Origin of the sequence: Agromyces luteolus, from assembly GCF_009729855.1 — a bacterium.
GTDB classification, from domain to species: Bacteria; Actinomycetota; Actinomycetes; order Actinomycetales; family Microbacteriaceae; genus Agromyces; species Agromyces luteolus.
This window is the reverse complement of record NZ_WODA01000019.1, coordinates 1-44,989: the sequence shown is the minus strand read 5'-3', so window position 1 is coordinate 44,989 and position 44,989 is coordinate 1. Positions and strand designations below refer to the sequence as shown.

Here is a 44,989-nt window from a genome sequence, read left to right as displayed (position 1 = left end):
GTTCAAAAAATTGGCATTGAACATAGTGCACGCTGTTGAGTTCTCAAGGAACGGACGCACCCGGATCACGACCGCACTGCGATCGATCATCCGAAGCGATGTTCGTCATTCATCCGGAGATCCCGTGGGACCGGTGCGGATGCTTCGAACCCGGGATCCTGCGTAAGGATCGGGGGTTCGGGATCGTGCCGCTTGAGGAGGCGAAGCTTCTCGCTTCACTCGCTCCTGTGGGGCAACGAATGAATACTCTACGGAGATCGGGCAGGGGTCGCAACTCGGCATCGCATCCCGGGCGTGTCGCGCGTCAGCGCGCCCAGGACGGCTGATCCGAACCCCACCGATGCGGCGCGTCCGGCCAGTCCACCGCACCGCGGGGCGAGGCGACGGCGGGAGCGGCGATGCGCTGCTCCCCGGCTGGTCCGACGAGCGTCACCGCATGCCGTTCGCGCGTCGCATCGTCCATCCCGGATGGCCCCGCATCGGCCCGCCTCGGCAACCCGAGGAGCTCGGCGGCCGTGCGCCGGAGCGACATCCGAGCCAGCCACGAACCTCCGACGCTCGACCGACGTCCGATCAGCGAGGTCATGGCCGCGGCGAGGAGATAGCCGGTCGAATGGTCGAGCGCCTGGGCGGGCAGTGCACCGGGCGCATCAGTCGTACCCTCGACGAGCGAGATGCCGGATGCCGCCTGGACGAGGCTGTCGAACCCACCCCGCTCCCCCGCGACGCCGTCGAATCCCCAGGCGGAGAGCTGCCCGACGACGAGCCCGGGGCGGCGCACTGCGAGGTCCGCAGGCGCGAGTCCGAGCCGATCGAGGGCCGCCGGGCGGTACCCGAGCACGATCGCGTCGGCCTCGGCGAGGAGTTCGTCGAACCGACCGGCGTCCGCGTCCGAGCGCAGGTCGAGCAGTGCCGAGCGCTTGCCGGGCCCGCCTTCGAGGTGCTGCCACTCCGGTTCGGCCGGCGACGGAGGGTCGATCCGGAGCACGTCCGCGCCGAGCAACGCGAGCGTCCGCGTCGCGACCGGCCCGGCGATCACGCGGGTGAGGTCCAGGATGCGGATGCCCGCGAGCGGTCGATCGGGGTCGGTCGACCGCCTGGCCGCCGCCTCGGCGTCGCCGATCGACGACACCTCGACGAGCGGATGCCGCCTGAGCTCGTGATCCACGTCCGGATCCTCGACCTCGACGGCGACGCACATCCCGCCGGCCCGGGTCACCGCTTCGGCGAGGTCCACGGCGGACCAGCCGCCGACCGCCGCGTCGATCGCCGCGGCATCCGCACCCTCGTCGACGTCGAGCACGCCGCGGAGCGCAGCCGCATGGTGCGGGTAGTTGCCGTGCGTGCGCACCCACCCGTCCCGCGAGCGCCGGAACCCCGAGAGCGGCGACCACACGGACGGCACCTCGCCGTCGAGACGGGCGACGCGTTCGCTCTGGAACGCCGTCGCGATGCGGGCTCCGTCGAGGCTGATCGATCCGGACGCGGCATCCGTCGACCAGGCGGCGAGGCTCGCGGCGGCCACGGATGCCGCGGCGAGCGAGGAGACGTCGAGACGCGCGGGCAGCGGCACGTCGGGCAGCGGCGCGAGGGCCGCGAGCTCGGACGGATCCCGCCCGAGGTCCGCCCACGCCCGCGCGAGGAGTCGGTCCGCTGCCTCGCGCGTCATCGGGACCTACCGGACGAACACGCCCGCGAGCGTCTTCTTGCCGCGACGGAGGACGGCCATGCCCCCGGCGTCGACCCGGCCGCCGATGATCGCCGTCTCGTCCTCGATGCGGACGTTGTCGATCGACACGCCGCCCTGTGCGATCGCGCGGCGACCCTCGCTGAGGCTCGTGACGAGGCCCGTGTCGACGAGCACCTGCACGATCGTGGCATCCGCCTCGGTCTCGGTGTGGGGCAGCTCGCGGAGCGCGGCCTCGAGCGTGCCTCGGTCGAGCCCTGCGAGGTCGCCCTGCCCGAAGAGGGCCTGCGACGCCGCGACGACGGATGCCGTGGCATCCGCGCCATGCACCAGGGTCGTCACCTCGTGGGCGAGCACCCGCTGCGCCTCGCGGCGGAAGGGCTCGTTCGCGACCTTGTCGGCGAGCTCCTCGATGCGCTCGCGGCTGAGGAACGTGAACACCTTGAGCCGGTCGATGACGTCGGCGTCGTCGGCGTTCAGCCAGAACTGGTAGAAGCGGTACGGGCTGCACATGTCGGCGTCGAGCCAGATCGCGTTGCCCTCGCTCTTGCCGAACTTCGTGCCGTCGGAGTTGGTGATGAGCGGCGTGCCGATCGCGTGCACGTGCACGCCCTCGACCCGGTGGATGAGGTCCGTGCCGCTCGTGAGGTTGCCCCACTGATCGCTGCCGCCGGTCTGCAGCACGCAGTCGTACTGGCGGTAGAGCTCGAGGTAGTCGAAGCCCTGGAGGATCTGGTAGCTGAACTCGGTGTAGCTGATGCCGGCGTCGGAGTTGAGTCGCGAGGCGACGGCGTCCTTCTTCAGCATGGTGCCGACGCGGTAGTGCTTGCCGATGTCGCGGAGGAAGTCGATCGCCGAGAGGTCGGCGGTCCAGTCGAGGTTGTTCACCATCCGGACGGCGTTGTCGCCCTCCGCGGAGAGGAACCGTCGGACCTGGGCGTCGAGGCGGCCGACCCAGTCGGCGACGGTCTCCTTGGTGTTCAGCGTGCGCTCGGCGGTGGGGCGGGGGTCGCCGATGAGGCCGGTGGAACCCCCGACCAGGCCGAGGGGCTTGTGGCCCGCGAGCTGGAGCCGCCGGAGCGTGAGGATCTGCACGAGGTTGCCCAGGTGCAGGCTCGGCGCCGTCGGGTCGAACCCGCAGTAGTACGTGACCGGGTCGCCGGCGAGCAGTCGCTTCAGCGCCGCCTCGTCGGTCGAGACGTGGACGAGGCCGCGCCAGCGCAGCTCCTCCCAGACGTCGTCGAACGAGGGGTCGTTCTGCTGCGTGGCGAGGATCACGGGGTCGGACACGAGTGCAAGGGTAGCAGCGGCCGAGGCCGGGCCGGATGAAGTCGCCAGCCTTGACCACACCGATTCAAGCTTCTATACTTCATTTCAGCCAGTCAAGGTTCCACACTTGAGACGGAGGAGCGCGATGTACGTCGTCACCGCCGACCAGATCGGGAGCCGCACGGACGTCGACCGGTCCGCGGCCATGCAACGCGAGTTGCAGGGGCGCTTCGGCGAGCTCCTGCGCCTGCCCGTCGACCAGACCGCGGGCGACGAGCTGCAGGTGCTCACCGATGACGCCGCGACCGCCACCGACCTCGTCCTGCACCTCGCGCGCGACGGGCACTGGAGCATCGGGCTCGGCGTCGGCGGCGTCAGGGAACCGCTCCCGGACGCCGTCCGCAAGGCCACGGGCGGCGCGTTCTTCGCGGCACGCGAGGCCGTCGATGCGGCCAAGCGGGCGGAGGCGCGCTTCGCGCTCCGCACCGACGGCGCCGACACCGGGCTGCTCCCTGCCGGCGAGGTCGAGGCGATCGTCCGGCTGCTCCTGCTCCTCCGCGACCGGCGCACCCCGCAGGGCTGGGAGGCGGTGGACCTGGTGCGCTCGGGTCGCTCGCAGAAGCACGCGGCCGAGCTGCTCGGCATCTCGGATGCCGCGGTCAGCCAGCGACTGCGGACCGCCATGTGGTCGGCCGACGACGAGGCGCGCCCGGCCATCGTCCGACTGATCGCCTCGCTGGACGGAGACGCTCCTCGTCGGTGACCGACGCCGTCGCTATGCTCGGACCCGACCCCGGGAGCCCGAACCCCGGATCCGGACCCGGCCCGAACCCGGGAGAGCGGAGGACCCGTGAACGTCGTCGGTGCGATGTCGGCCGCCGGATGGGCGGTGATCGTCGTCGCCCTGGGCGCGTCGGCGGTGTTCTCCGTGCTGGCGTACCTGCGCCCGCGGCCGATCCACCTCTGGCCCGCGGCGGGCGCCCTCGCGATCGCGATCGTCGCCGCCGCGACCGTGCCCGACGACGTGCCGACGGTCGCAGCACCGCTCGTCGGACTCCTCGGCATGGCCGTCGCGGTCTTCGGCGGGAGCCCGGCCGCCGCGACGGCGCTCCAACTGGCGATGGGGTCGAGCACCCCGCCCGGCGCGCACGGCGGCATCCTCGTCGCGGTCCGCTCCGACGAGGCGACGCCGCCCGGAGTCGCGCCGAGGCGGCGCGAGGTCCTGCGCGGCGGCCTCACGATCGGCGTGCTCGAACGGCTCGCCGCTGCCGGGAGCATCATCGCGGGCTTCCCCGAGGGGCTCGCGATCGTCGTCGCGGTCAAGGGCGTCGGCCGCTTCACCGAGCTCGAGGCGCCCGAGGCGCGCGAGCGGTTCATCATCGGCACGTTCGCCAGCCTCATCTGGGCGTGCGCCGCGGCGCTCGCCGTCCACCTCTCGGTCCGGTGATCGCCGGCGCCGCTCCCTGCCGCGGCGCCCGACGCACGGCGCGCGCGCTCAGTGCGACTTCGGATGCCGCCGGTACACCGAGACGCCCGGATCGCCCGGCACCCAGAACCGCCACGGGTACGAGGCCGCGCCGCCGGCCCCGCTGATCCCCGTCCGCGGCCCGGTCTCGTGCGCGAGCGGCGCGGAACGCACCTCGAGCGAGAAGGGTGCTGCGAGGAGGTCCGAGCCGTTCGCGGCGAGCGGCACGCCGAGCGCCTGCGCGAGGCGTGCCGGCCCCCGTGCGAGGTCGCGATCCGTCGAGCGCGGCCGCCGCGATCGCGCCAGGTCGAGCCCGTCGACGACGGTCCCGCCGCGCAGCAGGATGCCGGCGGAGGTGCCGGCCTCGCCGGCGACCACGTTGAGGCACACGTGCATGCCGTACGTGAAGTAGGCGTAGAGATGCCCGCCCTCACCGAACATCACCGCGTTGCGGGCCGTGCGCCCGCGGAACGCGTGCGAACCCGGGTCGACGCCGACCCCGCGGTACGCCTCGACCTCGGAGAGTCGGACGGCGACCCGTCCGTCCTCGGCGTCGTAGGCGAGCACCGCACCGAGCAGCAGCGGCGCCAACGCCACGGGGTCGCGCCGGAACCAGGCTCGATCCGGTGCCACGAGCCCCGCGTGCGACGCCGGTCGCGGCATCCGCTCGCCCATGCCCATCGCCGCCATCGCCGGATCGTCGTTCAGTCGTCTCCGCCGGGCAGGACCGACACGAGGTGCCGCACGCGGTCGGCGAGCGTCGCGAACTGGGCGTCGACGCGGGACGGCGCGGTGCCGCCGATGCCGTCGCGGCTCGCGACCGATCCCTCGATCGTGAGCACCTCGCGCACCTCGGGCACGAGGTGCGCCGAGATCGACGCCAGCGCGTCGTCGTCGACCTCGTGCAGCTCGAGCCCGTTCGTCTCGGCGTACCGGACGAGCGCGCCCGTGATCTCGTGGGCGTCGCGGAACGGCACCCGGCGCTTCACGAGCCACTCCGCGACATCCGTCGCGAGCGAGTAGCCGGCCGGCGCGAGCTCCGCCATGCGCTCGGTGTGGAACGTCAGCGACGCGACCATGCCCGTGAAGGCGGGCAGGAGCACCTCGAGCGTCTCGACCGAGTCGAAGACGGGCTCCTTGTCCTCCTGCAGATCGCGGTTGTACGCCAGTGGCAGCGCCTTGAGCGTCGACAGCAGGCCCGAGAGGTTGCCGATGAGCCGCCCGGACTTGCCGCGCGCGAGCTCGGCGATGTCGGGATTCTTCTTCTGCGGCATGATCGACGACCCGGTCGAGTAGGCGTCGTCGAGCGTGACGAAGCCGAACTCCCGCGTGTTCCAGAGGATGACCTCCTCCGAGATGCGCGAGAGGTCGATGCCGATCATGGCGGCGACGAACGCGAACTCGGCGACGACGTCGCGGCTCGCGGTGCCGTCGATCGAGTTCTCGGCGGGGTGCGCGAGGCCGAGGTCTCGGGCGACCGATGCCGCGTCGAGGCCGAGCGTCGACCCGGCGAGGGCACCGCCGCCGTAGGGCGAGACGTCCGCGCGCTTCATCCAGTCGACGAGACGCTCGAGGTCGCGCGAGAGCGCCCAGCCGTGCGCGAGCAGGTGGTGCGCGAGGAGCACGGGCTGGGCGTGCTGAAGGTGGGTGCGCCCGGGCATGATCGCCGTGCGATGCGCGTCGGCCTGTGCCGAGAGCGCGTCGATGAGGTGCACGAGCATGCGGCCGATCGTGATCGCGTGGTCCTTCAGGTAGAGGCGCACGAGCGTGGCGATCTGGTCGTTGCGGCTGCGGCCGGCGCGCAGCTTGCCGCCGAGCTCGGGGCCGACCTCGGCGATGAGCGCGGCCTCGAGCGCGCCGTGCACGTCCTCGTCGGAATCGGCGGCGACGAGTTCGCCGTCGGCCACGCGCTGCTCGAGCGCGTCGAGGCCCGCGATCATGCGGTCGAGCTCGTCGGCCTCGAGGTACCCCGCAGCGGCGAGCGCGCGGGCGTGCGCGCGCGACCCGGCGAGGTCGTAGGGAGCGAGCTGCCAGTCGAAGTGGGTCGACTTCGACAGGCGCTGCAGTTCGGGCGAGGGTCCGCCGGCGAAGCGCGCGCCCCAGAGCGATCCCTCGTTCGTGCCGTGCTGATCCGACATGCTCACGCGTCCTTCCCGGCGAGGAGCCAGACGAGCAGCGCCTTCTGCGCGTGCAGCCGGTTCTCCGCCTCGTCCCAGATGATCGACTGCGGGCCGTCGATGACGTCGGCGCTCACCTCGTAGCCGCGGTCGGCGGGCAGGCAGTGCATGAAGACGGCGTCGGGCTTCGCGAGCGACATCAGGTCGGCGTCGACCGCATAGGCCCCGAACGTGGCGACGCGGTGCGCCTTCTCGTCCTCCTTGCCCATCGACACCCAGGTGTCGGTGACGATGACGTCGGCGCCGGCCGCGGCCTCGGCGGCGTCGGTGTACAGCGCGACCGAGCCTCCGGTGGCGGCGGCGATGCGGTCCGCGTCGGCGACGACGGATGACGCGGGCGCGAACTCCTCGGGCGAGGCGACCCGCACGTGCATGCCGGCCGTCGCGCCCGCGAGCACGTACGACTGGGCCATGTTGGAGGCGCCGTCGCCCAGGAAGGCGACCGTGAGCCCGGCAAGGTCGCCCTTGTGCTCGCGGATCGTGAGGAGGTCGGCGAGCAGCTGGCACGGGTGGAAGTCGTCGGAGAGCGCGTTGACGACGGGGACCGTGGTGCCTGCGGCCATCTCGTCGAGGCCGGATTGCGCGTAGGTGCGCCAGACGATGGCCGACACCATCCGCTCGAGCACGCGTGCCGTGTCGGACGGCGTCTCCTTGCCGCCGAGCTGGCTGCTCGCGGTCGAGATGATCAGCGGCGAACCGCCGAGGTCGGCGATGCCGACCGCGAAGGAGACGCGCGTGCGGGTCGAGGACTTGTCGAAGATGACGGCGACGGTCTGCGGGCCAGCCAGCGGGGTCTCGGCCCAGCGGTCGGCCTTGAGGCGGACCGCGAGGTCGAGGATCTCGGCCTGCTCGGCGGGCGTGATGTCGTCGTCGCGGAGGAAGTGGCGGGTCATGGATGCTCCGTTCTGCGCGGGGCGAGCGGGATGGTCTTCGGTCTGGTGGGCGGCCGGGTCAGCGGGCGTCGGCGACGGTCTCGAGCGCGCGGCCGAAGCGGTCGGTGAACTCGTCGAGTTCGGCATCGCCGATGATGAGCGGCGGGGCGAGGCGGATGGTCGAGTCGTTCGCCGCATTGACGATGAGGCCGGCCCGCATTGCCGCGGCGGAGAGGTCGGACGCGACCGGTTCGCTGAGCGCGACCCCGGCGAGGAGCCCTCGCCCGCGCATGCCCGCGACGAGCGGCGAGCCCAGGCCGAGCACGCGGTCGCGCAGCTCGGCGCCGCGGCGTGCGGCGTTCTCGACGAGCCCGGCGCGTTCGATCTCCGACAGGACGGCGTTCGACACGGCGGTCGAGAGCGGGTTGCCTCCGTAGGTCGAACCGTGCTGGCCCCGCGAGTAGAGGTCGGAGGCGTGACCGAACGTCACGAGCCCGCCGATCGGGATGCCCCCGCCGATGCCCTTCGCGACGGTGATCGCATCGGGCACGATGCCGGCGTGCTGGAACGCGAACCACTCGCCCGTCCGGCCCGCGCCGGTCTGCACCTCGTCGACGACGAGGAGCGCACCGTGCCGGCGCGTCAGGTCGCGCGCCGCCTTCAGGTAGCCCTCGGGCAGCTCGAGCACGCCCGCCTCGCCCTTGATCGGCTCGACGATCAGCGCCGCGACGGAGTCGTCGAGCTCGGCCTCGAGCGCATCGATCGTCGAGGGGATGTGCGTGACCCCGCCGGGGAGCGGTTCGAACGCGTCGCGCATCGCCGGCTTGCCGGTCAGGGCGAGCGAGCCCATGGTGCGGCCGTGGAACGCGTCGACCAGGGCGAGCACACGCGTCCGGGCCCCGCCGGAGTTGTTCAGGCGTGCGAGCTTGAAGGCGGCCTCGTTCGCCTCGGCGCCCGAGTTGCCGAACCACACGCGCCCGGCGTCGCCGGCGCCGGAGAGTCGCGTGAGCCGGTCGGCCAGCTCGAGCGCGGGGTCCGTCGCGAAGTAGTTCGACACGTGCGCGAGCTTCGAGGCCTGCCGCGTCACGGCCTCGACGAACACGGGGTGCGCATGCCCGAGCGAGTTCACGGCGATGCCGGCGAGGAAGTCGAGGTACCACGTGCCGGCGTCGTCCTGGACCCATGCGCCCTCGCCGCGCTCGAGCTTGGCGAGCGGCATGCCGAGCGTCTTCATCATGCGGCGGGCGTAGTGCTCGCGCCACTCGTTCGCGTCGGTCACGAGGTCACCCCCGCGGCATCCGTCATGGCACCGTTCCCGGCGCCGACGGCCGCGGGCACGACCTCGGTGCCGATCCCCTGCCTCGTGAAGATCTCGAGCAGGATCGAGTGCGGCACGCGGCCGTCGATGATCGCGGCCTTCGGCACGCCGCCCGCGACCGCTTCGAGGCACGCCGTCATCTTCGGGATCATGCCCGACTCGAGCGACGGCAGCAGCGCCTCGAGCTCGGGCACGTCGATCTCGGAGACGAGCGAGTCGCGGTTCGGCCAGTCGCGGTAGAGGCCCGCGACGTCGGTCAGGATGACGAGCTTCGCCGCGCCGAGCGCGACCGCGAGCGAGGCGGCGGCCGAATCGGCGTTGACGTTCAGCGACTGGCCGGGCTGGTCGAGGTCGGGCGCGATCGAGGACACCACGGGGATGCGGCCGGCGTCGAGCTGCGCGAGCACGGCCTCGGGGTCGACCTGCACGACATCGCCGACGAGTCCGAGGTCGACCTCGACGCCGTCGACGATCGCGCCGCGACGACGGCCGCGGAACAGTCCCGCGTCCTCACCGGAGAGCCCGGCCGCGAGCGGGCCGTGCTCGTTGATGAGGCTCACGAGCTCGCGGTTCACCTGGCCCGACAGCACCATGCGGACGACGTCCATGGTCTCGGGGGTCGTGACCCGGTAGCCGCCGCGGAACTCGCTCGCGATGCCCAGCCGGTCGAGCATCGAGGAGATCTGCGGGCCGCCGCCGTGCACGACGACCGGGCGGATGCCGGCGTAGCGGAGGTACACCATGTCCTCAGCGAACGCGCGCTGCAGTTCGGGGCTCACCATCGCGTTGCCGCCGAACTTCACGACGATCGTCTCGCCGTGGAAGCGCTTCAGCCACGGCAGCGCCTCGATCAGGGTTCCGGCCTTGCGGGCGGCGGCGGCCGCGTCGCTGCGCGCGTCGGCGTCGGCGGACGCGTCGGCGTCGGGGGTCATCTGCTCCTCGCTCATGCTCAGCTCGAGTACGCGCTGTTCTCGTGCACGTAGTCGTGCGTGAGGTCGTTCGTCCAGATCGTGGCGGATGCCTCGCCCGCGTGCAGCTCGACGATCACGCTCGTCGCGCGGGGCGTGAGGTCCACGTCCTCGCGCGGGCGATCGGGCCGCCCGGCGTGGCAGACCCGGACGCCGTTCATCGTCACGTCGACGAGGTACGGGTCGAACGGCGCGGAGGTCGTGCCGATCGCGGCGAGCACCCGGCCCCAGTTCGGGTCGTTGCCGAAGATCGCGGCCTTGAAGAGGTTGTTCCGGGCGATCGAGCGGCCCACCTCGACGGCGTCGTCCTCCGTGACGGCGCCGCGCACCTCGATCGCGATGTCGTGGCTCGCGCCCTCGGCATCGCCCTGCAGTTGCAGTGCGAGGTCGCGGCACGCGGTCGTGAGCGCCTCGACGAAGGTCTCGGGGTCGGGGGCGACGCCCGAGGCGCCGGACGCGAGCAGCGTGACCTGGTCGTTCGTCGACATGCAGCCGTCGGAGTCGAGGCGGTCGAACGTCGCCCGCGTGGCCCGGCGGAGCGCCGCGCGGAGGCCCGCCGAGTCGACGACGGCGTCGGTCGTCAGCACCACGAGCATCGTCGCGAGGCCCGGCGCGAGCATGCCCGCACCCTTCGCCATGCCGCCGATGCGCCATCCGTCGACCACGACCTCGACCGTCTTCGGCTTCGTGTCGGTCGTCATGATCGCGCGCGCCGCGTCCGCTCCGGCCGCCTCGTCGCCGGCGAGCCGGTTCGCCGCGGAGAGCACGCCCTCCTCGAGCACCTCGCCGTCGAGCTGGTCGCCGATGAGCCCGGTCGAGCAGACGAGCACGTCGCCCGCCGAGATCCCGAGGGCGGATGCCGCGGCCTCCGCCGTCCGGTGCGTGACCTGGAACCCCTCGGGCCCCGTGAAGCAGTTCGCACCGCCGGAGTTCAGCACGATCGCGGCGACCGTGCCGTCCTTGACGACCTGCTCGGACCACAGGATCGGATTCGCCTTCGCCCGGTTCGAGGTGAAGACCGCGGCGCCCGCCTGCAGCGGGCCTCGGTTCACGATGACGGCGAGGTCGAGCGCGCCGGAGCGCTTGATGCCGGCCGCGATGCCGGCGGCGTCGAATCCCTGGGGTGCGGTCACGCTCACGGTGCGACTCCGTTCACGGGGAGCCCGGTCGCCTCGGCGAGGCTGAGGGCGATGTTGGCGGACTGGATGGCGGCGCCGGCGGTGCCCTTCACGAGGTTGTCGACCGCGGTCACGACGACGACGCGCCCCGCAGCCTCGTCGACAGCGAGGCCGATGAGCGCGGTGTTGGCTCCGAGCACGTCGGCCGTGCGCGGGAACTGGCCCTCGGGCAGGACCTGCACGAAGGGCTCCCCCGCGTACGCGTCCTCCCAGGCCGCCCGCACGGTCGCCGCATCCGTCCCCGGCACGACCCGTGCGGTCGAGGTCGCGAGGATGCCGCGGGACATCGGCACGATCACGGGCGTGAACGAGATCGTCGGCGACGCCGCGCCCGCCCAGCGCAGCGCCTGCTGGATCTCGGGGATGTGGCGATGCGTGCCGCCGACGGCATACGGGTTCGCCGAGCCGAGGATCTCGGAGCCGAGGAGGTGCGCCTTGAGCGCCCGACCGGCGCCCGACGGCCCGACGGCGAGCACCGAGACGAGGTCGGCGTCCTCGATGACGCCGGCGCGGATGCCGGGCGCGAGCGAGATGGACACCGTCGAGGCGTTGCAACCCGGTGCGGCGATGCGCCGCGTGCGGGCCAGCCGCGTGCGCTGCGTGCCCGAGAGGCGCGGCAGCTCGGGCACGCCGTACTCCCACGCGCCGTGGAAGTCGCCGCCGTAGAACGCCGCCCAGTCGCCGGCGTCCTCGAGCCGGTGGTCGGCACCGCAGTCGATCACGAGCGTGTCCGCGGCGAGCTCGGCCGCGATCGCGCCCGACGCGCCGTGGGGCAGGGCGAGGAAGACCACGTCGTGCCCGGCGAGGGTCTCGGCCGAGGTCTCCTTGAGCGTGAGGTGCGTGTAGCTGCGCAGGTGCGGCTGGACGGCGGTGAGCGGCTGGCCGGCGTTCGAGTGCGCGGTCACGGTCCGCACGTCGAACTCGGGATGGTCGGCGAGGAGGCGCAGCAGCTCCCCGCCCGCATAGCCGGACGCGCCGGAGACGGCGACGGTAAACGTCATGGAATCCACCTTATTGGGCTGAACGATCGGGGTGACGGCTCCGGCGACACCCCGGGCGGCAGGCTCAGGCCGCCGCGGGAGTCGCCTGGATTCGGCGCTCGCCCCGACGTCGGCCGCGCAGCACGTCGGCACGCACGACGTGCGCGGTCTCGGCGTGCCGGGTGGTGGACATGCGGCGACCCTAGTCGCCTGCGCGGGCGCCGTGCAAATCGCGTGACGACGCGATCGAGCGGATGCCTCGTGGCGGCGTCGATCAGACGTCGTCGCCGCGCGTGCGCACCCAGGCCCGATCGACGAGCGCCTCGAGCACCCCGAGGTCGACGGTCGAGAGGCGGCCGACCCAGAGGCATCCGGCCCCGACCTTGACCTTGCCGAGCCGGTCGATGAGCTCGTCGGCGCCCGGGGTCTGCAGTCCGTACAGCGAGATCGACGCCTTCCGCGGCGAGAACCCGACGACCGGCATGTCTCCCTCGCGGCCCGAGTCGTAGCGGTAGTGGTGCAACCCGTACCCGACGATCGTCGGGCCCCACATGACCGCGTCGGTGTCGGTCACGCGATCGAAGAGTTCGCGGAGCGCCCGCCCGTCGTCGCGACGGCCGGCGGGTTCGACCGCGTCGAGGAACTCCGACACCGAGGCTCCCGTGGGAACCGTCTTCGCTTCGGCCATGCTCAACGGTACCGCCGCAGGGGCGGCACGGCGAGGATCCGATCCGCGCGTCCGGCGCGGCGCAAGGCGGCGCGGCGCGAGGCTGCGCGGCGCGAGGCGGCGGCGTCGGCGTCGGCGACCGACGCGCGAGGGCGCCCGCGCCGTGCCCGGCGGGACGCCCTCGACGTCGGGACGACGGATGCCGCTACTCGCGGATCGCCGCCCCGGTGCGCTCGGCCGCGAGCGCCGCGCCGGCCATCTTGGCATCGCTCGCCTCGGCGGCGGTGAGGGTGCGGTCGCCGGCCCGGAAGCGCAGCGCGAACGTCAGGCTCTTCGAGCCCTCCGGCAGCCCCTGCCCGCGGTAGTCGTCGACGAGCTGCAGCTGCTCGAGGAGCTCGCCCGCGCCCTCGCGGACCGCGGCCGCGACGACCGCGGCCGGGACCTCGGCGCCGACGACGAGCGAGAGGTCCTGCGTCGCCGCGGGGAGCGTGCCGATGGGGCGCGCCTCGACCGCGTCGCTCGCGAGCGCGATGATCGCGTCGAGGTCGACCTCGGCGACGGCGACCACGCGCGGGAGGTCGGCCTCGGCGGTGAGCTTCGGGTGCAGCTCGCCCGCGTAGCCGACGAACTGCCCGGCCACGCGCACCTCGGCGGTCCGGCCGGGATGCATCGCCTGGTGCGACCCCTGCGCGAACTCGACCTCGGCCCCGGCGGCGTGTGCGATGCGGCGGACCGCGTCGAGCGCGTCGGCGATGCCCGCGGGCTCCGCGGCCCGGCCGGGCTGCTTGTGCTGCAGGTCACCCGCGAGCAGCACGCCGACGTGACGGGGCTGCGCGGGGATGCCGTCGTTCAGCTCGTCGAGCACCGCCTCGGACGGGCGCTCCCAGCCGATCGGCAGTTCGGCCGTGCCGTACGCGCGACCCGCCTCGGGCAGGAAGACGAGGCCGAGCTCGTACACGTCGAGGTCGGTGAAGCCCCGCGACAGGTTGCGGCGCGCCACCCCGATGAGGCCGGGGATCAACGAGCGGCGCAGGAACGGCACGGTCGCGTCGAGCGCGTTCGCGAGCCTCACGCCCGCGACCGGCGAGCCGTCGGGCGAGCCGTAGACGGCGTTCTCGGCCTCGGACACGAACGGGAACGCGAGCACCTCGGTCGCGCCCGCGGCCGCGAGCGCGTCGGCGACGCCGCGGCGCACGCGCTGCGATCGCGTGAGGCCGCGCCCGGGCGGGGCGACGGGCAGGACCGACGGGATGCGGTCGTAGCCCAGCAGGCGCGCGACCTCCTCCGCGAGATCGACGTTCGCGGTGAGGTCGGGCCGCCACGACGGCGGGACGACATCGAAGCCGCCGTCGACGCGGGTCACTGCGCCGCCGATCTCGGCGAGCGCGTCGTGCACCTCGTCGGCGGTGTACTCGACCCCGATGAGCCCGGTCACGAACCCGTCGGGGAGGCGGATCGCCTCGCGCGCCGGCGCCTCGTGGAGGAGCGAGCCGGTCTCGTCGGCGGTTCCGCCGGCGAGGTCCACGAGCAGCTGCGCGACGCGCGCGGCTGCCGCACCCGCGACCGCGGGGTCGACGCCGCGCTCGAATCGCTTGGACGCCTCGCTCGGCAGCTTGTGCCGCCGCGCGGTGCGCGCGATCGACACGGGGTCGAAGTTCGCGGCCTCGATGAGCACGTTGGTCGTCGCCTCGCCGATCTCGGTCGTGGCGCCGCCCATGACCCCAGCGAGGCCGATCGGCCCGCGGTCGTCGGTGATCAGGAGGTCCTCCGCGTGGAGCGTGCGCACCTTGCCGTCGAGCGTCTCGAGGGTCTCCCCCGCCGTCGCGCGGCGGACGACGATGCCGCCCCGCAGCGCATCGAGGTCGTAGCCGTGGATCGGCTGGCCGAGCTCGAGCATCACGTAGTTCGTGATGTCGACGGGCAGCGAGAGCGAGCGGATGCCGGCGAGCTTCAGCCGCGCGACCATCCATGCCGGCGTGGGCCGGGTCGGGTCGATGCCGCGCACGATGCGCGTCGCGAACACGCTCGCGCCGACGCGGCCCCGGATCGGCGCCTCGTCGCGGACCGCGACGGGGAAGGCGTCCGCCGAGCCTGGATCCATGGGCACCGTCGCCGCCGCGACCTGCGCGGCCGGGTCGCGGTAGACCGCGCCCGTCGCGTGGGCGTACTCGCGGGCGACGCCGCGGATCGAGAACGCGTACCCGCGGTCGGGCGTGACGTTGATCTCGACCGCCGCGTCGTCGAGGCCGAGCAGCGCGATCGCGTCGGTGCCGACGGGCGCGTCGATGCCGAGCGTCGAGAGACGCAGGATGCCGTCGTGGTCCTCGCCGAGCCCGAGCTCCTTGGCCGACGCGATCATGCCGTCCGACACGTGGCCGTAGGTCTTGCGCGCCGCGATCGGGAACGGACCGGGCAGCACGGAGCCGGGCAGGGTCACCACGACCTTGTCTCCGACGAGGAAGTTGCGCGCTCCGCAGACGATGCCGTGCACGGCGTCGCCGCCGTCGGCGGCCGGCTCGCCCTCGGGCGCGACGCGCACCTGGCACCAGCGGATGGTCTTGCCGTTGGACTGCGGCTCCTCGACGAACTCGAGGACCTCGCCGACGACGATCGGACCCTGGAGGTCGAACGTGTGCACGTCCTCCTCCTCGAGCCCCACGCGCACGAGCGCGGCGTGCACGTCGTCGAGTGACGTGCCCGGCGGGAGATCGACGTACTCGGCGAGCCAGCTGAGGGGAACTCGCATGTCTCTAGACCACCATTCCGAACTGCTGGGAGAAGCGGATGTCGCCCTCGGCCATGTCGCGCATGTCCTGGACGTCGTTGCGGAGCATGAGCCCGCGCTCGATGCCCATGCCGAAGGCGAACCCGGTGTGGACCTCCGGGTCGATGCCGGCCGCACGGAGCACGTTCGGGTGCACCATGCCGCAGCCGCCCCACTCGATCCAGCGCGGGCCGTCCTTGAAGGTCGGGTGCCAGAAGTCGAGCTCGGCCGACGGCTCGGTGAACGGGAAGAAGCTCGGGCGCAGGCGAACCTTGGCCTCATCGCCGAAGATCGACTTCACGAAGTGGTCGAGCGTGCCGCGCAGGTGGGCCATCGTGAGACCCTTGTCGACCGCGAGGCCCTCGAACTGCATGAACACGGGCAGGTGCGTTGCATCGAACTCGTCGGTGCGGTACACGCGACCGGGCGCGAGCACGTAGATCGGCACCTCGCGCTCGAGCATCGAGCGCACCTGGACGGGGCTCGTGTGCGTGCGCATGACGAGGTGCGCCTCGGGCGGGTCGACGAAGAACGTGTCCTGCATGGCCCGCGCCGGGTGGTCGGCGTCGAAGTTCAGCGCGTCGAAGTTGAACCACTCGCTCTCGACCTCGGGCCCCTCGGCGATCTCCCAGCCCATGCCGGTGAAGACGTCGCACACCCGGTCCTGCAGCAGCGCGAGCGGATGCCGCGCCCCCGCCGTGAAGCGCGACGGCAGCGCCGTGACGTCGACCGCCTCGGCGGCCAGCTGCGCCTCGGCCTCGGCCTCGAGGATCTCGGCCTCGCGGGCCGCGAACGCCTGGTTCACGCGGCCGCGGGCGCCGCCCACGAGCTTGCCGAGGGCGGCCTTCTGGTCGTTGGGGACGTCGCGGAGCGACGCGTTCAGTCGCGCGAGGGTCGACTTCTCGCCGGTGTGCTCGGCGCGGACGGCCTTGAGCGCGGCGGAGTCGCCCGCGGCGGCGATCGCGGCGAGGGCCGCGTCGACCGCGGCCGCGACGGCCGGTTCGGTGATCTGGAGGGGCTCGGACACGAACAACGAGTCTAGTCGTGGCGCGAGCGCACCCGCGCGCGGCTAGACCGAGCCCTGGCCCATCTGCCGTGCCTCGGCGTTCGCCTTCGCCACGCCCTTCAGCAGCTCCTCGTCCTCCTCGTCGGGGTTCGGCGGCTTCTGCCCGGTCCGGCGGGCCGTGCGCTTCGCGACCCACCGCGCGAACCACGACAGCGCCAGGTTCATCGCGAGGTAGAGCACGAGCGTGACGATGAAGAACGAGAACAGGTAGTAGTTGCCGTAGAAGCTCGCGAGCTGGTTCATGTTGACTCGGAGCAGCTCGACGTAGCCGACGATGTAGCCGAGCGAGGTGTCCTTCAGGAGCACCACCAGCTGGGCGATGATGATCGGCAGCATCTGGCGGAACGCCTGCGGGAACTCGATGAGCATCTTCGACTGCATGGGCCGCATGCCGAGGCTGAGCCCCGCCTCGCGCTGGCCGCGGGGCAGCGACGCGAGGCCGGCGCGCAGGGCCTCGCCGATGAGCGCGCCGTTGTAGAGCGTGAGCGCGGCGACGACCGCCCAGAACGAGCCCGTGTTCAGCACGAGCAGGATGAAGAGCATCATGAGCAGCACGGGCATGCCGCGCACGAACTCGAGCACGATCGCCGTCGGGATGCGGATCCACGCCGTCTGCGCGCTGCGCAGCAGCGAGAAGACGATGCCGAGCGCGACGGCGAACACCGCCGCGGTGAGCGCGGCGCGGAGCGTGCCCCAGACACCCGCCACGAAGATGTAGCGCCAGACCGTCGGGTCGGCGAAGATGTCCCACCGCGACGGGTCGAAGTAGCCGGGCAGCTCGCCGCGTGGGGCGTTCAGGGTGAAGAAGATCCAGGCGAGGCCGCCGAGGATGGCGATCCCGCCCGCGATCGAGGCGATCAGGGAGTTGCGACGGGCCACCGGGCCCGGGGCGTCGAAGAGGACGTTCGTCATCGCTGCACCACCCAACGTCGTTCGAGTCTGGCCGCGAGCAAGCCGAGCGGCACCGTGATGAGCAGGTAGAAGGCGGCGACGCCGAGGAGCACCGGGATCACCTGGTCGCCGCGGGCGTTCGCGACGGTGCGGCCCACGGCGAAGAGCTCGACCACGAAGAAGCCGCCCGCGACGGAGGTGTTCTTCGTGAGCGCGATGAACACGTTGATGAGCGGCGGGATCGTCATCCGGAAGGCCTGCGGGAGCACGATGAGGCCGACGGTCTGGCGGAAGCCGAATCCGACGCTCCGGGCGGCCTCCGCCTGGCCCACCGGGACGCCGTTCACGCCCGAGCGCAGCGCCTCGGCGACGAACGGCGACGTGTACACCGACAGCCCGATGATCGCGCGGGTGACGAAGTCGAGTCGCACGTCGAGCAGGGGCAGGACGAAGATGCAGAAGAACAGGACGAGGGTCAGCGGGGTGTTGCGGACGAATTCCGTGTACACGGTCGCGAACCACCGGAGCGACGGCACCGGCGAGATGCGCATCGCCGCGACCAGGGTGCCGATGACGAGCGCCGCGAGCCCCGAGACCACCAGGAGCAGCAGCGTCGTTCCGAACCCCTGGAGGTAGAGGTCGAGGTTGTCGATGATCGCGTCCACGCGCGTCCTTTCCGTGCGGTCGGGCCTGCGGACCCGGGAGGTCCGGGCGTCGCTCGGACGCCCGGACCTCCGTGGGGATCAGTACCGGTCGACGGCCGGCGGCTCGCGGAACTCGAGCACGGTGCCCGCCGTGGCATCCCACGCCGCCTCGTACGAGCCGTCCTCGTAGGACTGCTCGAGGACGTCGTTGATCCACGAACGGAAGTCGTCGTCGCCGAGCATGACGCCGATGCCGTAGGGCTCCTCGGTGAACGGCTCGCCGACGACCTTGAACTCGCCCGGGTTCTGGTCGACCAGGCCGGCCAGGATCACGTTGTCGGTCGAGACGGCCACGGCCTCGCCCTCGCGGAGGGGCTGGAGGCAGTTGCTGTAGGTATCGGTCTCGATGACGTTCGCGCCGAGGTCCCGGAGGTTCTGCGCGGGAGTCGATCCGGTGACCGAGCAGACGGGCTGCCCGACGAGGTCGTCCTCGCTCGTGATGTCCTCGTTGTCGGCGAGCACGAGGATCGACTGGCCCGCCTCGAAGTACGGCCCGGCGAAGTCGACGACCTCCTTGCGCTCGTCGTTGATCGTGTACGTCGCGACGACGAAGTCGACCTGGCCGTTCTCGATGAACGGCTCCCGGTTCGCCGACACGGTCTCGACCCACTCGATGTCCTCCGGCGCGATGCCGAGCTCGCCGGCGATGATCTTGGCGATCTCGACGTCGAACCCGACGGGCACGCCGTCGGGGCCGACCAGGCCGAAGAGCGGCTGGTCGAACTTGGTGCCGACGGTGACCGTGCCCGCCTCGGCGAGCGCCGCCATCGTCGTGCCCTCCTCGAACTCGGGCGCCTCCTCGACGCTCGGCTCCGCGCCGTCGTCGCCGGGGGTGCCGGCGTCGCCGGCGCAGCCGGCGAACAGGAGCGCGGTCGCGGCCGCTGCGGCGACCAGGGCGATTCTGCTGCGTCTCATGTCGTGCCTCATCTCTCGTGTCGTTCGGGTCCCCGCCGCTCGTGGCAGCGGAGGTCTAGTGCGCGAGGATCTTCGACAGGAAGTCCTTCGCGCGATCGGTCGTGGGGTGGTCGAAGAACTGGGCCGGGACGGCCTCCTCGACGATGGCGCCGTCCGACATGAACAGCACGCGGTCGGCCGCCTTGCGGGCGAAGCCCATCTCGTGGGTGACGACGATCATCGTCATGCCCTCCTCCGCGAGCTCGACCATCACGTCGAGGACCTCGTTGATCATCTCGGGATCGAGGGCGCTCGTCGGCTCGTCCATGAGGATGAGCTTCGGGTTCATCGCGAGCGACCTGGCGATCGCGACGCGCTGCTGCTGGCCGCCGGAGAGCTGCGCCGGCATCTTCTTCGCCTGGTCGGCGACGCCGACGCGCTCGAGGAGCTCCATGGCCTTGGCCTCGGCGTCCTTGCGGGACATCCGCTTGACCCGGATCGGCGCGAGCGTGATGTTCTCGAGGACGGTCTTGTGGGCGAACAGGTTGAACGACTGGAAGACCATGCCGACGTCGGCGCGGAGCTTCGCGAGCGCCGCGCCCTCCTCCGGGAGGACGTCGCCGTCGATCGTGATGGTGCCCGAGTCGATGGTCTCGAGCCGGTTGATCGCGCGGCACAGCGTGGACTTGCCCGAGCCCGAGGGCCCGATGACGACGACGACCTCGCCGCGGTTGACCACCGTGTTGATGTCGTTCAGGACGTGCAGGTCGCCGAAGTACTTGTCGACGTGGTCGATCACGACGAGGGGCTCGCCCCGTCGGACCGAGATGTTCGACGTGCGAGGAGCGGTGTCGGCCGGCATACCCCCCAAACTAGGGCTCGGGGAGGGTCCGCGGCCACCGCCCGGACTGGGGGTTTACCGTTCCGTTACCTCAACTGCGCTGCGCGAATGCGCTCTCGTACAGGCACACGGATGCCGCGGTCGCGAGGTTCATCGACTCGGCGTGCCCGTAGATGGGCACCGTGACGACCCGGTCCGCCAGGGCGAGCTTCTCCTCGGGCAGTCCGCGGGCCTCGTTTCCGAACAGCCAGGCGGTCGGCTGCGCGAGCACGCCGTCGCGACGTGCCTCGAGGAGGTCGTCTCCCTTGACGTCGGCGGCGAGGATCGTGAGGCCGACCTCCCGGGCGCGCGCGAGGACGTCCTCGAGCTCGGCGCCCACAGCGACCGGCAGGTGGAAGATCGACCCGGTCGAGGAGCGGACGACCTTGGGGTTGTAGAGGTCGACGGCGCGGCCCGTGAAGACGACCGCGTCGGCGCCGGCCGCGTCGGCGGCGCGCACGATGGTGCCCGCGTTGCCGGGGTCGCGCACCTCCTCGAGGATCGCGACGAGCTTCGGGTGCGACGCGAACACGTCCTTCACCGCGGTGGGGAACTGGTGGCAGACCGCGACGAAGCCCTGCGGCGTGACCGTGTCGGCCATCGCGTTCAGGACCTCCTCGGTGACGTACTCGACGTCGACGCCCGCGTCGATCGCCGTGTCGCCGATGTCGGAGTACCGCTCGAGTGCGGTCGGCGTCGCGTAGAGCTCCACCACGAGCTGCGGGCGGAACGTGAGCGCCTCGGCGACCGCCTGCGGCCCCTCGAGCAGGAACATGCCCGTCTCGGCGCGTGCGGGCTTCTTCGCGAGCTTGGCGACGGCCCGCACTCGCGGCGACCTCGGGTTCTCCAGCACACGTCCAGCCTAGCGACGGATGCCACGGCGCCGCCGCTCCCTCGCCGCGGCCGTGCTCCGGGCTCGCCGCGGCATCCGCCCGCGGACGACGAACGGCCCGGCACCACGGGGTGCCGGGCCGTTCGGACCGAAGCGGAGACTAGGCCGCGTTCTTCGGAGCGTTGACGTCGCTCGGGAGCGCCTTCTTGGCGGCCTCGACGAGGCCAGCGAAGGTCGCCGGCTCGTTGACCGCGAGGTCGGCGAGGATGCGACGGTCGACCTCGATGCCCGCGAGGCCGAGGCCCTGGATCAGGCGGTTGTACGTGATGCCGTTCTGGCGCGCAGCGGCGTTGATCCGCTGGATCCAGAGGCGACGGAAGTCGCCCTTCTTCTTGCGGCGGTCGTTGTACGAGTAGACGAGCGAGTGGGTGACCTGCTCCTTCGCCTTGCGGTAGAGGCGCGACCGCTGACCGCGGTAGCCCTCTGCGCGCTCGAGGATGACCCGACGCTTCTTGTGCGCGTTGACTGCGCGCTTGACTCTTGCCATGACTGTGTCTCTTCCTTACCGGGTCTCGTCGCTCAGCGACCGAGCAGCTTCTTGATGACCTTGGTGTCGGGCGCCGAGGCGACCTTGTCCTGGTTCAGGCGGCGGGTGCGCACCGAGGACTTGCCCTCGAGGTTGTGGCGCATGCCGGCCTGCTGCTTCTTGATCTTGCCGCTGCCGGTGACCTTGAAGCGCTTCTTGGACCCGGAGTGGGTCTTCTGCTTCGGCATCTCTCGTCTCTCTCCTTGGATCTGCCGCCACCGAGGTGGCGGACGTCGTACTGGCCTAGGCCTCGTCGGCCGCGGCCGTCTGCGACGACTCGCCCGCGGCATCCGCCGCCGGGCGCTGCTTCGCCGCAGCACGCTGTGCATTCGCCTCGGCCTTGGCCTCGGACTTGTTCTTGAGGGGGGCGATGACCATGACCATGTTGCGTCCGTCGATCGTCGGGTTGTGCTCGACGGTGCCGTACTCGGCGACGTCCTCCGCGAAGCGCTGCAGGAGGCGGACGCCCATCTCGGGACGCGACTGCTCGCGTCCGCGGAACAGGATCATGGCCTTGACCTTGTCGCCGGACTTCAGGAAGCCGACGGCGCGCTTCATCTTGGTCTCGTAGTCGTGCTTGTCGATCTTGAGGCGGAACCGAACCTCCTTGAGGATCGTGTTCGCCTGGTTGCGCCGGGCTTCCTTCGCCTTCTGCGCAGCCTCGTACTTGTACTTGCCGTAGTCCATGATCTTGACGACCGGCGGACGGGAGTTCGGCGCGACCTCGACGAGATCGAGGTCGGCCTCCTGCGCGAGCCGCAGTGCCACCTCGATCTTCACGACGCCGACCTGCTCTCCCCCGGGGCCCACGAGGCGGACCTCGGGAACGCGGATACGGTCATTGGTACGCGGATCGCTGATGCGAGTCTCCTCTACTCGAACTGGTTTCCAGCCCTTCGGGAGACGGATGCCGCCCGAAGACGAGAGCGGAAATCCACGCGATGACGCCCCGCGGATTCCCACCGCGGGCTCATGCGGCACCCTTGCTCCTCCCCCGCGTGAGCGGGGAAGGGGAGTGCGAACGACCCGGTAACCTTGTTGAAGCGGTATGCGCGGGTGGGAGTCTCTCCACTTTCGTACCGGGGACTGGCCCCGGAGCCCGCAGTAGTCTAGCAGAGGAATCCCCCGGTGAGCGACACTTCGCCCGAGTCCACGCGTGCGCCCGAGCACGACCGCCCCGAGACGCCTGCGCCGGCCGGCGTCGATCCGGGTGCGGCCGACGCGGTCGCCGACGCCACGCGCGACATCGCCGAGGTGCCCGCGGTCGAGGTCATCACGACGGCGGCCGTGCACCTCATGAGCGCCGCCGCGGTCAAGGTCGGCCTCGCCGACGACCCCGAGTCGCAGACCGACCTCGACGAGGCGCGCAAGCTCATCAACGCGCTCGCGGGCCTCATCACGGCGGGTGCGCCCGAGATCAGCGACATGCACGCGCGATCGCTGCGCGACGGCCTCCGCTCGCTGCAGCTGGCGTTCCGCGAGGCGTCGACGATCCCCGACGAACTCGGCAAGGGTCCCGGCGAGAAGTGGACCGGACCGGTCTCCTAGGTCTCGATACGCGCGCTTCGCGTGCTGCTCGACCACGGGCCGCGATTCGCCCCGCCCCGTCTCCGGCTCACCGCTGGCAGTGCGGGCACCAGTACGTCTCGCGGAGTTCGAGGTCGTTGCGGCCGAACCGGCCGTGCTCGATGCGCGTGCCGCAGCGTCGGCACGGCTCGCCCGCGCGCGCGTAGACCCAGAGCCGCCGGCCCGGCCGCGTGTCGCCCGTCGTGGTGCGTTCGAGGCGGTCGCGGTTGGCATGGATGACCCGGCGCGCGAGGTCGACCGTCGGCGCGAGGTCGACCTCGCCGATCGGTCGGTCGGGGCGGATGCCGCGCAGGAAGCACACCTCGTTGACGAGGACGTTGCCGAGGCCGGCGAGCTTCCGCTGGTCGGCGAGCGCGACGACCGCCGGCACGTCCGGTTCGGCGGCGAGACGCCGCATCGCCTCCATGGCATCCCAGTCGGGCCCGAGCAGGTCGGGCCCGAGGTGGCCGAGCCGGTCGGCCTCCTCGACGGCCGGGAACACCTCGACGAGTCCGAGGTCGAAGCCGACGGCCGTGGCATCCGTCGTCTCGATGATCGCGCGGGCGCGGTGCGCGGGCCGCGGCCAGCGTCGGCCCGGCGGGATGACGCGCCACTCGCCCTCCATCTTGAGGTGCGTGTGCAGCACCACGTCGCCGATGCGCATGAGCAGGTGCTTGCCGCGGCTGCCGACCGAGTGGATCGTCTCGCCGGCGAGGTCGACCGTCGCGTAGGCGGGGACCCGGAGGTCGCTCCGGAGGACGGTGCGCCCCGCGAGCACGTCGTCGAGCCGGCGGGCCGCTCGGAAGACGGTGTCGCCCTCGGGCATCAGCCCCTCGCCTCGAATCGGAGGCCCTGCGGCGTCTCGCGGAATCCCACGCCGCGGAGCGGCGCGTCGAGCACCGACCCGAACACGCCCGCGCCGTTCACGGTCTCGACGCGGAACCGCGCCCCGCGAGCCCGTGCGAGCGCCTCGGCGAGCGCGGTCGCTCCCTGCACGAGCACGGCGTCGTCGTCGGTGAAGACGAGCGCGGTGCGTCCGCCGCGCTCGAGGTAGAACGCGGCCTCGCCGTCGACGATCGCGACGACGGCGCCGGCCTTGCGGGCGGGACGGTGCGTGAGCTCGACGGTCGGTTCGGGCCAGTCGAGGGCCGCGCCGAACGGGTTCGCGGGGTCGGTCGCGGCGAGGGCGACGGCGGCGCCCTGCGGCGCCTGCCGCAGCCGGTCGACGGCCGCGCTCGTCGCGAACTGCGCGCCGCCCTGGCCGTCGACGAAGTACCCGCGTCGCACGCGACCGGTCTCCTCGAACCCGGCGAGCGTGCGGTACGCGAGTGCGAACCCGCCGAGGTGGTCCTCGGCCACGACCGAGCCGCGCGTGACGACGCCGTAGCGTTCGAGCAGGGTCTCGCCGAGGGCGTGCGCGCGCGGCGTGGCGGCGTCGCTCGGCACCGGCAGCACCGACCACCGCCCGGCGGCGCGCGGCGGAGCCGAGCGCGGCGAGCGCGCGCCCTCCGCTGCGGCGGCCGCCTGCGCGAGCGCACGACGCGAGACGGCGCGTCCGCGGATGCGCGCCCGCGGCGTCGTCGAGCGCGTCTTGTGCGCGCCGCCGCCCGTGAGGAGGCCGCGGACCGGCGCGAACGTGTCGTTCGTGACGAGCCCGGCCCACGCGAGCCGCCAGAGCGCGTCGAGGACCGGTGCGTCCTCGGTGGCGCCGACCGCCTCGGCGAGCTGGCGGAAGAAGTACGCCCCACCGCCGCCGAGCACGGCGAGCAGCTCGGTCTCGATCGCGTCGAGCGGCTGGTCGACGGGGGCCTGCATCGTGAGCTTCGCGGTGTCGGCGAGGTGCAGGCCGACCCAGCCGTCGTCGCCGGCCAGGGCGCCCTGGCCGACCCACAGCACCTCGCCGCTCGCGGTGAGCTCGTCGAGGAACTCCGGCCGGTAGTCGCCGACCCGGGCGGGGAGCACGAGCGACTCCCACGCCGACGCCGGGATCCGCACGCCCTCGAGCTGTTCGATCACCGCCGCGACGCCGTCGACCCCGCGGAGGCGCCCGCCGACGTGCTGCCAGTCGGGCAGGAACCGGCCGAACTCGCGCGGCGCGACCGGCTCGACCTCCTCGCGCAGCGCGGCGAGCGAGCGGCGACGGAGCCGGCGCAGCACCTCGGCGTCGCACCACTCGGCGCCGCTGCCGTGGGGAAGGAACGCGCCCTCGACGAGTCGACGCTCGCCCGCGAGCCGCGCGAGGGCGGTGTGCGCGATCGCGCCGCCGATGCCGAACCGCTCGGCGACCGCGGTCGTCGTGAACGGGCCGTGGGTCCGGGCGTAGCGGCTCACGAGGTCGCCGAGCGGGTCGCGCACGGCCTCGCCGAACGCGTCGGGCAGGCCGGGCGGGATCGGCACGCCGAGTGCGTCCCTGAGTCGGCTGAGGTCCTCGACGGCGGCGACCCATCCGGTTCCCGCGAACCGCACGCGGGCGGCGCGGCGCGCGGCGACGAGCGCGGTGACGGATGCCGCGGCATCCGTCGACTCGTCGACCCGCTCGGAGATCTCGGCGTCGGTGAGCGGTCCGAGCTCGCGGAGCAGGTCGGCGACGCCCTCCTCGCCACGGGCGAGGCGATCGGGGTGGCGACGCTGGAGCATCCGCTCGGTCTCCTCGACCACGACCGGGTCGAGGAGCTCGCGGAGCTCGACCGTGCCGAGCAGCTCCGCGAGGAGGCCGGGGTCGAGCGAGAGCGCGGCCGCGCGCCGCTCGGCGAGCGGGGCGTCGCCCTCGTACATGAACGCGCCCACGTAGCCGAAGAGCAGGCTCGCGGCGAACGGGCTCGCGGTCTCGGTCGCGACGTCGACGAACCGGACCCGCCGGCCCCGGATGCGCTCGGCGAGCGCCGTGAGCGCTGGCAGGTCGTAGACGTCCTGCAGGCACTCGCGCACGGCCTCGAGCACGACGGGGAAGTCGGGGTAGTCGCGTGCGACCTCGAGCAGCTGCGACGCCTTCTGGCGCTGCTGCCACAGCGGCGAGCGCCGGCCCGGGTTCTGCCGCGGCAGGAGGAGGGCGCGCGCGGCGCACTCGCGGAAGCGCGACGCGAAGAGCGCCGAGTCGCCGACGCGCTCGGTGGCGAGCTGGGCGAGCTCCTCCGGGTCGAACTCGAAGAGCTCGCTGCCGGGCGGCTCGTCGGCGGTGTCGGGAATCCGCAGCACGATGCCGTCGTCGCTCGCGACGGCGTGCGCCTCGACACCGAGGCGCTCCATCACGCGCGCGTCGACCGCGAGTGCCCACGGCGCGTGCACGCGCATGCCGTAGGGCGAGTGCAGCACGATCCGCCAGTCCCCCAGCTCGTCGCGGAACCGCTCGACGACGAGGTGCTCGGCGTCGGGCACGATGCGCGTCGCCTCGCGCTGGTCGGCGATGAAGCGCACGAGGTTCGCGCCGGCGCGCTCGTCGAGGCCGGCCGCCGCGGTCCGGGCGAGCGCGGTCGGTTCGTCGGCCGCCGCGAGCTCGCCGATGAACGCCCCGATCGCCGCACCGAGCTCCGCGGGGCGCCCGATGCCGTCGCCCTTCCAGAACGGCAGGCGACCGGGCTCGCCGAACGCGGGCGAGACGAGCACGCGGTCGTGCGTGATCTCCTGGATGCGCCAACTCGTCGCCCCCAGCGCGAAGACGTCGCCCACGCGAGACTCGTAGACCATCTCCTCGTCGAGTTCCCCGACCCGCCGGCCCGGACCGGCGTCGCCGATCATGAACACGCCGAACAGCCCGCGGTCGGGGATCGTGCCGCCGCTCGTGACCGCGAGGCGCTGCGCGCCCCGTCGGCCCGTGATCGTGCCGGCGTCGCGGTCCCAGACGATGCGCGGTCGCAGCTCGCCGAACCGGTCCGACGGGTAGCGACCCGAGAGCAGGTCGAGGGTCGCGTCGAACGCCGAGCGCGGGAGCGAGCCGAACGGCGCCGCGCGCCGGACGACGTCGAACCAGTGCTCGACCTCCCACTCGTCGATCGCCGCGGCCGCGACGGTCTGCTGCGCGAGCACGTCGAGCGGGTTCGCGGGGATGCGCATGGGCTCGATCGCGCCCTCGACCATGCGCTCGGCGACGACCGCGGAATGCAGCAGGTCGGCGCGGTGCTTCGGGAACAGCACGCCCTTCGAGACCTCGCCGACCTGGTGGCCCGCGCGGCCGATGCGCTGCAGGCCGCTCGCGACCGACGGCGGCGACTCGACCTGCATGACGAGGTCGACCGCGCCCATGTCGATGCCGAGCTCGAGGCTCGAGGTCGCGACCACGCACTTCAGGCGCCCGCCCTTGAGGTCGGCCTCGACGAGCGCGCGCTCCTCCTTGCTGACCGAGCCGTGGTGCGACCGCGCGATGATGGGCTCGGCTCCGCCCGTGATGCCCGATGCGCCGGGCAGTTCGGCGGGCGGTCGGCGCCCGGCGGTCGCGACCGGCGGGGTGCGCACGACGACGGATGCCTCGGCCGGCAGCTCGGCGCCGGCGCCGACGGCGGCGACCTCCGCCACCGGCGCGTCCGCGTCGGCGCCGTCGTCGTCGGGCGCCGTGCGCTCGGCCCAGAGCTCGTTCAGCCGGGCCGTCAGGCGTTCGGCGAGACGGCGCGAGTTCGCGAACACGATGGTGGATCGGTGCGCGAGCACCTGGTCGAGGATCGCCTCCTCGACGTGCGGCCACACCGACCCGCCCGCCTCGCCCGACAGGTCGCCGAGGTCGTCGACCGGGACCGTGACCCGCAGGTCGAACCGCTTGCCCGACGGCGGGGCCACGATCGAGACCGGACGCGTGCCGGCGAGGAACCGCGCCACCTCTTCATGGGGCCGCACCGTCGCGGACAGCCCGATGCGCTGGACGGGCCGCGCCACGAGCTCGTCGAGCCGTTCGAGGGAGAGCGCGAGGTGGGCGCCGCGCTTGGTGCCGGCGAGCGCGTGGATCTCGTCGACGATGACGGTCTCGACGCCGGCGAGGGTCTCGCGCGCCTGCGAGGTGAGCATCAGGAACAGGGATTCGGGCGTCGTGATGAGGATGTCCGGCGGGCGCTTCACGAGCGCGCGCCGGTCGGTCGGCGACGTGTCGCCCGAGCGGACGCCGACCGTGACCTCGGGCACGTCGACGCCGAGGGCCGCGGCCGTGCGCGCGATGCCGACGAGCGGGGCCCGAAGGTTGCGCTCGACGTCGACGCCGAGGGCCTTGAGCGGCGAGAGGTAGACGACGCGCGTGGAGCGCGCCGCGCCATCCGTCACCTCGCCCGTCGCGCCGTCTACGGCCGGCCCCTCGTGGTGCAGCCGGTCGATCGCCGACAGGAACGCGGCGAGCGTCTTGCCGGAGCCGGTGGGCGCCACGACGAGCGCGTGATCGCCCCCGGCGATCGCGCGCCACGCCGCCTCCTGCACGGGCGTCGGCTCGTGGAAGGACTCGGTGAACCACGCCCGCGTCGCGGGCGCGAAGGAGTCGAGCGCCCCGGTCATCCCTCCATTCAAGCGGATGCCACCGACACCGTCGCCGCGACGACGACGTGCCGCCGGAGCGCGGCCGTCCTACGCACCCGCCCGCAGCTCGCCGAACACGCGCCCGACGGCCGCGACCGTGCGGCGCGCCTGCGCGGCATCCGTGCCCCAATTGCTCACGGAGAAGCGGACGACCGCGCGATCATGCCAGCGCGAGGTCATCGCGAGCACCTCGCCGTCGTCCCAGAGCGCCGTGCTCAGCGCCTCGGTCGCCGCGTCGTCCTCGAGCGCGATGCAGACCTGGGTGAACACGACCTCGTTCAGCACCTCGACCCCGGGCAGCTCCGCCAGCCCCTCGGCGATGATCCTCGCCGACCCCGCGAGCCGGTCGATGAGCTCCGCGACGCCCTCGCGCCCGAGGTGCCGCAGCACCGCCCAGGTCGGGATGCCGCGCGCCCGCCGTGACAGTTCGGCGACCTTCTCGTGCGGGTCCGCGCCGACGTCCGTCGCCTGGAGGTAGCTCGCGTGCATGCTGAGCGCGCGGCGCAGCGCCGCCGAGTCGCGCACCATGGCGATGCCGCAGTCGTAGGGCACGCTCAGCGTCTTGTGCGCGTCGGTCGACCACGAGTCGGCGTCGCCGAGGCCGACCGTCAGGTGCCTGAGGCGCGGGGATGCCGCGGCCCACAGTCCGAACGCGCCGTCGACGTGCACCCACGCGCCCTCCTCGTGCGCGATCCGGCACGCGTCGGCGAACGGGTCGAAGGCGCCCGAGTGGATGTTCCCGGCCTGGAGGGCCACGATCGCCGGGCCCTCGCCGCTCGCGAGCTCCTCGGCGAGCGCGTCGGAGCGGATGCGGCCCTGGTCGTCGCACGCGACGACCGCCGGTGCGCCGAGGCCGAGGTACCGCGCGGCGAGGTCCATGGTGCCGTGGCGTTCGGCTCCGGCGATCCAGCGGATGCGCGGGGCGCCGCCGAGCCCCTGCTCCTCGACGTCCCAGCCGACGCGGCGGAGGACCTCGTCCCTCGCCGCGGCGAGGCAGGCGAACTGCGCGGTCGTCGCCCCCGTCGCGAAGCCCACGTCGCTCCCGGCCGGGAGGCCGAGCAGGTCGAGGAGCCACGAGGACGCGATCTCCTCCGCGGCGACCGCGCCGGGCGTGATCGTCCGGAGCCCGGAGTTCTGGTCCCACGCCGAGACCAGCCAGTCCGCGGCGAGCGCCACGGGCTGCGTGCCGCCGATCACCCAGCCGAAGAAGCGGGGCGACCCGATGGCGATCAGGCCGGGCTCCGCGCCCTCGACGAGCCGGTCGATGACGGCGGCGGCCGGCTCGCCGCGCTCGGGCAGGTCGCGTCCGAGCGCGTCCATCACCTCCTCGATCCCCGCCTGCGGCGGGATCGGGCGCTCGGGAAGGGTCTCGAGCCACGCCGCGGCGTGCCGATGGGCGAGGCCCAGCAGGTCGTCGTCGAGCGGTCGGAGGTCGGGAGCCGGAGCCGTTCGTGCGGGTGCGTCGGACATGATTCCACCTGGACTTCCGCGCGTCGTCGCGCAGTCCCGATCCTGCTCCCCGGCGCGGGCGCGGTCAACGATCGACCCCGCACGGCGGGCCGGGGGCGCCCCGGACTCGAGCGATCAGGCCACGGGCCCGGAGGCGCCCGCGCCGCCCCCGTCGCCCGCGATGAGCTTCACCGCGAGCGAATCGACGCCCGTCGCGATCGCGTCGTCGGCGGCCCAGCGTCGTGCGAGGCGTGCGGTCGTCGCGTCGAGTTCGGTCCGAGTGAGGCCGGCGACGAGACGCAGCCGCACCACGAGCTCGGGACCGCGGAGTCGCGCATCCGGGTCGCCCGACACGAGGTCGACGCCGAGCACCGCGAGCTCGCCCCCGATCGACCGCTCGAACGCCTCGAGCACCGCCGGCGACTCGGCGGGCGGATGCCACGGCTGCTGCTGCGCGACGGCCCAGACCGCCGGGCGTCGCAGCACGAACTCGGTCGGCGAGCCGGGGTCGAGCACGACGAGCTCGGTGCCGTCATCGGCGGCCGCGAGCGCGACGCGCACGCCGTCGGCGGGCACGGGACGCGCGACCGGGTTCCACCCGGCCATCGCCTCGACCGAGCCGAAGACGGGCAGCACGCGTCGTCCGTCCGGCCCCTCGACCGTGACGATCGAGAGCTCCTGGCTCTTGTCGACGGCGTGCCCGTGCGCTCCGACCTCGGTCCCGCCGTCGCCGAGCTCCGCGAGCAGCGGGATCAGCAGGCGCGCCACACCGAATGCGGCGACGACGTCGGCCTGCCCGCCCTCTCCGGAACGGAAGCGCGCGAGCGCCGCACCGAGCGCCTCCGGCATCCGCCCGTCGTCGGACGCGTGCGGATTCGACTCGAACGACCGGCCCGCCCACGGGCGCCCGGCGGAGTCGGCCGCCGGGTCAGTGGGACGCGACATCCAGTGCCTCGGGCAGCGTGAACGCACCCGCGTAGAGGGCCTTGCCGATGATCGTGCCCTCGAGGCCCTGGGGCACGAGCTGGCGCAGCGCCGCGATGTCGTCGAGGCTCGACACGCCGCCCGATGCGATGACGGGGCGGCGCGTGCGCTCCATGATCTGCTGCAGCAGGTCGACGTTCGGCCCCTGCAGCGTGCCGTCCTTCGTGACGTCCGTCACGACGTAGCGGGCCGCTCCGGCGTCCTCGAGGCGGTCCATGACCTGCCAGAGGTCGCCGCCGTCCTTGGTCCAGCCGCGAGCGGCGAGCGTCGTGCCGCGGACGTCGAGGCCGATCGCGATCGCCTCGCCGTACTGGGCGATGACGGATGCCGCCCACTCCGGGTTCTCGAGCGCCGCCGTGCCGAGGTTGATGCGCTTCGCGCCGATCTCGAGCGCGTTCTCGAGCGAGCGGTCGTCGCGGATGCCGCCGGAGAGCTCGACGTTCACGCCGCGCACCTGGCGGATGACCTTCTTCAGGATCCCGGCGTTCGACCCGCGGCCGAAGGCGGCGTCCAGGTCGACCAGGTGGATCCACTCGGCGCCCTGGTCGGCCCAGTCGGCGGCCGCGTCGACGGGGTCGCCGTAGTTCGTCTCGGTGCCCGCCTCGCCCTGCGTCAGGCGGACCGCCTTGCCTCCCGCCACGTCCACCGCCGGAAGCAGCACCAGGCGGGGGGTCTTGCTGAACTCACTCATCACTGTCCTCGAATCGGATGCCGCGGACGACGCGGCCTCGGCACAGTCACAGCATCCTAGTCCGCACTGCGACGCCGTGACGCATCGAAGGTCTCGGGGGGTCGGGCCCGGCGTCAGCCGAGCGAACGGATCCAGTTCGAGAGCAGGCGGATGCCGGCATCCGACGACTTCTCCGGGTGGAACTGGGTCGCCGACAGCGGGCCGTTCTCGACGGCGGCGAGGAAGCGCCCGCCGTGCTCCGCCCAGGTCAGCTTCGGCTGCGGGAAGGGCGGGATGACGTCGAGGCTCCACGCCTGCGCCCCGTAGGAGTGCACGAAGTAGAAGCGCTCGTCCGCGAGCCCCTCGAAGAGCACCGAGCCCTCGTCGGGCTGCACGGTGTTCCAGCCCATGTGCGGCAGCACGTCGCTCGGCAGTTCCGTGACAGCGCCCGGCCACTCGCCGAGCCCCTCGGTGTCGACGCCGCGCTCGACGCCGTGCTCGAACATGACCTGCATGCCGACGCAGATGCCGAGCACCGGGCGCCCGCCGGCGAGCCGACGGTCGATGAGCTCGTCGCCGCGCACCGACCGCAGGCCCTCCATGACGGCCGCGAACGCCCCGACCCCCGGGACGACGAGTCCGTCCGCCTCCATTACCGTGCGGCGATCCGCCGTGAGCTCGACCTCGGCGCCCGCGCGTTCGAGCGCCTTGACGGCCGAGTGGACGTTGCCCGAGCCGTAGTCGAGGACCGCGACGCGCCGTACGGCGCTCACAGGGCGCCCTTGGTGGACGGGATGCCGGCGACGAGCGGGTCGAACGCCTTCGCCTGTCGGAACGCGCGCGCGAACGCCTTGAACTCCGCCTCGGCGATGTGGTGCGGGTCCCGCCCGCCCAGCACGGAGACGTGGACGGTCAGCCCGGCGTTGAAGCTGATCGCCTCGAAGACGTGCCGGACCATCGAACCGGTGAAGTGGCCGCCGATGAGGTGGAACTCGAACCCGGGCGGCTCGCCCGTGTGCACGAGGAACGGCCGCCCGGAGATGTCGACGACCGCCTGAGCGAGCGCCTCGTCGAGCGGCACGAGCGCGTCGCCGTACCGCGAGATGCCGCGCTTGTCGCCGAGCGCCTGGCGGATCGCCTGGCCGAGCACGATGCCGACGTCTTCCACGGTGTGGTGCACGTCGATCTCGATGTCGCCCTTCGCACGCACGGTGAGATCGGTGAGCGAGTGCTTCGCGAACGCCGTGAGCAGGTGGTCGTAGAACGGCACGCTCGTCTCGATGTCGCTCGTGCCGGTGCCGTCGAGGTCGATCGAGAGGTCGATGCTCGACTCGCTGGTCTCGCGCTGCACGCGCGCGGTGCGCGCGGGGCGGTCGGTGCTCATGGGGTCATCCTATTCGGGGGTCGTGGAGGATTCCGGGCTCGATCAGGCGTTCGCCGCCGCGGGCGCGAACGACGCCATGGCCTCGAGGAACGCGGTCGTCTCGGCCTCGGTGCCCGCTGTGACGCGCAGGCAGCCGGGCAGCCCGATCTCGCGGATCAGGATGCCGCGCTCGAGGAGCGCCTCGAACACCGCGTGCGGGTCGTCGACGCCGCCGAAGAGCACGAAGTTCGCGCCGCTGCGGTACGGACGGAACCCGAGCGCGCGCAGCTCGCGCGTGATGCGCTCGCGCTGGGCGCGGATCTCGTCGACCATCGCGAGCATCTCGTCGGCGTGCGCGAGGGCTCCGAGGGCCGCCGCCTGGGTGAGGGCCGAGAGGTGGTACGGGAGGCGGACGAGCCGGAGCGCGTCGATGACGACGGGGTCGGCGGCCAGGTAGCCGACGCGCGCACCGGCGAAGGCGAACGCCTTGCTCATCGTGCGGGAGACGAGGAGCCGCGGCCGCCCCTCGAGGAGGGTCAGCGCGCTCGGCGTGCCCGGGTCGGCGAACTCCTGGTACGCCTCGTCGACGACGACCACGCCGCGCGCGGCGTCGGCGACCGCCGCGATCGTCTCCAGCGAGAGCGGCGTGCCCGTCGGGTTGTTCGGCGAGCAGAGCAGCACGACGTCGGGGTCGTGTCGCTCGATCGCCGCGACGGCGGTCTCGGGCGAGAGTTCGAAGTCGGCGTCGCGGTCGGCGGCGATCCAGCCGGTGCCCGTGCCCGAGGAGAGCAGGCCGTACATGGAATAGGTCGGCCCGAATCCGAGCGCGGTGCGACCCGGCCCGCCGAACGCCTGCAGCACGTGCTGCAGCACCTCGTTCGACCCGTTGGCGGCCCACAGCTGTTCGGGCTCGAGGCCGTGGCCGAGGTACCGTGCGAGCGCCGTACGGAGCTCGGTGAACTCGCGGTCGGGGTAGCGGTTCAGGCCGATGATCGCGGCCGCCACGCGGGCGACGATGTCGTGCGCGACGTCTTCCGGGATCGGATGCGTGTTCTCGTTGACGTTGAGCGCGACCGGAACGTGCTTCTGCGGTGCGCCGTACGGGGACTTGCCGCGGAGGTCGTCGCGGATGGGCAGGTCGTCGAGACTCGTCACCGATCAATGCTATCCACGTGCATCCTCGTGTTTCGGCGCGGACGACGCACGCGCACGCGGTCAGCCTGCGGCGGGGAGCACGAGCTCCTGTCCGGGTTGCACGACGGCGTCGTCGAGCCCGTTCAGTCGCATGATCTCGTAGATCACGTCGCGCGGATCGGCTGCGGGAGCGATCGCCTCCGCAATGCCCCAGAGCGTGTCTCCGCTGCCGACCTCGATGGTGTCGAAGGTCGTCGGCGCCCCGCCGTCGTCGATCCCGGCGACGGCGCCGCCGCTCGAGAGCACCCCGACGAGCACCCCGAGCACGAGGGGCAGGGCGGCGAGGCCGGTCACCACGACTCGACCGCGCCGGGTGAGCCTCAGCCGGGTGCGTGGGGTCGTCGACCCGAACGCGGGCATCGCCGGCACCGCGTTGGCGGCGCCCATCACCACTGCACTCATTCCGCACCTCCCGGGCTTCCAGCCCCGCATCCGGCCCTCGGCCGGGAGGGCCGGATGCGAAGCTGTGTTCCGAATATATCTTCGAACAATCGACGCCGCAAGCACCGGACCGGTGGGAATCAGGCCCGGGAATCCGCGACACACTCGAACGGATGTTTGTCGCGCGCGTGCGAGGCGGATACAGTTTCGAATGTCCGACGACAGTCGAACACCGACCACCGACATCCGGGCCGACGAGGTCCCAGACGAGAGGCGAGGCACGTGAGCATCGACATCGACCAGGCACGCGGCGCGGGCGGCCGGTCGCGTCGGCGCAAGACCCTGAGCCCGAAGCAGCTCGCGATCCTCGAGGTCATCCGGGGCTCGGTGGCCGACCGCGGCTACCCGCCGAGCATGCGCGAGATCGGCGACGCCGTCGGGCTCTCCTCGCTCTCGAGCGTCACGCACCAGCTCAACCAGCTCGAGCTCGCCGGCTACCTGCGGCGCGACCCGAACCGTCCCCGCGCGCTCGAGATCCTCATCGACGTGCCCGGCGCCGAGCGCCCGGCGTCGGTCGAGCCCGCGCCGGTGGGCGATGCGGCCATGGTCCCCCTGGTCGGCCGCATCGCCGCCGGCGTGCCGATCACGGCCGAACAGCAGATCGAAGAGGTCTTCCCGCTCCCCCGCCAGCTGGTCGGCAAGGGCGAGCTGTTCATCCTGAAGGTCGTCGGCGACTCGATGATCGACGCCGCGATCTGCGACGGCGACTGGGTCGTCGTCCGCTCCCAGAAGACGGCCGAGAACGGCGAGATCGTCGCCGCGATGCTCGACGGCGAGGCCACCGTCAAGGTCTTCCGCCAGCGCGACGGCCACACCTGGCTGCTCCCCCGCAACTCGGCGTTCGAGCCGATCCTCGGCGACGAGTCCGAGGTGCTCGGCAAGGTCGTCGCGGTGCTCCGGACCGTCTAGTCCGGATCACCCGCGCGGTGCGCGGGCATCGACATCGGCGCCGACGACGGAGGGCGGATGGAGCGGGCCCGCCCCGCGGCATCCGCCCTCGATCACCGCCGTCAGGCCGTCGCCACCGCGACCCCCTCGCGCACCGAGCGCGTGGCCTCGACGATGTTCGCGAGCGACGCGACCGTCTCGTCGTAGCCGCGCGTCTTCAGGCCGCAGTCGGGGTTGACCCAGAGCCGTCCGGCGGGCACGCCGTCGACCGCGCGCTCGAGGAGCGAACGTACCTCGTCGACGCTCGGCACGCGCGGCGAGTGGATGTCGTAGACGCCCGGGCCCACGCCGTGGTCGAACCCGCTGGCGGCCAGGTCGCCCACGACCTCCATGCGGCTGCGCGCCGCCTCGATCGAGGTGACGTCGGCGTCGAGCTCGCGGATCGCGTCGATCACGACGCCGAACTCCGAGTAGCAGAGGTGCGTGTGCACCTGCGTCGCCGGCGCCGCGCCGCCCGTGGCGAGGCGGAAGGAGCCGACCGACCAGTCGAGGTACGCCGGCTGGTCGGCCCGCTTCAGCGGCAGGAGCTCCCGCAGCGCGGGCTCGTCGACCTGGATGACGCGGATGCCCGCCCCCTCGAGATCGCCGATCTCGTCGCGCAGCGCGAGCGCGACCTGGCGGGCGGTGTCGCCGAGCGGCTGGTCGTCGCGCACGAACGACCAGGCGAGGATCGTGACGGGTCCGGTGAGCATGCCCTTGACCGGCTTCTCCGACAGCGACTGCGCGTACGCCGACCACTCGACGGTCATGGGCGCCGGCCGCGAGACGTCGCCCCACAGGATCGACGGGCGCGTGCAGCGCGACCCGTACGACTGCACCCAGCCGTGCTGCGTGACCGCGAAACCGTCGAGCAGTTCGGCGAAGTACTGCACCATGTCGTTGCGCTCGGGCTCGCCGTGCACGAGCACGTCGAGGCCGAGGTCCTCCTGCAGGCGGATGACCCGGGCGATCTCCTCGCGCATGAGCTCGCGGTACGCGGCATCCGTCAGCTCGCCCTTCACCAGGCGGGCTCGGGCGCGGCGGATGTCGGCCGTCTGCGGGAACGACCCGATCGTCGTGGTGGGCAGCGCCGGCAGCGCGAGGTCCTCCTGCGCGGCGACGCGATCGTCGTACGCGGCGCGCGTGAACGCGGCGGCGTCGAGCGCGGCGAGGCGGTCGCGCACGGCGGGCACGCGCACGCCCGGCGCGGCCGCGCGATCGGCCAGGGCGTCGGATGCCGCGTCGAGGTCGGCCGCGATGGCGTCGCGGCCCTCGGCGAGACCGCGCGCGAGCGCCGCGACCTGCGCGGCCTTCTGGTCGGCGAACGCGAGCCAGCTCACGAGCCGCGGGTCGAGGGCGGTCTCCTCGTCGACGTCGTGGGGGACGTGCAGGAGCGACGTCGAGGTCGACACAGCCACCGAGCCCGAGAACGAGCGGAGCGCCTCGGCCCGTGCCAAGGCGTGCTCGAGGTCGCCGCGCCAGATGTTGTGGCCGTCGACGACGCCCGCGACGAGCGTCTTCGCGGCGAGGGCTTCCTCGGTCACGGGGTCGAGCTGCTCGGGCAGGTCGCCGCGGACCAGGTCGAGGCCGATCGCCTCGACCGGGGCGGCCGCGAGCGCCGGCAGCGCCTCCGCGAGGTCGCCATAGGGTGCGGCGACGAAGATCGCCGGGCGCGCGTCGGCCGCGCCGAGCGCGTCGTACGCCTCGGCGACGGCCTCGAGCACGCGGTCGCGCGGCTCGTCGAGGCTCTCGCTCACGAGGCCCGGCTCGTCGAGCTGCACCCACTCGGCGCCCGCGTCGGCGAGCTCGGCGAGGAGCGTGCGGTAGACCGGCACGAGGTCGGCGAGGCGGTCGAGCGGACGGAACCCCGCGGGCGCGCCATCCGCCGCCTTCGCCAGCAGCAGGAACGTGATCGGGCCGACGAGCACCGGTCGCGTGACGAACCCGGCCTCGCGAGCCTCGCGCACCTGCGCGACGAGGGCGTCGGCGTGCGCGGCGAACGCGGTGTCGGGGCCGATCTCGGGCACGAGGTAGTGGTAGTTCGAGTCGAACCACTTCGTCATCTCGAGCGGGGCGTCCGCGCCCTCGCCGCGCGCCACCGTGAAGGTGCCGGCGAGGTCGAGGCGTCCGTCGGCGTCGAGCAGGCGCTCGAAGCGCGTCGGGATCGCGCCGACCGCGACCGCGGCGTCGAGCACCTGGTCGTAGTACGAGAACGACTCGGGGATGGCCGAGTCGGTGCGGCCGAGGCCGAGCGAGGCCAGGCGCTCGCGCGTCGCGGCGCGGAGGTCCGCCGCCGTGCGCTCGAGCTCGGCGGCGTCGATCCGGCCGGCCCAGAACGCCTCGACGGCGTGCTTGAGCTCGCGGCGGCGCCCGATGCGCGGGTAGCCGAGGATCGTTCCGGTGGGGAAGGCGGGTGCGGTCATCGTTCTCTCGTGTTCCTCTCGGTGCCCGCATGGGCGGGGGCGTTGGCGAGGCCGAGCCGGTCCAGCACGGCGAGCACGGCCTCGTGACGGTTGAAGGTGTACAGGTGGAGTCCGGGCGCGCCGCCGGCGAGCACCTCGGCGGCGAGCCGCGCGGCGTAGTCGACGCCGAGCTCGAACTGGGCGTCGGCGTCGGGCTCGATCTCGAGGTCGATCGAGAGCTCCGCGGGCGCCGGGACGCCCGTGAGCTGCTCGAGGCGTGCGAGCCGGCCGGGCGTCGTGACGGGCATGATGCCCGGCAGGATCGGGATCGTCACGCCGCCCGCGCGGGCGCGCTGCACGAACGCCAGGTAGTCGTCGGCGTGCCAGAACAGCTGCGTGATCGCGAGGTTCGCGCCCGCGACCTCCTTCGCGAGCAGCACGTCGACGTCCTGGTTCGACCCGCGCGAGCGCGGGTGTCCCGTCGGGAACGCCGCCACGGCGACTCGCTCCGGCCGCGGACGTTCGCGGATGGCGGTCACGCCCGGCATGCCGGGAATGCGCGACTGCCCGAAGGGCTCCCGCTCCTCCTGGACCCGGTGGATGAGCTGCACGAGCTCGGCGGCACTGTGCAGGTCGCCGATCGCGTCCTCCGCGTCGGCGGCTCCCACCGGCGGATCGCCGCGCAGCGCCAGGAAGCTCGTGATGCCAGCGTCGAGGAACTCGCGCACGAGCCGGTTCGCCTCGGCGTGGCTCGAGCCGACGCACGTGAGGTGCGCCATGGGTTCGACGCTCGTGTGCTCGAGCATGTACCGGAGCACGGTCAGCGACCGGTCGCGGCTCGACCCGCCGGCGCCGAACGTCACCGAGATGAACGCCGGGTCGACCTCCGCCAGGCGGTCGATGGTGCGGCCGAGCGCGATCGCCGCCGCATCCGTGCGTGGCGGGAACAGCTCGAACGAGATCGGCACGCGCGGCCGGGCGGCGGCGCCGTCGGGCTCGGTTCCGGTCATGTCGCTCCAGGTGGCGAGCAGTTCCGGGGAGGTCGAGTGCACGGCACGCCGCGCCCGACCGGCCGGAACGGCAGGTGGGTCTCGCGGGCGGGTGCCGGGCTCGGCGGTCGCTCCAGGCGGGCGGCATCCGGCCGCTCGCCACGATCAGGTGCGACGATACGCCGGGTCCACGGCGTCCGCTCCCGTTGTTACGACGAGTGACTCGAGCGGATGCTACGCCAGCGCCGCGGCGCGGAACTCCTCGAGCTGCGCAGCCTGCTCGGGCGACGCGAGCGCACGGATGCGCGTGCCGTCCTCGACGTAGTCCGTCGAGAGCACCCGACCGCCCTCGTGCAGCGCCGAGACGACGTCGCCGCGGTCGTAGGGAACCAGGAGGTCGACCTCGACGGCGGGGTCGGGCAGCATGCGCCCGATCGCGGCGAGCACCTCGGCGACGCCCTCGCCGGTGCGCGCGGAGGTGAACACGGCGTTCGGCTCGAGTCCCTGCAGGACCAGGCGATCCTCGGGCGTGACGAGGTCGGCCTTGTTGAAGACGACGAGCTCGGGGATGTCGCGCGCTCCGACTTCGCCGATGACGTCGCGCACGGTCGCGATCTGCTGGGCGGGGTCGGGGTGCGCGGCGTCGACGACGTGCACGATCAGGTCGGCGTCGCCGACCTCCTCGAGCGTCGAGCGGAACGCCTCGACGAGCTGGTGCGGGAGGTTGCGCACGAAGCCGACGGTGTCGGCGATCGTGTAGACGCGCCCATCGGCGGTCGTGTTGCGCCGCACGGTCGCGTCGAGGGTGGCGAACAGCGCGTTCTCGACGAGAACGCCCGCCCCGGTGATGCGGTTCAGCAGGCTCGACTTTCCGGCGTTGGTGTAGCCCGCGATCGCGACCGACGGCACGGCGTTGCGCTTGCGGTTGGCGCGCTTGGCGTCGCGCGCGGGCTTCATGCCGACGATCTGGCGACGGAGCTTCGCCATGCGCGAGTGGATGCGGCGCCGGTCGAGCTCGATCTTGGTCTCACCGGGACCGCGCGAGCCCATGCCGGCGCCCGCGCCGCCCACCTGGCCACCGGCCTGGCGGGACATCGACTCACCCCACCCGCGCAGGCGCGGAAGGAGGTACTCGAGCTGCGCGAGCTCGACCTGCGCCTTGCCCTCGCGGCTCTTCGCGTGCTGGCTGAAGATGTCGAGGATCACGGCGGTGCGGTCGATGACCTTGACCTTGACGGCATCCTCCAGCGCTCGCCGCTGGCTCGGAGCGAGTTCGGTGTCGGCGACGACCGTGTCCGCGCCCAGCGCGGCGACCACGTGCCGGAGCTCCTCGGTCTTGCCGCGGCCGAGGTACGTGCTGGGGTCGGGATGCGGGCGCCGCTGCAGGACGCCGTCGAGCACGCGCGCACCCGCCGTCTCGGCGAGGGCGGCGAGTTCGCGGAGCGAGTTCTCGGCGTCCTCCAGCGAGCCCTGCGGGTACACGCCGATGAGCACGACGTTCTCGAGCCGCAGCTGCCGGTACTCGACCTCGGTGACGTCCTCGAGCTCGGTCGAGAGACCGCTCACGCGGCGGAGCGCCGCCCTCGCCTCGCGGTCGTACTGCTCGCCGTCGAACCCGTCGCCGTCGCGATCGGCGAGGCCGGCGCGCTGGATCGACGAGGCGTCGGACGCCCCGAATCGGGACACGCCCGCTCGAGCGTCGGCGCTGCGCAGCACGCGCTCGACCGCGTCGTCGTGGGTCTCGGGTGCCGCGTCGTTCATCCTGTCCAGCCTACTTCCGTTCGCCTGCGATAGGTTTCCCCGTATGCCGCAGGAGCACTACTTCTCGTCCAAGCCCGCCGATCGGGCGGCGCTCCGGACCGTTCCGGTGCGGCTCGCCGGCCGCGACCTCGAGGTGCAGACCGCGGGCGGCGTCTTCAGCCCGGACCACGTCGACCTCGGCACGCGCGTGCTGCTCGACGAGGTCCCCGCGGCACCGACCTCCGGTCACCTGCTCGACCTCGGCGCGGGCTGGGGCCCGATCGCGCTGACGCTCGGACTGCAGTCGCCGGAGGCCACGGTCTGGGCGGTCGACGTGAACGAGCGTGCGCTCGACCTCGTCCGCGGCAACGCGTCCCGCCTCCGGCTCGTCAACGTCAACGCCGCGATGCCCGACGATGTTCCCGACGACGTGCGATTCTCGACGATCTGGTCCAATCCGCCGATCCGGATCGGCAAGGCCGAGTTGCACGCGGTGCTGCGTCGGTGGGTGCCTCGGCTCGAGACCGGCGGCACCGCATGGCTCGTCGTGCAGAAGAACCTCGGCTCCGACTCGCTGCAGCGCTGGATCGCCGAGGAGTTCGGCGCCGGATGGACCGTCGAGCGCGCGGCCACGTCGAAGGGCTTCCGCGTCCTCGCCGTGACGCGCGACGCCTGACCCGCGTCGGAACGACCGACTCAGGCCAGCGCGAGCACGCCGTCGAAGACGAGTTCGCCGGGCCCGGAGAGCAGTACGTGCTCCCCGTCGGGCCGCGACTCCATCCGCACGCCGAGCGCGCCGCCCGGGACCTGGACGACCCACGTGTCTGGAGCGTGCTCCCCGGCCCAGTACCGGACGGCGAGGGCCGCGGCGACCGCTCCGGTGCCGCACGAGAGCGTCTCCCCCGAGCCCCGCTCGTGCACGCGCATGCGGATCCGTCCGCGTCCGTTCTCGACGAGCGGCTCGGCGGGCACCACGAACTCGACGTTCGCGCCGGCCTGCGGCTCCGGCTCGAGGATCGGCAGGTAGGTCAGGTCGAGCCCGTCGAGCTCGTCGTCGTCGGCGAGCGCCACCACGACGTGCGGGTTGCCGACGTCGATGCCGAGCCCGGGGCGAGCCACGGGCAGGTTCTTCGCGCGCACGAGCGGCTCCCCGCCGTCGAGGCGCCACACGCCGAGGTCGGCCTCGAAGCCCGCCCCGGTCACGCGGACACGTCGGACCCCCGCGCGCGTGCCGATCGCGATCCACTCGTCGCCGTCCGGCGCGAGGTGGCCCTGGTCGATGAGGTAGCGCACGTAGACGCGGATGCCGTTGCCGCACATCTCCGACAGGCTGCCGTCGGCGTTCCAGTAGTCCATGAACCACGTCGCCTCCGGGTCCTCCGCGAGCGCTCCGGCGCCGTCGGCCAGCCGCTCCGAGCGGACGGCCCGGATGACGCCGTCGGCGCCGACGCCGAAGCGGCGGTCGCACACGGCTGCGATCTGCGTGGGCGAGAGCTCGTGCTCGCCCTCCGGGTCGCTGAACAGCACGAAGTCGTTGCCCGTGCCCTGGCCCTTGGTGAAGCGCAGATCGAACGCCATCGCACCAGTCTAGGGAGCGCGGAACCCCTCAGATGACGCCCGCCTGCCGTGCCAGCTCGGCGGCGACGGCGGCCGCGTCGCCGGCATCGACGACGGATGCCGCGGCGTACCGCTTGAACCAGCCGACCTGCCGCCGGGCGTACGTCCGGGTCAGCGCCTGCGTCTCCGCGATCGCGTCGGCCTCGGCCATCCGCCCGTGCACCTGGGCGAGCGCCTGCGCGTAGCCGATCGCCTTGCGAGCGGTCACGCCGCGCTCGAGACCCTTCGGGATGAGCCCGCGCACCTCGTCGAGGAGTCCGTCGGCCCACATGCCCGCAGCGCGGGCGTCGAGCCGGGCGACGAGCTCGGCCCGGTCGGCGCGGAGGTGCACGATCCGGTGCGGGCGCCACGGCACGGGCTCGTCGGGCAGGCGGGCGGCCTTCGGCTCGCCGGTGAGCTCGATGACCTCGAGCGCACGGACGATCCGGCGGCCGTTCTGGGGGTCCACGCTCGCGGCCGTCTCGGCGTCGAGCTCGCGCAGGCGCCGGTGCATGAGGCCCGGCCCGACCTCCTCGAGTTCGGCTTCGAGGCGCGCGCGGATCGCGGCATCCGTACCGGGGAAGCGCAGGTCGTGGATGACGCTCGAGACGTAGAGCCCCGAGCCGCCCGTGAGGAGCGCGACGCCGCCGCGACCCGCGATGTCGTCGACCGCGCGCCTCGCCTCGGCCTGGTAGGCGGCGACCGATGCCTCGTCGGTGACGTCGAGCACGTCGAGCAGGTGGTGCGGGACGCCCTCGCGTTCGTCGACGGCGAGCTTGGCGGTGCCGATGTCCATGCCGCGGTAGAGCTGCATGGCGTCGGCGTTGACGACCTCGGCGAGGCCGCCGCGCTCGGCGATCGCGTGCGCGAGGTCGAGCGCGAAGCGCGACTTGCCGGTGCCCGTGGCGCCGACGACCGCGATCAGCGTCACGTCAGCGCTGGCCGTCGGCGGGGTCGTAGATCGGCATGGTGCCGACGCCGGGGCTCGTGAGCGGCTCGCCGCCGGCGCGCAGCGACGGCAGGCCGAGCGAGACGCGCCCGCCGGCGGATGCCGCGGCGCCCGGCGGGGCCGGCACACCGCAGCTCTCGGCCTGCGCACGGTCCCACGCGTCGCCGGCCCGCGTTCGCCGGATGCGCAGCGGCGCGCCGTCGATCGAGTCGGCGAGCAGGTGGAACGGCGCGGCCTGCGTGATCTCGACCGAGACGACGTCGCCGGGTCGGGGCAGGTCGGAGCCAGCGGGCACCTCGAAGTGCACGAGGCGGCTGTCTTCGGCGCGACCGCTCAGGCGGTGCGTCTCGGCGTCCTTCTTGCCCTCGCCCGTGGACACGAGCACCTCGACGGCCGTGCCGACGAGCTTCCGGTTCTCCTCCCACGAGATGCGCTCCTGGAGGGCGATGAGGCGCTCGTACCGCTCCTGCACGACCTCCTTGAGCACCTGGTCGGCCATGGTCGCCGCGGGAGTGCCCGGGCGGATGGAGTACTGGAACGTGAACGCGGACGCGAAGCGGGCGGCCTCGACGACGCGGAGGGTCTCCTGGAAGTCCTCCTCGGTCTCGCCGGGGAAGCCGACGATGATGTCGGTCGAGATCGCGGCGTTCGGGATCTTCGCGCGGACTCGGTCGAGGATGCCGAGGAACCTCTCGGACCGGTACGACCGCCGCATGGCCTTCAGGATGCGGTCGGAACCCGACTGCAGCGGCATGTGCAGCTGTGGCATCACGTTCGGCGTCTCGGCCATCGCGTCGATGACGTCGTCGGTGAATGCGGCCGGGTGCGGGCTCGTGAATCGGATGCGCTCGAGCCCGTCGATGCCTCCGGCGGCGCGGAGGAGCTTGCCGAACGCCTGCCGGTCGCCGAACTCGACGCCGTAGGAGTTCACGTTCTGGCCGAGGAGAGTCACCTCGACGGCGCCGTCGTCGACGAGCGCCTGGACCTCGGCGAGGACGTCGCCCGGTCGGCGGTCCTTCTCCTTGCCCCGCAGGGCGGGGACGATGCAGAACGTGCACGTGTTGTTGCAGCCGACCGAGATCGACACCCAGCCGGAGTAGGTCGAGTCGCGCTTCGTGGGCAGCGTCGAGGGGAACACCTCGAGCGCGTCGAGGATCTCGAGCTGCGCCTCGTCGTTGTGGCGCGCCCTCTCGAGCAGGCTCGGGAGCGATCCCATGTTGTGCGTGCCGAAGACGACGTCGACCCACGGCGCCTTCTCGAGGATGACGTTCTTGTCCTTCTGGGCGAGGCAGCCGCCGACGGCGATCTGCATGCCCGCGTGGCGCCGCTTCACCCCGGCGAGGTGGCCGAGGTTGCCGTAGAGCTTGTTGTCGGCGTTCTCGCGCACCGCGCACGTGTTGATCACCACGATGTCCGGCTCGGCGCCGTCGGCCGGGACGTAGCCGGCCGCCTCGAGCGAACCGCTGAGGCGCTCGGAGTCGTGCACGTTCATCTGGCACCCGAAGGTGCGGACCTCGTAGGTGCGGGGCGCGGCCGTCTCGGCGGCGACGGGCTCCGCGGTCGTGGGCATCGCCTCGTGAATGGTGCTCATGATCGCACCAGTCTACGATCCGTCACTCGGCGTCGTCGCCGTCGAGCGCGACGGCCACCGCGCGCCGGACAAGCTCGCTCCCGTACCCGCGCCGCATGAGGAAGGCAGACAGGCGACGCTCGGCGACGCGCCGATCGAGCCCGGCCAGTTGCCGTGCGCGGCGTTCGGCGATCAGGAGCGCGTGCTCGAACTCGACGTCGGGATCGAGCGTGTCGACCGCTTCGCGCGCCAGCTCGTCGTCGATCCCGCGACGACCGAGCTCGTGCAGGAGTGCACCGCTCCCCCGGCCGCGACGCACGCCGTGGCTGTGCACGAGCTGCTCGGCGAGTCGACGATCGTCGAGGTAGCCGAGCCGGGCGTACCGCTCGATCCACTCCTCGACCTCGACCTCGTCGAGGCCGTGCTCGACGAGCGTCGCCCGGACCTCCGACACCGACAGCGAC

At 72.8% G+C, this 44,989-nt stretch carries 41 protein-coding genes; 5 read left to right on the top strand and 36 right to left on the bottom strand.

What is annotated here, in order from left to right; translation table 11 throughout:
- Positions 1–304: 304 nt before the first annotated feature.
- Positions 305–1,669, bottom strand: a complete 1,365-nt coding sequence (locus GLX25_RS10205; RefSeq protein ID WP_155842390.1) for a CoA transferase — start codon at positions 1,667–1,669, stop codon at positions 305–307.
- A 6-nt stretch (positions 1,670–1,675) separates the two neighbouring features.
- Complete coding sequence (gene tyrS, locus GLX25_RS10200; protein WP_271192601.1) at positions 1,676–2,977, bottom strand: tyrosine--tRNA ligase; 1,302 nt, start codon at positions 2,975–2,977, stop codon at positions 1,676–1,678.
- A 106-nt stretch (positions 2,978–3,083) separates the two neighbouring features.
- On the opposite strand from tyrS, the gene GLX25_RS10195 reads away from it, so the two are divergent.
- Positions 3,084–3,719, top strand: coding sequence for a SatD family protein (locus GLX25_RS10195; RefSeq protein ID WP_240898295.1), 636 nt, complete (start codon positions 3,084–3,086; stop codon positions 3,717–3,719).
- A gap of 87 nt (positions 3,720–3,806) precedes the next feature.
- On the top strand, positions 3,807–4,403 hold the full coding sequence (locus GLX25_RS10190; RefSeq protein WP_155842389.1) for a hypothetical protein: 597 nt from the start codon (positions 3,807–3,809) through the stop codon (positions 4,401–4,403).
- Positions 4,404–4,451: 48 nt separating this feature from the next.
- Here GLX25_RS10190 and GLX25_RS10185 read toward each other — a convergent pair whose 3' ends face one another.
- The 18 genes from GLX25_RS10185 to infC all read right to left on the bottom strand — a co-directional run bounded on the left by GLX25_RS10185 (position 4,452) and on the right by infC (position 22,059).
- On the bottom strand, positions 4,452–5,102 hold the full coding sequence (locus GLX25_RS10185; RefSeq protein ID WP_240898299.1) for a DNA-3-methyladenine glycosylase: 651 nt from the start codon (positions 5,100–5,102) through the stop codon (positions 4,452–4,454).
- 23 nt (positions 5,103–5,125) lie between these two features.
- A complete protein-coding gene (gene argH / locus GLX25_RS10180) occupies positions 5,126–6,559 on the bottom strand; it encodes an argininosuccinate lyase (RefSeq protein WP_155842388.1) in 1,434 nt (477 codons plus the stop codon).
- 2 nt (positions 6,560–6,561) lie between these two features.
- Positions 6,562–7,491: an ornithine carbamoyltransferase gene (argF, locus tag GLX25_RS10175; RefSeq protein WP_155842387.1), complete on the bottom strand. Its 930-nt coding sequence runs from the start codon at positions 7,489–7,491 to the stop codon at positions 6,562–6,564.
- Positions 7,492–7,549: 58 nt separating this feature from the next.
- Positions 7,550–8,707 carry an acetylornithine transaminase gene (locus GLX25_RS10170; RefSeq protein ID WP_155842396.1) on the bottom strand — a complete coding sequence of 386 codons (1,158 nt, stop codon included), beginning with the start codon at positions 8,705–8,707 and terminating at the stop codon, positions 7,550–7,552.
- Positions 8,708–8,745: 38 nt separating this feature from the next.
- Complete coding sequence (gene argB, locus GLX25_RS10165; protein ID WP_240898298.1) at positions 8,746–9,720, bottom strand: acetylglutamate kinase; 975 nt, start codon at positions 9,718–9,720, stop codon at positions 8,746–8,748.
- Positions 9,721–9,737: 17 nt separating this feature from the next.
- Positions 9,738–10,895, bottom strand: coding sequence for a bifunctional glutamate N-acetyltransferase/amino-acid acetyltransferase ArgJ (gene argJ, locus GLX25_RS10160; protein WP_166548695.1), 1,158 nt, complete (start codon positions 10,893–10,895; stop codon positions 9,738–9,740).
- A complete protein-coding gene (argC, locus tag GLX25_RS10155) occupies positions 10,892–11,935 on the bottom strand; it encodes an N-acetyl-gamma-glutamyl-phosphate reductase (RefSeq protein WP_155842385.1) in 1,044 nt (347 codons plus the stop codon). The genes argJ and argC overlap by 4 nt, the downstream gene beginning before the upstream one ends.
- Positions 11,936–12,188: 253 nt before the next feature.
- The gene (locus tag GLX25_RS10150; RefSeq protein WP_155842384.1) at positions 12,189–12,602 is read right to left on the bottom strand and encodes a DUF1801 domain-containing protein; all 414 of its coding nucleotides are present in this window, start codon (positions 12,600–12,602) and stop codon (positions 12,189–12,191) included.
- Between the two features lie 184 nt (positions 12,603–12,786).
- Positions 12,787–15,327 carry a phenylalanine--tRNA ligase subunit beta gene (pheT, locus tag GLX25_RS10145; RefSeq protein ID WP_155842383.1) on the bottom strand — a complete coding sequence of 847 codons (2,541 nt, stop codon included), beginning with the start codon at positions 15,325–15,327 and terminating at the stop codon, positions 12,787–12,789.
- 4 nt (positions 15,328–15,331) lie between these two features.
- On the bottom strand, positions 15,332–16,372 hold the full coding sequence (pheS, locus tag GLX25_RS10140) for a phenylalanine--tRNA ligase subunit alpha (RefSeq protein ID WP_166548694.1): 1,041 nt from the start codon (positions 16,370–16,372) through the stop codon (positions 15,332–15,334).
- A gap of 42 nt (positions 16,373–16,414) precedes the next feature.
- Positions 16,415–17,323, bottom strand: a complete 909-nt coding sequence (locus tag GLX25_RS10135; RefSeq protein ID WP_155842381.1) for an amino acid ABC transporter permease — start codon at positions 17,321–17,323, stop codon at positions 16,415–16,417.
- The gene (locus GLX25_RS10130; RefSeq protein WP_166548693.1) at positions 17,320–17,967 is read right to left on the bottom strand and encodes an amino acid ABC transporter permease; all 648 of its coding nucleotides are present in this window, start codon (positions 17,965–17,967) and stop codon (positions 17,320–17,322) included. The genes GLX25_RS10135 and GLX25_RS10130 overlap by 4 nt, the downstream gene beginning before the upstream one ends.
- Before the next feature lie 78 nt (positions 17,968–18,045).
- Entirely contained in the window at positions 18,046–18,921 is an 876-nt protein-coding gene (locus GLX25_RS10125; RefSeq protein ID WP_155052054.1) for a glutamate ABC transporter substrate-binding protein, read from the bottom strand.
- 55 nt (positions 18,922–18,976) lie between these two features.
- Positions 18,977–19,762, bottom strand: a complete 786-nt coding sequence (locus GLX25_RS10120; RefSeq protein ID WP_155842380.1) for an amino acid ABC transporter ATP-binding protein — start codon at positions 19,760–19,762, stop codon at positions 18,977–18,979.
- A gap of 70 nt (positions 19,763–19,832) precedes the next feature.
- Positions 19,833–20,633 (bottom strand): TrmH family RNA methyltransferase, encoded by an 801-nt coding sequence (locus GLX25_RS10115; RefSeq protein ID WP_166548692.1) that lies wholly within the window; start codon positions 20,631–20,633, stop codon positions 19,833–19,835.
- A 139-nt stretch (positions 20,634–20,772) separates the two neighbouring features.
- Positions 20,773–21,159 carry a 50S ribosomal protein L20 gene (gene rplT, locus GLX25_RS10110; RefSeq protein ID WP_129234085.1) on the bottom strand — a complete coding sequence of 129 codons (387 nt, stop codon included), beginning with the start codon at positions 21,157–21,159 and terminating at the stop codon, positions 20,773–20,775.
- Between the two features lie 32 nt (positions 21,160–21,191).
- Positions 21,192–21,386, bottom strand: a complete 195-nt coding sequence (gene rpmI / locus GLX25_RS10105) for a 50S ribosomal protein L35 (RefSeq protein ID WP_067949205.1) — start codon at positions 21,384–21,386, stop codon at positions 21,192–21,194.
- A gap of 55 nt (positions 21,387–21,441) precedes the next feature.
- Positions 21,442–22,059, bottom strand: a complete 618-nt coding sequence (infC, locus tag GLX25_RS10100) for a translation initiation factor IF-3 (RefSeq protein WP_166548697.1) — start codon at positions 22,057–22,059, stop codon at positions 21,442–21,444.
- 267 nt (positions 22,060–22,326) lie between these two features.
- Here infC and GLX25_RS10095 point away from each other — a divergent pair, with 267 nt between their 5' ends.
- Positions 22,327–22,746, top strand: coding sequence for a DUF1844 domain-containing protein (locus GLX25_RS10095; RefSeq protein WP_166548691.1), 420 nt, complete (start codon positions 22,327–22,329; stop codon positions 22,744–22,746).
- Positions 22,747–22,813: 67 nt separating this feature from the next.
- On the opposite strand, the gene GLX25_RS10090 is transcribed toward GLX25_RS10095, so the two are convergent.
- The 9 genes from GLX25_RS10090 to GLX25_RS10050 form a co-directional block, all read right to left on the bottom strand.
- The gene (locus tag GLX25_RS10090) at positions 22,814–23,590 is read right to left on the bottom strand and encodes a DNA-formamidopyrimidine glycosylase family protein (protein ID WP_155842379.1); all 777 of its coding nucleotides are present in this window, start codon (positions 23,588–23,590) and stop codon (positions 22,814–22,816) included.
- Positions 23,590–28,230: an ATP-dependent helicase gene (locus tag GLX25_RS10085; protein ID WP_155842378.1), complete on the bottom strand. Its 4,641-nt coding sequence runs from the start codon at positions 28,228–28,230 to the stop codon at positions 23,590–23,592. The genes GLX25_RS10090 and GLX25_RS10085 overlap by 1 nt, the downstream gene beginning before the upstream one ends.
- 69 nt (positions 28,231–28,299) lie before the next feature.
- A complete protein-coding gene (locus GLX25_RS10080) occupies positions 28,300–29,721 on the bottom strand; it encodes a pyridoxal phosphate-dependent decarboxylase family protein (protein ID WP_155842377.1) in 1,422 nt (473 codons plus the stop codon).
- A gap of 114 nt (positions 29,722–29,835) precedes the next feature.
- Positions 29,836–30,645, bottom strand: a complete 810-nt coding sequence (locus GLX25_RS10075) for an SseB family protein (protein ID WP_155842376.1) — start codon at positions 30,643–30,645, stop codon at positions 29,836–29,838.
- Complete coding sequence (gene priA, locus GLX25_RS10070; RefSeq protein ID WP_155842375.1) at positions 30,629–31,375, bottom strand: bifunctional 1-(5-phosphoribosyl)-5-((5-phosphoribosylamino)methylideneamino)imidazole-4-carboxamide isomerase/phosphoribosylanthranilate isomerase PriA; 747 nt, start codon at positions 31,373–31,375, stop codon at positions 30,629–30,631. Before priA ends, GLX25_RS10075 begins: the two co-directional genes overlap by 17 nt.
- A 113-nt stretch (positions 31,376–31,488) precedes the next feature.
- Positions 31,489–32,127: an imidazole glycerol phosphate synthase subunit HisH gene (gene hisH, locus GLX25_RS10065; protein ID WP_166548690.1), complete on the bottom strand. Its 639-nt coding sequence runs from the start codon at positions 32,125–32,127 to the stop codon at positions 31,489–31,491.
- Positions 32,124–32,738 (bottom strand): imidazoleglycerol-phosphate dehydratase HisB, encoded by a 615-nt coding sequence (hisB, locus tag GLX25_RS10060; protein ID WP_155842374.1) that lies wholly within the window; start codon positions 32,736–32,738, stop codon positions 32,124–32,126. The genes hisH and hisB overlap by 4 nt, the downstream gene beginning before the upstream one ends.
- A 42-nt stretch (positions 32,739–32,780) precedes the next feature.
- On the bottom strand, positions 32,781–33,872 hold the full coding sequence (locus tag GLX25_RS10055; RefSeq protein ID WP_166548689.1) for a histidinol-phosphate transaminase: 1,092 nt from the start codon (positions 33,870–33,872) through the stop codon (positions 32,781–32,783).
- Between the two features lie 60 nt (positions 33,873–33,932).
- Positions 33,933–34,313: a LysM peptidoglycan-binding domain-containing protein gene (locus tag GLX25_RS10050; RefSeq protein WP_155842373.1), complete on the bottom strand. Its 381-nt coding sequence runs from the start codon at positions 34,311–34,313 to the stop codon at positions 33,933–33,935.
- 273 nt (positions 34,314–34,586) lie between these two features.
- Between GLX25_RS10050 and lexA the strand changes: the two genes are divergently transcribed.
- Positions 34,587–35,261 (top strand): transcriptional repressor LexA, encoded by a 675-nt coding sequence (lexA, locus tag GLX25_RS10045; protein ID WP_271192602.1) that lies wholly within the window; start codon positions 34,587–34,589, stop codon positions 35,259–35,261.
- A 101-nt stretch (positions 35,262–35,362) separates the two neighbouring features.
- Here lexA and metE read toward each other — a convergent pair whose 3' ends face one another.
- The 3 genes from metE to hflX all read right to left on the bottom strand — a co-directional run bounded on the left by metE (position 35,363) and on the right by hflX (position 40,431).
- A complete protein-coding gene (metE, locus tag GLX25_RS10040) occupies positions 35,363–37,702 on the bottom strand; it encodes a 5-methyltetrahydropteroyltriglutamate--homocysteine S-methyltransferase (RefSeq protein ID WP_155842372.1) in 2,340 nt (779 codons plus the stop codon).
- Positions 37,699–38,733, bottom strand: a complete 1,035-nt coding sequence (locus GLX25_RS10035) for a methylenetetrahydrofolate reductase (protein ID WP_271192600.1) — start codon at positions 38,731–38,733, stop codon at positions 37,699–37,701. The genes metE and GLX25_RS10035 overlap by 4 nt, the downstream gene beginning before the upstream one ends.
- A 171-nt stretch (positions 38,734–38,904) precedes the next feature.
- Positions 38,905–40,431 (bottom strand): GTPase HflX, encoded by a 1,527-nt coding sequence (gene hflX / locus GLX25_RS10030; protein ID WP_155842371.1) that lies wholly within the window; start codon positions 40,429–40,431, stop codon positions 38,905–38,907.
- 43 nt (positions 40,432–40,474) lie between these two features.
- On the opposite strand from hflX, the gene GLX25_RS10025 reads away from it, so the two are divergent.
- Positions 40,475–41,086 carry a class I SAM-dependent methyltransferase gene (locus tag GLX25_RS10025; RefSeq protein WP_155842370.1) on the top strand — a complete coding sequence of 204 codons (612 nt, stop codon included), beginning with the start codon at positions 40,475–40,477 and terminating at the stop codon, positions 41,084–41,086.
- Positions 41,087–41,106: 20 nt separating this feature from the next.
- Here the strand turns inward: GLX25_RS10025 and dapF are convergent, their stop codons facing one another.
- The 4 genes from dapF to GLX25_RS10005 form a co-directional block, all read right to left on the bottom strand.
- Positions 41,107–41,988: a diaminopimelate epimerase gene (dapF, locus tag GLX25_RS10020; protein ID WP_155842369.1), complete on the bottom strand. Its 882-nt coding sequence runs from the start codon at positions 41,986–41,988 to the stop codon at positions 41,107–41,109.
- Positions 41,989–42,016: 28 nt separating this feature from the next.
- Positions 42,017–42,937: a tRNA (adenosine(37)-N6)-dimethylallyltransferase MiaA gene (gene miaA, locus GLX25_RS10015; protein ID WP_166548687.1), complete on the bottom strand. Its 921-nt coding sequence runs from the start codon at positions 42,935–42,937 to the stop codon at positions 42,017–42,019.
- A 1-nt stretch (position 42,938) separates the two neighbouring features.
- The gene (gene miaB, locus GLX25_RS10010) at positions 42,939–44,525 is read right to left on the bottom strand and encodes a tRNA (N6-isopentenyl adenosine(37)-C2)-methylthiotransferase MiaB (protein ID WP_240898296.1); all 1,587 of its coding nucleotides are present in this window, start codon (positions 44,523–44,525) and stop codon (positions 42,939–42,941) included.
- Positions 44,526–44,568: 43 nt separating this feature from the next.
- On the bottom strand, positions 44,569–44,989 hold a 421-nt coding region (locus GLX25_RS10005; protein WP_205719865.1), incomplete at its 5' end, for a regulatory protein RecX.

Coding starts and splice junctions, on each gene's coding strand:
- metE (WP_155842372.1), bottom strand. CDS start 37,702: ATGACCGCACCCGCCTTCCCCACCGGAACGATCCTCGGCTACCCGCGC.
- priA (WP_155842375.1), bottom strand. CDS start 31,375: ATGAGTGAGTTCAGCAAGACCCCCCGCCTGGTGCTGCTTCCGGCGGTG.
- dapF (WP_155842369.1), bottom strand. CDS start 41,988: ATGGCGTTCGATCTGCGCTTCACCAAGGGCCAGGGCACGGGCAACGAC.
- argC (WP_155842385.1), bottom strand. CDS start 11,935: ATGACGTTTACCGTCGCCGTCTCCGGCGCGTCCGGCTATGCGGGCGGG.
- GLX25_RS10050 (WP_155842373.1), bottom strand. CDS start 34,313: ATGAGTGCAGTGGTGATGGGCGCCGCCAACGCGGTGCCGGCGATGCCC.
- rplT (WP_129234085.1), bottom strand. CDS start 21,159: ATGGCAAGAGTCAAGCGCGCAGTCAACGCGCACAAGAAGCGTCGGGTC.
- rpmI (WP_067949205.1), bottom strand. CDS start 21,386: ATGCCGAAGCAGAAGACCCACTCCGGGTCCAAGAAGCGCTTCAAGGTC.
- GLX25_RS10075 (WP_155842376.1), bottom strand. CDS start 30,645: ATGTCGCGTCCCACTGACCCGGCGGCCGACTCCGCCGGGCGCCCGTGG.
- GLX25_RS10135 (WP_155842381.1), bottom strand. CDS start 17,323: ATGACGAACGTCCTCTTCGACGCCCCGGGCCCGGTGGCCCGTCGCAAC.
- GLX25_RS10185 (WP_240898299.1), bottom strand. CDS start 5,102: ATGGGCATGGGCGAGCGGATGCCGCGACCGGCGTCGCACGCGGGGCTC.
- GLX25_RS10080 (WP_155842377.1), bottom strand. CDS start 29,721: ATGTCCGACGCACCCGCACGAACGGCTCCGGCTCCCGACCTCCGACCG.
- argF (WP_155842387.1), bottom strand. CDS start 7,491: ATGACCCGCCACTTCCTCCGCGACGACGACATCACGCCCGCCGAGCAG.
- GLX25_RS10170 (WP_155842396.1), bottom strand. CDS start 8,707: ATGATGAAGACGCTCGGCATGCCGCTCGCCAAGCTCGAGCGCGGCGAG.
- argH (WP_155842388.1), bottom strand. CDS start 6,559: ATGTCGGATCAGCACGGCACGAACGAGGGATCGCTCTGGGGCGCGCGC.
- pheT (WP_155842383.1), bottom strand. CDS start 15,327: ATGCGAGTTCCCCTCAGCTGGCTCGCCGAGTACGTCGATCTCCCGCCG.
- GLX25_RS10150 (WP_155842384.1), bottom strand. CDS start 12,602: ATGGCCGAAGCGAAGACGGTTCCCACGGGAGCCTCGGTGTCGGAGTTC.
- GLX25_RS10120 (WP_155842380.1), bottom strand. CDS start 19,762: ATGCCGGCCGACACCGCTCCTCGCACGTCGAACATCTCGGTCCGACGG.
- GLX25_RS10205 (WP_155842390.1), bottom strand. CDS start 1,669: ATGACGCGCGAGGCAGCGGACCGACTCCTCGCGCGGGCGTGGGCGGAC.
- miaB (WP_240898296.1), bottom strand. CDS start 44,525: ATGCCCACGACCGCGGAGCCCGTCGCCGCCGAGACGGCCGCGCCCCGC.
- hflX (WP_155842371.1), bottom strand. CDS start 40,431: ATGAACGACGCGGCACCCGAGACCCACGACGACGCGGTCGAGCGCGTG.
- hisB (WP_155842374.1), bottom strand. CDS start 32,738: ATGAGCACCGACCGCCCCGCGCGCACCGCGCGCGTGCAGCGCGAGACC.
- argB (WP_240898298.1), bottom strand. CDS start 9,720: ATGACCCCCGACGCCGACGCGTCCGCCGACGCCGACGCGCGCAGCGAC.
- GLX25_RS10085 (WP_155842378.1), bottom strand. CDS start 28,230: ATGACCGGGGCGCTCGACTCCTTCGCGCCCGCGACGCGGGCGTGGTTC.
- GLX25_RS10125 (WP_155052054.1), bottom strand. CDS start 18,921: ATGAGACGCAGCAGAATCGCCCTGGTCGCCGCAGCGGCCGCGACCGCG.
- GLX25_RS10090 (WP_155842379.1), bottom strand. CDS start 23,590: ATGCCCGAGGGCGACACCGTCTTCCGAGCGGCCCGCCGGCTCGACGAC.
- GLX25_RS10025 (WP_155842370.1), top strand. CDS start 40,475: ATGCCGCAGGAGCACTACTTCTCGTCCAAGCCCGCCGATCGGGCGGCG.